This is a genomic window from Pedobacter cryoconitis (assembly GCF_001590605.1).
GTDB lineage: Bacteria > Bacteroidota > Bacteroidia > Sphingobacteriales > Sphingobacteriaceae > Pedobacter > Pedobacter cryoconitis_A.
On the sequence record NZ_CP014504.1, the window covers coordinates 5,189,483 to 5,247,153 of the forward strand.

At 39.0% G+C, this 57,671-nt stretch carries 54 protein-coding genes (2 of these 54 running past the window's edge); 34 read left to right on the forward strand and 20 right to left on the reverse strand.

All coding sequences use genetic code 11. The features are described from left to right. The 9 genes in view from nuoL to AY601_RS22070 are tightly spaced (at most 44 nt apart) and all read left to right on the forward strand, a layout consistent with a single transcriptional unit that may run on beyond the window. Positions 1–675 carry the final stretch of an NADH-quinone oxidoreductase subunit L gene (gene nuoL, locus AY601_RS22030; RefSeq protein ID WP_068405183.1) on the forward strand. Its footprint begins 1,218 nt before the window's first position, so only the last 675 of its 1,893 coding nucleotides appear in the window; its start codon lies beyond the left edge, outside the window; the stop codon is at positions 673–675. A 21-nt stretch (positions 676–696) separates the two neighbouring features. Next, entirely contained in the window at positions 697–2,163 is a 1,467-nt protein-coding gene (locus tag AY601_RS22035) for a complex I subunit 4 family protein (RefSeq protein WP_068405184.1), read from the forward strand. Positions 2,164–2,167: 4 nt separating this feature from the next. Further along, the gene (locus AY601_RS22040; RefSeq protein ID WP_068405186.1) at positions 2,168–3,541 is read left to right on the forward strand and encodes an NADH-quinone oxidoreductase subunit N; all 1,374 of its coding nucleotides are present in this window, start codon (positions 2,168–2,170) and stop codon (positions 3,539–3,541) included. Between the two features lie 44 nt (positions 3,542–3,585). Further along, a complete protein-coding gene (locus AY601_RS22045; protein WP_068405187.1) occupies positions 3,586–4,230 on the forward strand; it encodes a DedA family protein in 645 nt (214 codons plus the stop codon). 13 nt (positions 4,231–4,243) lie between these two features. Next, a complete protein-coding gene (locus tag AY601_RS22050) occupies positions 4,244–4,795 on the forward strand; it encodes an inorganic diphosphatase (protein WP_183868339.1) in 552 nt (183 codons plus the stop codon). After that, positions 4,795–6,120, forward strand: a complete 1,326-nt coding sequence (locus AY601_RS22055) for a hemolysin family protein (protein ID WP_068405188.1) — start codon at positions 4,795–4,797, stop codon at positions 6,118–6,120. Before AY601_RS22050 ends, AY601_RS22055 begins: the two co-directional genes overlap by 1 nt. 11 nt (positions 6,121–6,131) lie before the next feature. Continuing rightward, on the forward strand, positions 6,132–6,836 hold the full coding sequence (locus tag AY601_RS22060) for a 16S rRNA (uracil(1498)-N(3))-methyltransferase (RefSeq protein ID WP_068405189.1): 705 nt from the start codon (positions 6,132–6,134) through the stop codon (positions 6,834–6,836). Continuing rightward, positions 6,833–7,492 (forward strand): DUF4159 domain-containing protein, encoded by a 660-nt coding sequence (locus tag AY601_RS22065; RefSeq protein WP_068405192.1) that lies wholly within the window; start codon positions 6,833–6,835, stop codon positions 7,490–7,492. The genes AY601_RS22060 and AY601_RS22065 overlap by 4 nt, the downstream gene beginning before the upstream one ends. A 1-nt stretch (position 7,493) precedes the next feature. Further along, a complete protein-coding gene (locus tag AY601_RS22070; protein WP_068405194.1) occupies positions 7,494–7,994 on the forward strand; it encodes an acetyl-CoA carboxylase biotin carboxyl carrier protein subunit in 501 nt (166 codons plus the stop codon). Positions 7,995–8,058: 64 nt separating this feature from the next. Here AY601_RS22070 and AY601_RS22075 read toward each other — a convergent pair whose 3' ends face one another. Next, positions 8,059–9,663 (reverse strand): SUMF1/EgtB/PvdO family nonheme iron enzyme, encoded by a 1,605-nt coding sequence (locus tag AY601_RS22075; protein WP_068405195.1) that lies wholly within the window; start codon positions 9,661–9,663, stop codon positions 8,059–8,061. 218 nt (positions 9,664–9,881) lie between these two features. Here AY601_RS22075 and porV point away from each other — a divergent pair, with 218 nt between their 5' ends. From porV to AY601_RS22090, 3 genes are read left to right on the forward strand one after another with little or no spacing between them, the layout of a single operon-like run. Next, the gene (gene porV, locus AY601_RS22080) at positions 9,882–11,066 is read left to right on the forward strand and encodes a type IX secretion system outer membrane channel protein PorV (protein WP_068405200.1); all 1,185 of its coding nucleotides are present in this window, start codon (positions 9,882–9,884) and stop codon (positions 11,064–11,066) included. An 11-nt stretch (positions 11,067–11,077) separates the two neighbouring features. Then, positions 11,078–11,554, forward strand: coding sequence for a 2-C-methyl-D-erythritol 2,4-cyclodiphosphate synthase (gene ispF / locus AY601_RS22085; protein WP_068405202.1), 477 nt, complete (start codon positions 11,078–11,080; stop codon positions 11,552–11,554). A gap of 46 nt (positions 11,555–11,600) precedes the next feature. Beyond that, positions 11,601–11,816, forward strand: coding sequence for a hypothetical protein (locus tag AY601_RS22090; protein ID WP_157288060.1), 216 nt, complete (start codon positions 11,601–11,603; stop codon positions 11,814–11,816). 69 nt (positions 11,817–11,885) lie between these two features. Here AY601_RS22090 and AY601_RS22095 read toward each other — a convergent pair whose 3' ends face one another. The 9 genes from AY601_RS22095 to AY601_RS22130 all read right to left on the reverse strand — a co-directional run bounded on the left by AY601_RS22095 (position 11,886) and on the right by AY601_RS22130 (position 19,369). Next, the gene (locus AY601_RS22095; RefSeq protein ID WP_068405206.1) at positions 11,886–12,758 is read right to left on the reverse strand and encodes a pirin family protein; all 873 of its coding nucleotides are present in this window, start codon (positions 12,756–12,758) and stop codon (positions 11,886–11,888) included. A 49-nt stretch (positions 12,759–12,807) separates the two neighbouring features. Continuing rightward, on the reverse strand, positions 12,808–13,338 hold the full coding sequence (locus AY601_RS22100; protein WP_068405209.1) for a YceI family protein: 531 nt from the start codon (positions 13,336–13,338) through the stop codon (positions 12,808–12,810). Positions 13,339–13,424: 86 nt separating this feature from the next. Further along, positions 13,425–14,012 (reverse strand): Crp/Fnr family transcriptional regulator, encoded by a 588-nt coding sequence (locus tag AY601_RS22105; RefSeq protein ID WP_068405211.1) that lies wholly within the window; start codon positions 14,010–14,012, stop codon positions 13,425–13,427. Between the two features lie 17 nt (positions 14,013–14,029). Next, positions 14,030–14,188, reverse strand: a complete 159-nt coding sequence (locus tag AY601_RS25815) for a FeoB-associated Cys-rich membrane protein (RefSeq protein WP_157288062.1) — start codon at positions 14,186–14,188, stop codon at positions 14,030–14,032. A 50-nt stretch (positions 14,189–14,238) separates the two neighbouring features. After that, complete coding sequence (locus AY601_RS22110) at positions 14,239–15,432, reverse strand: hypothetical protein (protein WP_068405214.1); 1,194 nt, start codon at positions 15,430–15,432, stop codon at positions 14,239–14,241. Between the two features lies 1 nt (position 15,433). Continuing rightward, positions 15,434–16,264 (reverse strand): type 1 glutamine amidotransferase, encoded by an 831-nt coding sequence (locus AY601_RS22115; protein ID WP_068405216.1) that lies wholly within the window; start codon positions 16,262–16,264, stop codon positions 15,434–15,436. Next, positions 16,261–17,367: a carboxylate-amine ligase gene (locus AY601_RS22120; protein WP_068405220.1), complete on the reverse strand. Its 1,107-nt coding sequence runs from the start codon at positions 17,365–17,367 to the stop codon at positions 16,261–16,263. Before AY601_RS22120 ends, AY601_RS22115 begins: the two co-directional genes overlap by 4 nt. Positions 17,368–17,388: 21 nt before the next feature. Then, positions 17,389–18,603 carry an ATP-grasp domain-containing protein gene (locus tag AY601_RS22125; protein WP_084359391.1) on the reverse strand — a complete coding sequence of 405 codons (1,215 nt, stop codon included), beginning with the start codon at positions 18,601–18,603 and terminating at the stop codon, positions 17,389–17,391. Between the two features lie 61 nt (positions 18,604–18,664). Further along, a complete protein-coding gene (locus AY601_RS22130) occupies positions 18,665–19,369 on the reverse strand; it encodes an esterase family protein (RefSeq protein WP_068405222.1) in 705 nt (234 codons plus the stop codon). Between the two features lie 227 nt (positions 19,370–19,596). On the opposite strand from AY601_RS22130, the gene AY601_RS22135 reads away from it, so the two are divergent. Further along, entirely contained in the window at positions 19,597–20,418 is an 822-nt protein-coding gene (locus AY601_RS22135; RefSeq protein WP_068405224.1) for an alpha/beta hydrolase, read from the forward strand. 61 nt (positions 20,419–20,479) lie between these two features. Here AY601_RS22135 and AY601_RS22140 read toward each other — a convergent pair whose 3' ends face one another. Then, a complete protein-coding gene (locus tag AY601_RS22140; RefSeq protein WP_068405226.1) occupies positions 20,480–21,151 on the reverse strand; it encodes an oxidoreductase in 672 nt (223 codons plus the stop codon). 279 nt (positions 21,152–21,430) lie between these two features. Between AY601_RS22140 and typA the strand changes: the two genes are divergently transcribed. From typA to AY601_RS22180, 6 genes are all read left to right on the forward strand, one after another. After that, positions 21,431–23,233, forward strand: a complete 1,803-nt coding sequence (typA, locus tag AY601_RS22145; protein WP_068405228.1) for a translational GTPase TypA — start codon at positions 21,431–21,433, stop codon at positions 23,231–23,233. 171 nt (positions 23,234–23,404) lie between these two features. Beyond that, positions 23,405–24,121, forward strand: a complete 717-nt coding sequence (locus AY601_RS22150; RefSeq protein WP_068405230.1) for a 3-ketoacyl-ACP reductase — start codon at positions 23,405–23,407, stop codon at positions 24,119–24,121. A 1-nt stretch (position 24,122) separates the two neighbouring features. Beyond that, on the forward strand, positions 24,123–25,067 hold the full coding sequence (locus AY601_RS22155) for a serine hydrolase domain-containing protein (RefSeq protein ID WP_068405232.1): 945 nt from the start codon (positions 24,123–24,125) through the stop codon (positions 25,065–25,067). Further along, the gene (locus AY601_RS22160; protein WP_068405234.1) at positions 25,064–25,309 is read left to right on the forward strand and encodes a hypothetical protein; all 246 of its coding nucleotides are present in this window, start codon (positions 25,064–25,066) and stop codon (positions 25,307–25,309) included. Before AY601_RS22155 ends, AY601_RS22160 begins: the two co-directional genes overlap by 4 nt. Before the next feature lie 306 nt (positions 25,310–25,615). After that, entirely contained in the window at positions 25,616–26,344 is a 729-nt protein-coding gene (locus AY601_RS22170) for an acyltransferase (RefSeq protein WP_257722252.1), read from the forward strand. Positions 26,345–26,806: 462 nt separating this feature from the next. Beyond that, complete coding sequence (locus AY601_RS22180; protein WP_068405246.1) at positions 26,807–27,541, forward strand: SGNH/GDSL hydrolase family protein; 735 nt, start codon at positions 26,807–26,809, stop codon at positions 27,539–27,541. Between the two features lie 13 nt (positions 27,542–27,554). Here the strand turns inward: AY601_RS22180 and AY601_RS22185 are convergent, their stop codons facing one another. Further along, the gene (locus AY601_RS22185) at positions 27,555–28,307 is read right to left on the reverse strand and encodes a glycosyltransferase family 2 protein (protein WP_068405249.1); all 753 of its coding nucleotides are present in this window, start codon (positions 28,305–28,307) and stop codon (positions 27,555–27,557) included. Between the two features lie 18 nt (positions 28,308–28,325). Then, positions 28,326–29,597: a glycosyltransferase gene (locus AY601_RS22190; RefSeq protein ID WP_068405259.1), complete on the reverse strand. Its 1,272-nt coding sequence runs from the start codon at positions 29,595–29,597 to the stop codon at positions 28,326–28,328. Positions 29,598–29,841: 244 nt separating this feature from the next. Between AY601_RS22190 and AY601_RS22195 the strand changes: the two genes are divergently transcribed. Continuing rightward, positions 29,842–30,594, forward strand: coding sequence for a class I SAM-dependent methyltransferase (locus tag AY601_RS22195; protein WP_068405264.1), 753 nt, complete (start codon positions 29,842–29,844; stop codon positions 30,592–30,594). 276 nt (positions 30,595–30,870) lie between these two features. Here the strand turns inward: AY601_RS22195 and AY601_RS22200 are convergent, their stop codons facing one another. From AY601_RS22200 to AY601_RS22230, 7 genes are all read right to left on the reverse strand, one after another. Beyond that, complete coding sequence (locus tag AY601_RS22200) at positions 30,871–31,776, reverse strand: glycosyltransferase (protein ID WP_068405267.1); 906 nt, start codon at positions 31,774–31,776, stop codon at positions 30,871–30,873. Positions 31,777–31,779: 3 nt separating this feature from the next. Beyond that, positions 31,780–32,541 carry a class I SAM-dependent methyltransferase gene (locus tag AY601_RS22205; RefSeq protein ID WP_068405270.1) on the reverse strand — a complete coding sequence of 254 codons (762 nt, stop codon included), beginning with the start codon at positions 32,539–32,541 and terminating at the stop codon, positions 31,780–31,782. 77 nt (positions 32,542–32,618) lie between these two features. Next, positions 32,619–33,959: a flippase gene (locus AY601_RS22210; RefSeq protein ID WP_068405274.1), complete on the reverse strand. Its 1,341-nt coding sequence runs from the start codon at positions 33,957–33,959 to the stop codon at positions 32,619–32,621. A gap of 18 nt (positions 33,960–33,977) precedes the next feature. Next, positions 33,978–34,490: a DinB family protein gene (locus AY601_RS22215; RefSeq protein ID WP_068405277.1), complete on the reverse strand. Its 513-nt coding sequence runs from the start codon at positions 34,488–34,490 to the stop codon at positions 33,978–33,980. A 95-nt stretch (positions 34,491–34,585) separates the two neighbouring features. Continuing rightward, positions 34,586–35,275, reverse strand: coding sequence for a YjjG family noncanonical pyrimidine nucleotidase (locus AY601_RS22220; RefSeq protein WP_068405280.1), 690 nt, complete (start codon positions 35,273–35,275; stop codon positions 34,586–34,588). Between the two features lie 7 nt (positions 35,276–35,282). Next, positions 35,283–35,927 carry a uracil phosphoribosyltransferase gene (upp, locus tag AY601_RS22225; protein ID WP_068405283.1) on the reverse strand — a complete coding sequence of 215 codons (645 nt, stop codon included), beginning with the start codon at positions 35,925–35,927 and terminating at the stop codon, positions 35,283–35,285. After that, positions 35,917–37,038 carry a DUF7033 domain-containing protein gene (locus AY601_RS22230; protein ID WP_068405286.1) on the reverse strand — a complete coding sequence of 374 codons (1,122 nt, stop codon included), beginning with the start codon at positions 37,036–37,038 and terminating at the stop codon, positions 35,917–35,919. Before AY601_RS22230 ends, upp begins: the two co-directional genes overlap by 11 nt. Positions 37,039–37,106: 68 nt before the next feature. Between AY601_RS22230 and uvrB the strand changes: the two genes are divergently transcribed. The 14 genes from uvrB to AY601_RS22300 form a co-directional block, all read left to right on the forward strand. Beyond that, the gene (gene uvrB, locus AY601_RS22235; protein WP_068405288.1) at positions 37,107–39,155 is read left to right on the forward strand and encodes an excinuclease ABC subunit UvrB; all 2,049 of its coding nucleotides are present in this window, start codon (positions 37,107–37,109) and stop codon (positions 39,153–39,155) included. After that, positions 39,155–39,355: a YwbE family protein gene (locus AY601_RS22240; RefSeq protein ID WP_068405291.1), complete on the forward strand. Its 201-nt coding sequence runs from the start codon at positions 39,155–39,157 to the stop codon at positions 39,353–39,355. Before uvrB ends, AY601_RS22240 begins: the two co-directional genes overlap by 1 nt. Before the next feature lie 134 nt (positions 39,356–39,489). Further along, a complete protein-coding gene (locus tag AY601_RS22245) occupies positions 39,490–39,762 on the forward strand; it encodes a DUF4834 family protein (RefSeq protein WP_068405294.1) in 273 nt (90 codons plus the stop codon). 84 nt (positions 39,763–39,846) lie between these two features. Continuing rightward, positions 39,847–42,312: a hypothetical protein gene (locus AY601_RS22250; RefSeq protein WP_068405297.1), complete on the forward strand. Its 2,466-nt coding sequence runs from the start codon at positions 39,847–39,849 to the stop codon at positions 42,310–42,312. Between the two features lie 458 nt (positions 42,313–42,770). Further along, positions 42,771–43,622 carry a UDP-2,3-diacylglucosamine diphosphatase gene (locus tag AY601_RS22255; RefSeq protein ID WP_068405299.1) on the forward strand — a complete coding sequence of 284 codons (852 nt, stop codon included), beginning with the start codon at positions 42,771–42,773 and terminating at the stop codon, positions 43,620–43,622. A gap of 28 nt (positions 43,623–43,650) precedes the next feature. Beyond that, positions 43,651–44,637, forward strand: a complete 987-nt coding sequence (locus AY601_RS22260) for a glycosyltransferase family protein (RefSeq protein WP_068405302.1) — start codon at positions 43,651–43,653, stop codon at positions 44,635–44,637. Positions 44,638–44,733: 96 nt separating this feature from the next. Next, positions 44,734–45,648, forward strand: a complete 915-nt coding sequence (locus tag AY601_RS22265; RefSeq protein ID WP_232324648.1) for a DUF6427 family protein — start codon at positions 44,734–44,736, stop codon at positions 45,646–45,648. 74 nt (positions 45,649–45,722) lie between these two features. After that, on the forward strand, positions 45,723–46,478 hold the full coding sequence (locus tag AY601_RS22270; RefSeq protein ID WP_068405308.1) for a type III pantothenate kinase: 756 nt from the start codon (positions 45,723–45,725) through the stop codon (positions 46,476–46,478). Beyond that, positions 46,441–47,781, forward strand: a complete 1,341-nt coding sequence (locus tag AY601_RS22275; protein WP_232324649.1) for a hypothetical protein — start codon at positions 46,441–46,443, stop codon at positions 47,779–47,781. The genes AY601_RS22270 and AY601_RS22275 overlap by 38 nt, the downstream gene beginning before the upstream one ends. Next, positions 47,781–48,353 carry a hypothetical protein gene (locus AY601_RS22280; protein ID WP_068405314.1) on the forward strand — a complete coding sequence of 191 codons (573 nt, stop codon included), beginning with the start codon at positions 47,781–47,783 and terminating at the stop codon, positions 48,351–48,353. Before AY601_RS22275 ends, AY601_RS22280 begins: the two co-directional genes overlap by 1 nt. 386 nt (positions 48,354–48,739) lie before the next feature. Then, entirely contained in the window at positions 48,740–51,949 is a 3,210-nt protein-coding gene (locus AY601_RS22285) for a SusC/RagA family TonB-linked outer membrane protein (RefSeq protein WP_068405317.1), read from the forward strand. Positions 51,950–51,966: 17 nt separating this feature from the next. After that, entirely contained in the window at positions 51,967–53,394 is a 1,428-nt protein-coding gene (locus AY601_RS22290; RefSeq protein ID WP_068405320.1) for a SusD/RagB family nutrient-binding outer membrane lipoprotein, read from the forward strand. Positions 53,395–53,648: 254 nt separating this feature from the next. Beyond that, positions 53,649–56,417, forward strand: coding sequence for a TonB-dependent receptor (locus tag AY601_RS22295; RefSeq protein WP_084359393.1), 2,769 nt, complete (start codon positions 53,649–53,651; stop codon positions 56,415–56,417). A 203-nt stretch (positions 56,418–56,620) separates the two neighbouring features. Beyond that, positions 56,621–57,671, forward strand: the 5' portion of a protein-coding gene (locus AY601_RS22300; RefSeq protein WP_335340595.1) for a peptidylprolyl isomerase. The gene runs 1,037 nt beyond the window's last position; only the first 1,051 of its 2,088 coding nucleotides appear in the window; its start codon is at positions 56,621–56,623; its stop codon lies off the right edge, out of view.

Consider the following 57,671-nt stretch of genomic DNA (forward strand, 5'->3'; position numbering starts at 1 on the left):
GAGTATAACAAAGTAATGTGGGCAATCGGGGTATTCACTGCCTTTTTAACTGCATTCTATATGTTCAGAATGTTGTTCCTTACCTTTTTCGGTAAATACAGAGGCACACACCATGCGGAAGAAAAAATTCATGAGTCGCCAAAAAGCATGACTATTCCGTTAATCGTTCTTGCCGTGCTTTCAGCTATCGGTGGTGCAATTGGTATTCCTGAGTCATTAGGTGGTTCACATTGGTTATCACATTGGCTTGAGCCGGTTATCCAGCATCATGGAGAAGCGCCGGATCATGCTACTGAATATATTTTAATGGCTGTTTCGGTTGTAGGTGTATTGATTTCTATCGCATTTGCTTATAGCAAATACGTGAAACAAAACCATGTTCCTGTTGCAGACGAAGGACAACGTTCTGCATTGGCTAAACTATCTTATCATAAGTTTTATGTAGATGAGATTTATGATACTTTAATCAGAAAACCTCTGGATGCTATTTCAGTATTCTTTTATAAGGTATTTGATAAAAAGATTATTGACGGTATTGTCAATGGTTTAGGATGGAGCACATCGGAAGCGAGTAAAGGGGTAAGATTACTGCAATCTGGTAATGTTGGATTCTATATTTTTATGATGGTCGTTGGAATCATCTCGTTGTTATTGTATACTTATTTATCTCTATAAAAGATCGTCCAAGAAAACATAATGGAACAACTTTTAATACTTCTAATATTTCTGCCAGTAATTGGTGCACTGGTTACAGCATTTACCGGCAATGCCGCTAAACATGTAGCCCTGGTTTTCGCTGTTGCTTCATTGGCATTAACAGCTGTTGTTGCCGGACAGTTTATCCCGGACGCAAGCACTCAATTTGTCGTAAACTTACCCTGGATCCAGGATCTTGGAATTCATTTCCATGCAGGTATCGACGGGATCAGCTTAATCACGGTATTGCTGACCAATGTGCTGGTACCAATTATCATATTGGCAAGTTATCAGCATAACTATAAATCGCCGGCTGGCTTCTTTGCTTTAATCTTATTTATGCAGGCAGGTTTACTGGTTGTATTTACAGCAATGGATGCGTTCTTATTCTATATTGGCTGGGAAGCTGCATTAATTCCAATCTATTTTATCTGTGCAATCTGGGGAGGTAAAGACCGCATTAAAGTAAACATGAAATTCTTTGTGTACACTATTGCTGGTTCTTTATTTATGTTATTAGGGATCATTTACCTGTACTTACAGAATCCTGCACATAACTTTGATATACAAGCATTTTATCAGCTTCATTTAGATCCTGTTCAGCAGGGTTGGATATTCTGGTCATTCTTTATTGCTTTTGCGATTAAAATGCCAATTTTCCCTTTTCATACCTGGCAGCCGGATACTTATACTGAGGCACCAGCAGCAGGTACGATGTTACTTTCGGGTATCATGCTGAAAATGGGTATTTATGGTGTAATCAGATGGTTACTGCCAATTGTACCAGCAGGAGTACAGGAATGGGGTAACACCGCAATCATCCTGTCTATTATCGGAATCGTCTATGCTTCTTTAATTGCTTTCAAACAAAAAGATGCGAAAAGACTAATCGCTTATTCATCTATTGCCCACGTAGGGTTAATCTCTGCAGGTATCTTTGCTTTAAATACGCAGGGTATGCAAGGCGCAATGATCCAGATGTTAAGCCACGGTGTAAATGTGATCGGGTTATTCTTTGTGCTGGACATTATTTTCTCCAGGGTAAAAACAAATACAATTGCTGAGCTGGGTGGTATTGCGAAATCAGCACCAAAACTGGCAATTGCATTCCTGATCATTGTATTGGGAACAGTAGCTTTACCAGGGACCAACGGTTTCATCGGGGAGTTTCTATTGCTGATCGGTATTTACCAGTACAATATCTGGGCTGTCGTATTTGCAGGTTTAACGGTTATTTTTGGTGCGGTATATATGTTCCGCCTGTACCAGAATATTATGTTAGGTAAAACCAATGAGCTTACTGTTGGATTTGCAGACATTAAAGGAACTGAACAAATTGTATTGGTTATAATTTGTGCGTTGATTATCGTATTAGGTGTTTATCCTAAACCAATTCTGCATTTATCAGAAGCTTCGGTACAACAATTATTAGAACAGGTAAATCAAAAATTAACATCGGTAAAATAAGGAAATGAATATCATTATAACAATTGTTGTTACAGCTTTAGCGGTGCTTTATGCAGGTTTATTCAAAGCGAAGAAAGCTTTGTTACCACTAACTCTTGTGGGGTTATTGATCTCTCTGGCCTTTGCAGTTACAGCCTGGAATTCTAATACGGTGTATTATGGAATGATGGAGATGGACAATTTTGCCATCGCTTTTTCTTCTCTTACTATTTTAGGGACGATTTTCATCTTTTTACTGACGCAGAATTACTTTGCGAAGGATAGTGAAAACGTGGCAGAATATTATACTTTGATCTTATTCGCCCTTTCGGGTATCGTGATCATGGTATCTTATACCAATATGTCCATGTTATTTATTGGAATAGAAATTATGTCGGTGGCTTTATATATCCTTGCGGGTATACGGAAGAGCAATTTTGCTTCCAATGAGGCTTCTTTAAAATACTTCCTGATGGGCGCCTTTTCTACAGGTTTCCTTTTATTCGGGATCACTTTAGTTTATGGTGCTACGGGTTCATTCAGCCTGCATGCAATCAATCAGTACCTGATCGGAAACTACCAGGCCGTATCTCCATTGTTTTATCCTGGGGTAATCCTGATCATGGTAGGTCTGTGTTTCAAAATCGGTGCTGCACCTTTCCATTTCTGGACTCCGGATGTATATGAAGGCGCACCTTCTCTGATTACTGCTTTCATGTCTACTGTAGTGAAAACTGCTGGTTTTGCAGCCTTCCTGCGTCTTTTCGCTGGTACTTTCGCTCCGCTTCATGATTTCTGGATGCCACCTTTGATGGCTATTGTATGTATTACCTTGTTTATTGGTAACATTACTGCCCTTTTCCAAAAGAACTTCAAAAGGATGCTTGCTTATTCAAGTATCTCTCATGCTGGTTACCTGTTATTCTCTTTAGTTACATTGACTGCCAATTCGGCAAACAATGTAATGGTTTATGCAGCAGCCTATACTTTTGCCAGTATTATTGCTTTCGCCGTATTAATTTTAGTGAAACAGAAAACAGGCCATGATAATTTTGAGAGTTTTAACGGATTGGGAAAACGTAATCCTTTAGTAGCGCTGGCATTGACAATTGCGATGCTTTCTCTTGCAGGGATACCACTTACTGCTGGTTTTATAGGAAAATACCTGATGTTTTTAAATGTCATGAATGAATACCAGGTCTACCTGGTTGCATTTGCGATTTTAAATGCGCTTGTAGGCTTTTACTATTACTTAAGGGTAATTGTCGCCATGTACTTTAAAGAAGGCTCTGAAGTCGTTTTAGAAACGCCGGTTCAATACAAAGTGGTTTTAATTTTATCTGTAATCATCACGATATTCTTAGGAGTTTATCCAACTATAATATTAAATCTGATATAGGCATTTCTCAGGAAATTATTTGTAATTTTACGATTACTTGAACTATGCACGATTTCTGGACCTCCGTACATCACTTTATTGATCCTGAGAAATTACTTAAAGAAGGTGGCTTTTACGTCCTGATATTCGTAATTTTTGCTGAGACAGGATTATTTTTTGGATTTTTTTTACCTGGGGATTACTTACTGTTTCTTGCCGGGATGTTCGTGGCGACGGGTAAACTTGACGTAAATATTTACGTACTTATCTTTGGCCTGATTGCATCGGCGGTTTCAGGTAATTTTACCGGTTATTGGTTTGGAAAGAAAACAGGGCCGGTTTTATATGATCGTAAAGATACTTTCCTCTTCAAAAAACGCTATCTTAAAGCTGCTGAAGCTTACTATCACAAACAAGGTGCTTTTGCTTTAATTATGGGACGGTTTGTTCCCATTGTCAGGACTTTTGCACCAATTATTGCCGGGGTTGTCAGACTGGATTTTAAGAAGTTCGCACTATATAATATTTGTGGTGCTTTTTTATGGATAACATCTTTAACTTTGCTGGGCTATTTTCTTGGCAAGAAATTTGAAAAGGAAATCAACGCTTACCTGCTTTATATTATTGTAGGTTTTATGGTTATAACTACTATCCCGCTCCTCTATACTTTTTTGAAGAAGCGGGTACATACAAACGAAGAGAATAAATAACAACATTAAAAAAATGCAAATAGACACAAAACATCCCTGGCACAGTGTTTCTCCAGGTGCTAATTTACCAGAATCGGTAAATGCTATTATTGAAATTCCTAAAGGATCAAAAGCTAAATACGAAATAGATAAAGACTCTCATTTGATTAAATTGGATCGTGTCCTGTTTTCTTCTGTCATGTATCCTGCAAACTATGGTTTCATTCCTCAGACTTACTGTGATGACAATGATCCATTAGATATTCTTGTTTTATGTTCTGTGGATGTTTACCCTTTATCTATTGTTGAGGCAAAAGTTATTGGTGTAATGCACATGGTGGATAATGGTGAGCAGGATGATAAAATCATCGCTGTTGCAAAAAATGATATGTCAGTAAACTATATCAATGACATTTCTGAATTGCCACCACACCAGATGAAAGAAATCGTAAGATTCTTCCAGGATTATAAAGCTTTAGAAGAAAAGAACGTAACTATCGAAAAGTTGATGGGCGTTACTTATGCTTATAAAGTTATTGAAGAAAGTATAGAACTTTATAATAGTACATTTAGAAACAACTCTTAATGGGCTTTCAAATATTCTTAACCTTTTTCTTAGTCGTCTTAAACGGCTTTTTCGTTGCAGCTGAGTTTGCAATCGTTAAAGTCAGAGCGTCGCAAATAGAAATTAAGGCTAAATCTGGTAATAGAGTAGCTAATATTGCTAAATATATTACACAACATCTTGATGGATACCTGGCTGCAACGCAGCTGGGTATTACATTGGCATCACTGGGATTAGGCTGGGTTGGAGAATCAGTAATGGAACATCTGTTACACAATCTATTAACTTCATTAAACCAGTCCCCTGAATTCATCGATTCCTTCTCGAAAACTGCTTCTCCAATTATTGCATTCAGTTTTATTACGATTATGCACATCGTATTCGGAGAGCTTGCACCAAAATCAATTGCTATTCAGCGCCCCGTAGCGACTACACTTTTTATCTCTGTTCCGTTACAGATTTTCTATGTAGTTTTCAGACCGTTTATCTGGTTACTGAATGGGTTCGCTAATATTATCCTGAAAGTTTTTGGTATTTCGACAGTTGGTGGTCACGAGGCGGTACACAGTACAGAAGAACTATATTACCTGTTAGATCAGGGAAGAGAGAGTGGCGCGCTGGATAACAACGAGCATGAACTCATCCGCAACGTTTTTGATTTCAATGAACGTGTGGTTAAAAATATTATGGTACCCAGAACCAAGATTTCAGGTATCGAACTGTCTACGCCAAAAGAAGAAGTGATTACATTGATTATCGCTGAAGGATATTCAAGGATGCCGGTATATGATGACATTATTGATAAGATCATCGGTATCATACATGCTAAGGACGTTTTGCCTTTACTGGCTGGAAATAAAGAGTGGTCATTAAAAGATATTATCAGAAAGCCTTATTTCGTTCCGGAAACGAAAAAGATCAATGATCTGTTAAGTGAGCTTCAGCAGAAACGTATTCAGATTGCTATTGTTATCGATGAATTTGGTGGTACAGCTGGTATGGTGACACTGGAAGATATTGTGGAAGAAATTGTAGGGGAAATTCAGGATGAGTATGATGAAGAGAAGCCTACCGTAGAAAAGATTTCTGATACAGAGTTTGTCATCAATGCTTATGCAACGGTTTACGATGTGAATGAACACCTTCCGCATGATCTTCCTGAAGATCTGGATTTTGATACCGTTGGTGGTTTAGTCTCTCATGCTTTTGGAAAAATCCCTGATGTAGGGGATAGCGAAGAATGCTACGGATATTTATTTACCATTCTGAAAAAGACAGAGCAAAACATTGAAACGATCAAGCTTGAATTGGTGATCAGTAACAATGACCTGGTAGATAACCACTAAAATCAGATAAGATGCACGTTTTTTATACGCCGGATATTACCGCTGATTCCTATATTTTAAATGAGGAAGAAAGCAGGCACTGTATGAAAGTCTTGCGTCTGGTAATCGGTGACGTTGTACACCTGATTGATGGTAAAGGCGGGCTGTATGAAGCAGAGATCATCGCTGAATCTAAAAGAAATGTAACCTTGCGTGTGTTGAAGACCACCAGGGAATATCAAAAGAGAAACCACGGCCTTCATATTGCCGTGGCCCCTACAAAAAATATAGACAGGCTGGAATGGTTCCTGGAGAAGGCGACGGAGATTGGGATTGATACCATTACCCCACTGATCTGTGAGCGTTCGGAGCGTAAGATTGTTAAAGAAGAGCGCTTGAATAAAGTGATCACTTCGGCAGTTAAGCAATCGCTGCAGGCTTACCATCCGGTATTAAACGATGCTGTTGGTTTTAAGGAGTTTATCAGTAAAAATACCGCCGACTATAAAATGATTGCACATTGTGTAGACGGAGAACCACGTGGCTTTATCAGCCAGGTTTCCAAACCAGGTCAGAATTATCTGATCCTGATCGGGCCGGAAGGAGATTTCACTCCAAATGAAATTCAGTTGGCTTTGCAAAATGACTTTAAACCATTAACTTTAGGTAATACACGTCTCAGGACAGAAACTGCTGCTTTGGCTGCATGTTTTGAAGTGAATTACTTAAATAGATGAAATTCAAGCTACTAACCTTTTTCCCTTTACTGATTTTATTGACAAGCAGTTTTAATACCCCTGCTTATCAACTGGCAAGACTTAAATACAGTGGTGGAGGGGATTGGTATGGCAACAGGACAGCTTTAGTTAACCTGGCTGCGTTTTGCAATCAGAACCTGCGTACTAATTTCGCTCCAGAAGAAGCTGTAACAGAAGCGGGTAGCCCTGAAATCTTCAATTATCCTTTTGTCTATATGACTGGGCACGGAAACGTGGTATTCAGTGCACAGGAAGCACAAAACATCCGTCGTTATTTAATAGGAGGAGGGTTTTTGCATATTGATGATAACTATGGTCTGGACAAATATGTGCGGGTACAGATGAAAAAGGTATTTCCTGAGTTATCCTTCATCGAATTACCTGCTAATCACCCGATTTATAATGAAAAGTTTAAATTTCCTAATGGCTTGCCCAAAATACATGAACATGATGGAAAGCGTGCACAGGGCTTTGCGCTGTTATGGGAGGGTAGAATAATTTGTTATTATACCTATGAGTGTGATTTAGGGAACGGCTGGGAGGACTTTGGAACTTATCCGGGAGATACGGCCGAAAAAAGAAGTAACGCGCTTAAAATGGGCGCAAATTTAGTCAGTTATGTTTTAACCCATTGATATGTACAAAGTAAAAGTAAATGAAACTTATGAATTTGATTTATCAGCTGTAAATGACACTTTACAACTGAATGGTCAAGCAGTTCCAGTCGACGTAAGGGAGCTTCAGGATGGCCACCTGCATTTCATCTATAAAAATAAGTCCTATAATGCTGAAGTGGTTTCTGAGAATCACGAAAACAAGACTTCGGTTGTTAAAATAAATGGAAAACTATACGAAGTAGCGATCGAAGATCAGTTTGACAGTTTACTGAAAGCTATGGGAATGGGGGCTGGTAGCGGGAAAACCGCAAGAGAGGTTAAGGCACCTATGCCTGGTTTAGTGTTGAATATCAACGTGGCCGAAGGGCAGGAGATTCAAAAAGGTGATAACCTGTTGGTCTTGGAGGCTATGAAAATGGAAAATATGCTAAAATCAGTAACTGAAGGGGTTATTAAAAAGATAAATATCAGTAAAGGTGATAAAGTGGAGAAAAACCAGGTTTTAATAGAATTTGTATAATTGCCTAAAATAAAAAAAGAGGAACTTTTCAGTTCCTCTTTTTTTATAAGCTTATGTTTTTAGCTTATTTCTTTTTCGCATTGAAAGGCTTTTGCTGTTTAGGTTTAAATTGAGGTTTTCCGACAGAGCGGATCTCAGAAGCACCCAGCATGGTCATCGCACAGCGGAAACCAATGTCAGCAGTAGATTCATCTTGTGGTAAGAAGCGTCTGGTTGCAGGGTTTAACCATAAAGCCTGGTCATCCCATGAGCCTCCTTTGTAAACTCTTGATTTATTATTTACCAGTGTAATTTCACCATATAATTTGCTTTCCTCATCGCGGAAACCTCTTTGGTCAGCATAAGAATTCTTTAGCGTATCTGCTTTAGCGGTAGCGGCTTGTTTCTCTGCCCAGGTTTGTTTTTTACCAGATACAGCAGCAGTCATAATAGGTCTGTTGTAAGCGTCTTTCTCCAATCTTCCTGTTAACGGATCAGCAACTTTTTTGTCCTGGTAATAATTTCCTCTGTATGGGTTTAAAGCATCTGCATCTGCAAAAGTATTAGAGCGGTAAACATCGGCTACCCACTCATTCACGTTTCCAGCCATATTGTATAAACCGAAATCATTAGGTACGTAAGAACGAACAGGGACCGTAATACTTCCTTTATCATTCAGTGTACCGCCAACACCCATGTAGTCACCTTTAGTTCTTTTAAAGTTGGCCAGGATCAAGCCACGGGTCTTGTTCTTTGCAGAACTGATACCCAGACCATCCCATGGATAAATCTTGTTGCTGGAGATATTTTCGTAATTCGTATTTCCGATTAAGCCTAAAGCTGCATATTCCCACTCAGCTTCTGTAGGCAAGCGGTATGGTTGTTTGATAATACCGTCTTCTAACCTTACATTTCTGGTTGCACCACCTTTTTGACCTTTAGCATTTGCATTGGCTGCAGTAGCCGCAGGACTAAAATCTTTCATGGCTTTAGTTCCCTTATCGTCATACTGCCCATTTAAATAAATGTCTGTATTGAAAGGGCCGGTCGGCTTAGCCGCAGTAGCTGCAGCATTCGTTTTTTTGCCATTTTTACCAGTACCATTCAGATCCTTGTAGCTGGTCATATAGTTTTGCTCTCTTAAAAGAGATTCATTGACGATATCCGTTCTCCATTCACAATATCTTTGTGCCTGTTCCCAGCTTACACCTACCACAGGATAGTCCTGATAAGCAGGGTGTCTTAAATAATTGTCAACGTAAGGTTCATTGTAGGAAAGAGGCCTGCGCCAAACCAGCGTATCAGGTAACTCGTTGTAATAATATTCGTAGTTAGTTGGGTCAACTTTTCTGATCCAGTTGAGGTATTCTAACCAGTTTGTATTGGAAACCTCGGTTTCATCCATGTAAAAGGAAGATACTGTTGTTTCTCTTTTGTGGTTATAATCTTTAAGCTCCTGTCCTGGAACATTGGTCGCGCTTCCGCTCATCACAAATACGCCACCTTCAATCTCAACCAAACCCGGACCAGGTCCGCGTTTGAATTTGTTATTTACCTGAAACCCTCCGTTTTCTGGTCTATTGTATGCTAATCCTGTCTTTTCGGAGGTTGCACTTTTTTTCGATGTGCACGAAATTATTGAGGAAACAGACAATAAAAAAGCAAATGAATATAGGTATGTTTTTTCCATAGTTGCGTATTGAGCTATTCTAACTGTTAAAATTACACAAAAAAAGATCGATGAAACAAAATAATTGAATAATATCATCATAGATTAACATCTTGCAATATATATCCGCACAAATGTTAAGTCTTAACTTAAATAAATTGCTTATTTAAATTATATTTGAAAAAGAGAGTCAACACTGACCCATACCTATCTATGAACCTGAACAAGAAAATCAATTAATGAGGATAAAAAAACTGAAGTGCTCTTCAAGATTTCTATTGATTTGCTTCTTTTTTGCTGTAGAAACTTTTTCTCTGCAGGCCCAGACACCAGAAACACAAAGTAATGGCAGCAGGTTTAACAGTTTGAAAACGGCAGTCCCGTTTTTACTGATCACGCCCGATGCGAGAGTTGGAGGGATGGGAGAAGCCGGTGTGGCGATCTCGCCTGATGCGAATTCTGGTAGCATTAACCCTTCTAAACTTGCTTTTCTGGAAGAGAAATATGGATTTTCAGCTTCTTATAGCCCATGGTTGAGAAGTATTGTTTCTGATATTAATTTAGGCTATCTGAGTGGGTTCTATAAATTGGATGACAGAACAACATTAGCTGCTTCAATGCGTTATTTTTCCTTGGGTAAAATACAACTGACTGATGCGAATCAGCAAGAGCTGGGTACTTCCAGCCCAAGTGAGTTAGCTATTGATGCAACTTTTGCGCGTCGTTTTGGAGATTCTTTCTCTTTGGGAACCTCTGTCAGATATATTTATTCAAACCTGGCAGCAGGAAACTTTGGCGTCGGACAGCAATCAAAAGCGGGTAAATCTCTTGCGGTGGATGTTTCCGCTTATTTCAAAAAGCCAACCTATATGCTTGGACATGATGCGATTGTATCCGCTGGTGCGAATATTTCAAATATCGGTACAAAAATGAGTTATGTAGATGGCGGTCAGAGTGCTTTCCTGCCTACAAACCTGAAAATCGGTGGAGCTGCGACGCTGATCCTTGATGATTACAATGAAATAACGCTTGCACTGGATTTCAATAAACTTTTAGTGCCTACCCAGCCTATTTATAACCAGGACGGAAGTATACAATCGGGCAGAGATCCTGACCGTTCAGTTCCTTCTGGTATCTTTGGTTCGTTCAATGACGCGCCAGGAGGTTTCAATGAAGAGGTAAAGGAGATCAATATTGCTTCAGGACTGGAATACTGGTACAATAAGAAATTTGCACTCAGAACCGGCTATTTCTATGAAAGTCCACAAAAAGGGGACAGGAGATATTTTACTTTAGGTACAGGCTTTAAATATGAAAGTTTTAATTTCGATGTATCTTACCTGGTTGCAAGTGCCAGAAAAAGCCCGTTAGCGAATACTTTGAGGTTTACCTTATTGTTTAATTTAGGGAATACCAGTAAATAAATATAAATAAAATGAAGATTAAAGTAGGATTTGGATTTGACGTACACCAGTTAAAAGGTGGTCATCCATTCGTGGTTGGGGGAGTAAATCTTGAACACCATCAGGGGGCATTTGGACATTCAGATGCCGATGTTTTATTACATGCAATTTGTGATGCTTTATTAGGGGCTGCAAACCTTCGCGATATTGGCTTCCATTTTAAAAATACAGATCCAAGATGGAAAGGAATCAGCAGTGTGATTCTTTTACAGGAAACGGTAAAACTGCTGACTGAGAAAGGATGGAGCATTGGAAATATTGATGCGATGCTTTGTCTGGAGGCACCGAAAATCAATCCGCACATTCCACAGATGCAGCAGAATATTGCTGACGCGATCGGTATGTCCACAGAAGATATTTCCATTAAAGCGACGACCAATGAAACGATGGGTTTTATCGGTCGGGAAGAGGGTGTTGTTGCCTATGCAGTTTGCCTGATTGAAAAATAAAAAACAATTGATGCTGCAAGGGCGTTATGTAGAAAAACCCCTTATTATGAAAAATTCATTCCAATGTTTACTCATAGCAGGAATAACAGCCATTTCTATTTCATCCTGTACCATGGGTGATAAAGGAAGCGAGAAAGTTCCTGATTCAGTAAAAATAGATACTAGTATTAAGTCTTCTTCACAGCCAGCGCAGCAAAAGAGTTCTGATACCACATTAATTGATAGTTTGCAAACAGATCACTCGAAGCCTGTTAAGAAATAAATGAGAAAGCCGCTGAATCATACGACTCAGCGGCTTTCTGGTTTTTATACCGGTTTGGTTCCTTAAATATTAATCTTCCAGGTAACCAAACTTACCTTCGTTATAATCGCTTATTGCTAATTTTATTTCTGCCTGATTGTTCATTAAGAATGGCCCGTATTGTGCAATTGGTTCATAGATAGGTTCACCACTTAAAATCAGAATGATACTATTTTCTGAAGCCTTAGCATGGATTTCCTCTCCATCATTCTTAAAATATACAAATTCATTTCCGGCTGCTTTTTCTCCATTGATGGTCAGGTTTCCCTCTATGATCAATATACCAGTATTAAAATCAGCTGGAAAATGGAATACAGCTTCTCCGCCAGCATTTAAATGCACATTGTATACATTCATTTTGCTGAAAGTAGTTGCAGCTCCTATAACGTCCATATACTGGCCTGCGATAACCTCTACTTTTCCTGCATCTTCTGGTAAAAGGTATCTTCCGATAGTATCATTTTGAATCTCCTGATACTTAGGTTTACTCATTTTATCCTTAGCAGGCAAGTTTACCCACAGCTGAACCATCTGGAAAAGCCCGCCTTTCCTGCTGAATTCCTTTTCATGATATTCTTTATGGAGAATACCGCTTGCAGCTGTCATCCACTGTACATCACCAGGGTAAATAATCCCACTGTTTCCGGCGCTGTCATGATGCGCAATTGCCCCATGGTAAGCAATCGTCACTGTTTCAAAACCACGGTGTGGATGCACTCCAACGCCGCGTAACTGATTCGTTGGCGGAAGCTCCATTTTATCATTAAAATCGAGCATATAGAAAGGGCTCATTTTAATTTTATAGCCTCCCGGGAAAAAGTTACTCACTTTAAACCCATCACCGACCATATGTGGTGTTGGTGCAGCTAAAACAGCCGAAACAGATTTTATAGTGGTTTCCATAAGAAATCTTTTTGTTAGAAGTAATCAACCAGGTTAAAGAGTAAACTGACTAGGCTTGTTTTGCGAATTGCAGTTCACCTAAGATTTTAACTTCTTCACCTAACATGACACCACCAGTTTCTAATGCAGCATTGTAAGTCAGACCGAAATCAGTTCTGTTTATTTTTCCTTTGATAGTAAAACCAGCTTTAGTATTACCCCATGGGTCTTGTGCAGTTCCACCAAATTCAACAGCTAAAGTAACTGGTTTAGTTACATCTTTGATAGTCAGGTCACCTTTCAATTGATAATCGTCACCATCTTTAGTGAATGAAGTCGAAACAAATGATACAGAAGGGAAATCTGCAGCATTAAAGAAATCACCACCTATTAAATGACTATCTCTGTCTTTATTACCTGTATCGATAGAATTTACACCTGCTTTGAAAGAAACAACTGAATGTTCGAAATCGTCATTATCGGTATCTAATTCTGCAGAAAACTCATTGAAACTACCAGTTACGGTAGAGATCATCAAATGTTTTACTTTAAATTGAAGTTCACTGTGTGTTGGATCTAATACCCATTTAGTAGTTGCCATAATCTTTAGTTTTAATATTGGTTTTTATTATAACACAAATCTAAAGCTAATGTTGAGCGTGGGTGTTGATGTATGATAAGAAATAGTTAAACTTTGAAATGTTTGTGTGCGAGGTCTTTACGTACTCTGCTTAAAGATTCTGGTGTAATACCAAGGTAAGAGGCAATCATCCATTGTGGTACACGGAGCGTCAGGTTAGGATATAATTTGATAAAATCAAGATATCTTTCTTCAGCAGTTGCACTTAATAACATATTGATCCTTTTTTGCATAAAGCGGATCGAATTGTTCAGCATGGTATAGTTAAGGTCAGCAAAACAAGGGATGTTTTTTGCTGCATCATCAAAATAGTTTTTAGGAATCTGCAATACTGTAGTACGTTCTACAGCATCAATATAGAAATCGGAAGGTTCATTGAAAAGGCTGTTCCTTTCAGACATCCACCAGTTTTCAGGAGCAAACTGAATAATGTTGACCTTTGCTTTGCTGTCAATGGAATAGCAGCGTAACAGTCCTTCAGTCACAAAATAACCCTTGGAATTGATTTCACCGGGCGCAACAAGCACCTGGTTTTTTTCAATTACTTTGACTTTAATGTCTCTTGAAATCAGTTCAAACTGCTCGTCAGTAACTGTAATCCTTTTTTGCAGATAATCTTTAAGCTGTTGGAACATATTGATATAGATGAAAACTATTTATTTTTAGTTTCAATATTAGAAAAATCTACACCACATTTGCAATTAGATGCGCATCCACCACTTTTTGGGGATACGGCGCGATAAATGATACGGCCTATATAGCATAAGGCTGCAACAAATAAAAGTCCTGCTAAAATAGCTTGAATATCCATAATACAATTATAATCAATTGATCTATTCAGGGAGTCTGTTAAATGTAAATTTACTGGGCCATTAGGCCTACAGTGCCGCCTACCCAGTCAAAATCGGCATTATACCGTACCCCGATCATCTTCCCTCTGCTTAAACGGGCCAGGTTAATACACAATTGAGGCTCTTCTCCATCCGGCCAGATATAGAGTAATCTGAGCTCTGCTTTAACCAGGCCATCTGGCGATTGAACAACAGGTTCATAATTCACTTTTCTTTGTAAAATCCAGTTCTCAGGATCAGTTATTGCGTCAATATCAGCCTTGCTAACTTCTATAATCACACCCATTCCTGCAAATGAAAACAAAGGTTTGAGTACGTAATTCTCCAAATCGGAAGGTATTACTTCAATAGTATTTAAAAACCGGGTTTCAGGTACAAATTCATTCTTTAAAAAGGGCATGGTGAATTTGCTGATCCGGTAAAACCAGTTAGGATGTGTGATCCATTCGATGTCCAGTTCATCTCTCGGGTCAAAACTGAGCTTAAATAATTCCTGTTGTGTACTTACTTCGTCAAAAATCAGGCGGTTATAAATCCTTCTTAACCTGATTTTCTTGCCCTGCTCTATATAAAATAGCTGATTGCCTTCTTTAAAAATATCCGTTAAGCTTAGAATCCGTATCCCTAAATGTTTGGCGGTGACAAAGAAATCAATCGCTGTTTTCTGATTTAGAGCGTCGATATCCATTAAAGCAACTTCTTCGGGGGCAAAAGGGCCTAGTATCACCTTTTTCAATAAAGCGATATAGCTTTGCTGATCTATCCCATGGAAAAAAGGACTGAAATCTGCGAGTTCATCCAACTCAAAAGTCTCTTTATAAACATCAGCTAAATGTGCCTGAAAACCAAATAAAGAAGGGAATCCCTGCATTTCTATCAGTCTGGGTACTAAACGGCCCTCTTCATCTTTACAAATGGCAAAATCGAATGCTAAAAAATGAGGATGATCATTTTCATTGGGAACAATCCATTCTTTAGGAATTGCATTGTCGGTAAGCGCTTTGAAATCAGGTTGTTTGATTAACTTGATGATTTCTTCGCCCGCTTCGATCAGCTGATTTTTTAAATCCTCAGGGATGAATACAGGCGTTTCGGCAAATCTGATTGTTATTGGGGGATAATCTTCGCCAAGTACACGTAAAAACTGAACGTACTTGTCTTTGGTAAAGTTCCGGTTAAAATATTCCCTATAAGTACGGACCATATCAGGCTTCTTTAAGAAATTGAATAGCTTCAGTTAAAAAATTGGGTAATATAGTTTGCTGAGTTAGCAGAATCCTATCCGGATTATCCAGACTTTCCAGCATATCAAGATATTTCTCTTCCCCATGTGCAGCAATAATGGTGTTTTTTTTCTCTTCTTCTAGTAAGTATAATCTCATGCCTTCCGGATCTGCTTCGGGATGAAACTGGGTTCCGACAAACTCTTTAGAGAAACGAATGGACATAATACAGCGTTCCAGATCAACATGTGGCCGTTCTTTTTCCAGGGCTAAAACCTCAGCTCCTGTTTCGTTGAAAGTTTCATCTTCTGCATCCACGACCTGCCAGTCTCTGCTATCAATTGTATAAAATGGATTAATGAGGCCGGCATAGATAATATCATTTTCTCCTTGTGCTGTTAAAGTGACAGGGAAAATCCCGAAAGCGTTAGATTTCCGTTCTGTAACCAGGCCTAAGCCATATTTTCGGCAGGCCATCTGGAAAGAGTGACAAATTAAGAAAGTATATTTTTTATCTTCGTGTGTTTGATTATAAGCCTCTAAATCATCCAGCAAGGTGAAAAACGAGTTTTCCCATGCCTGACCTTCGCCCTCATACGGACTGCCCGGGCCACCACTTGAAATATAAATATCAAACTCCGTTCCCGGAATTTCATCTTTTACCCTCAGATCGAACACTTGAACCGATAAATTCAGCGCATGCTCTTCTTTGTAAGTAGATACAATATTCAGAATACCTCTCAGTCCCTGGTTAGGAAACCCGTTATTCATATCTATGACCGCAACTTTAATTTCTTTTAGCTGTTCTGTCATCCGTGTGCCCCGATTAAAGTTTGTGAAGTAATGTAATCTACAACAGATTCAAAGCTGCCTGTTTGTGAATAAATTGCCAGTTGTCTATCGGCGCCTGTGCCATTTTCAAGGATCTTGTGGATATAATCAAGATCCGCTCTGCATCCGAGTTCATCTACAACATCGTCTACAAAATCTAATAGTTCCAGTACAAGATTGCGGCAATTGATCTCCATTTCTTTACCGAAGTCAATTAAGTTCCCATCAATTCCATAACGGGCTGCCCGCCATTTATTCTCATTGATCAGCGCTCTTGAATAATTGATAAAACTCATGTTTTGCAGGCGAAGCTTATACAATTTAGCGCAAAGAGCCTGAAACAAAGCTACAAAAGCCATCGTTTCGTCGATCAGCATTGGACAGTCGCAGATCCTGAACTCAATAGTTTCAAAGAATGGATGTACACGGATATCCCACCAGATCTTTTTGGCATTATCAATACTGTTTGTTTTGATCAGTAGCTTAACATAGTTATCATAATCTTCAATGCTATTGAATACATCGGGGATGCCAGTTCTTGGAAACTTATCAAATATTTTTGTTCTGTATGATTTATACCCGGTGTTTCTGCCTTCCCAAAAAGGTGAATTTGTAGATAAAGCAAATACATGGGGCAGGAAATAACGGACCTGGTTAGCAATGTGAATGGCCAGCTCCCGCGACTGGAAGCCTACATGAACGTGCAAACCAAAAATCAGGTTAGAGCGTGCAGCCTCCTGAAGCTCATTGACAATTTCGCTATATCTTGGGTGTTCAGTAATCAGTTGTTTTTCCCAATGTGAAAATGGGTGAGTTCCTGATGCACCAATACGTAAACCCTGTTCGCCTGCAAGTACCGATACCGTATGGCGCAACTGTGATATTTCCAGACGTGCTTGTTCAGTATTTTTGCAAATACCAGTTCCAACTTCCACAACTGCCTGGTGCATCTCTGCCTTTACCTGGTCTTTATGGATTTTTTGCGCAGCTTCCACTATTTTCTGATCATGAGAGGTTAGCTCACGCGTAACCGGGTCAATGACCATATATTCTTCTTCTACACCGAGCGTAAATTCATTCATCATCTTGGAACCTCCTTATTGAATCTATTTTTTCTTTGCTGCCGCTGTTTTATCAGTTGCTGTCGTTTTTGCTTTTTTAGCAGGTTCAGTAATTTTTACTGCTGCTTTAGGTTTTGCTGAAGTTTCAGGTTTAGTCTTTACTGAAGTTTCAGGTTTAATCTTCGCTGAACTCTCCGGTTTAGTTTTTGCTGAAGCCTGAGGCTTGGTCTTCACTGAACTTTCTGCCTTAGGTTTCGCTGGACTTACCGCTTCAGCCGGAATTGCTTTTGCCGGCTTACCAACACCAGTTAATGGTTTTCCAGCAATAGCAGACTTCAAATATTCGCCCCAAGTTAAGTTATCCTGTCCATCAATCTGCGTTTCTGCTCTTTCTATTGCATATTTTGCCGAATATTCTACCACCCAGTCAAAATTTTCCTGACCTACACTTTTAATATCTGCATCAGGTGCGGGGTTGCAGAAATCAATGGCATAAGGGATTCCATCACGCACTGCAAACTCAACCGTATTAAAATCATAGCCTAAATACTGGTTCAATTTAATCACATAATCATGGATCGTCTTGAGCAGCTTTTCATTAGCAGATTTTTCCTCTACAGCATACCTTAAATGCGCAGGATTACGCGGTTCATACTGCATGATACGGACATATTTTCCTCCAATACAATAACACCTGAAATATTCGTCAAACTCAATTTCTTCCTGCAGCATCATGACGTGCTGATGCGTCTGGCTGTGTTTATCGAAAAATTCTTCTTTATTATTTAGCTTATAAACTTCTTTCCAGCCGCCACCGTCAAAAGGTTTCATATAAGCCGGAAAACCAGTATATTCAAAAATATTATCCCAGTCAAAAGGAAAAGCCAGGTTGCTGAAAGAATTTTCATTCGTATCATCCGGTCTGGCATGAGAGGGGATCAGCGCAGTTTTAGGAACAGGGATCCCTAGTTTGACAGCCAGTGCATTGTTGAAAAACTTTTCATCGGCACTCCACCAAAAAGGGTTATTAATTACTGCTGTTCCTGTAATTGCTGCATTTTTTAAAGATGCCCTGTAAAATGGAACATCCTGAGAAATCCGGTCAATGATTACGGCATAATCCAACGGTTCAGCCTGGAATATTTTATCGATATTGACAAATTCCGCCTGGAAATCTTTGCCTCCTAATTCATTTACACGTTTCACGAAGGCTTCAGGAAATGATCGTTCCTGTCCGAATAAGATGCCTATTTTCTTCATAGATTTTTAAAATTAGGGAGTTGCTTTTTATACTGTTTTATATTCTTTTTTATCATGTTGTTTATATTCTGGCTAAATAATCCGGGAACATTTGTCGCCATATTGGCCAGTCATGATCCGCATCAGGTCTGATATCCAGCCAGTGGTTGATGTTTTTCTGATGAAGAATTCCTGATAAACGTTCGTTAAAGGGTTTACAAATATCCCGGTCTGCTGTGCCCAATATAATATTCATATTCCATAGGTCAGGATCCTGATCACGGGGAAGAAAGTCAACCGGGTTATTATAATAAATATCAATGTTATAATAACCATCTGTTTGTGGAGTAATATCAAACGTTCCGCTCATGCTGAACATATGACTCACTAAAGCAGGGTGTTTGAATGCAAAATTCGCCGCATGATAGCCGCCAAAACTGCATCCGGCTGCAACTACTTTTTGATAACCGGTTTCGTGGACTGCCATTGGAAAAAGTTCTTCAACCAGCATTTTATCGTACCAGGAATGGTTGTGTGCACGGCCTGCCGGAGAGATATCTTTATTATACCAACTCAGTGCATCAATACTATCGGGGCAATATATTTTAATTTTTCCTTCCTCGATCAGGTGTTGTACTGAAGCAATCAGGCCGAAATCTTTTGTTTCATAATAACGGCCTTTACTTGTAGGGAAAAGCAATACCGGCTGCCCGCTATGGCCATACATCAGGAGTTCTATATCGCCACATAAATTTGGGCTGTACCATTTCTTATATTCTTCTTTCACGGCTTTCCCTATTAGTATACTGAAGATATGTAAAACTCATTCAAACCCAAAAGGTTTAATAAATTTATTCTTAATCTCTTATCAATTTATTTAATCTGTATAAGTTTAGATATAAAAAGCATCAACTGATTGGTATTAGCTTGGTTTCTGTATCGAAAAAATAGATAATTATTTCTGGAGATTGTTAAATTTGCAGGGAATTTGTGAGAAAGGGAATTCGTTGAATTATGTATACTACAAAATCAGTTCTTGGGTTAACCCCCGTTGTCCGCCAATTAGAGTCCACCCATTTACAGCGTATAGTGGAAATAGAATTATTCTATCCTTCTGGATTGCTGGGAAATGAAAAGTTGAATTTATTGTTGTTAAACGATGGACAGGATGCTGCAGGACTGAATCTGCAGGAGACTCTAAGCAGTTTATACGAAGATCAGAAAATCGAACCCGTTGTTGTTGCTGCAATTAAAGCTTCTGAAGACCGGCTTCAGGAATATGGCGTTGCCGGCGCTGTTGATTTTGCCTCAAGGGGCAGCAAGGCTGATGCGTATTCCAAATTTATCACCCTTGAATTAATGCCTTACCTTGAAAAAGAGATTGGAATGCCTTTTTTGGGCAAACGTGCATTTGTCGGATGTTCATTAGGCGGGTTAACAGCTTTTGATATTGTCTGGAAAAACGATGCTTTCTTTGACCTGGCCGGAGTTTTTTCTGGTTCTTTCTGGTGGAGAAAAAAAGATCTTAAGGACGGATATACGGATGACGACCGGATTATGCACCAGGTAATCAGAGAAACCGAAGGAAAACCTTTGGTGAAATTCTGGTTAATGACCGGAACAGCAGATGAAACCGCTGACCGTAACCGTAATTTTATCATTGACTCTATTGATGATACAATTGATATTATCAAAGAATTAACTAAAAAAGGATACAAAAGACAAGAAGATATTTTCTACTATGAAATGGTAGGAGGGAAGCATAACGTAGCCACCTGGTCTAAAGCACTCCCCTCATTTTTATGCTGGGCATTTCCAAGAAAAACGTTTTTGTAAAGCAGCTTAAAGTTTTTTACAATAGCTGTTATTGATCTTTCTGGTCTGGGGTATAAAGTTTTTAAAGCACATCGCTTAAAGCCTGAATCTGATCAGAAGGATGTGTAAATATCCCCTTCTGGTCATTTAAAGACTGTGCAACCATTACTTTTGCCACTGCACCCACTTTAATACTCCTGTACTTTCTCCATTTACCCACCAAAAGCGGGTTGATAATGTGCATTAGTTTGTTCATCATACTTTCCCCAAAGCGTTTTTGTGACCTTTCTCCATCCAGTAAAGAAGGGCGGTAGATATGAATACTCTTGAAAGGAATCGCTTTCAGATCGCGTTCTACTTCCCCTTTTGTTCTGTTATAAAAAAAAGAAGAGGTTTCATCTGCACCCATAGCAGAGACTAAATGATAACTTTCTGCACCATTTGTAAGTGCTATCCTGGCGATGTCCAATGGGTACTGATAATCTATCTGGCGATACTGTTGCTGATCCGGAGTCTGGCTTTTGGTTGTGCCAAGGCAGCAGAAGACTGCATTTCCTTTAATGTCTGCCGCATACGCACTAAGCTGGTCAAAATCTATCACCAGTTGATTTAACTTAGGATGTTGTATTGTTAATTTTTTGCGGACCAGTACCAGCACCTCCGTATAATGTACATCATTTAATAAGTCCTGTAATAAACTCCGGCCTATAGATCCGCTTGCACCAACCAGTATTGCTTTCCTATGTTCTGTCATAAACGTTATCTTTAAGCTTATTATTAACTCTTTTTCAGCTTATCATTTCTGCATAGCTGCTCAATCTTTAAAGATCACTTTTTCTGTTAAAAAACAGGCGTTATCAATTTTTTTCTTTGTGGATCAGACGGTTTTGTTACACAATCATCTTGGAATAAGATGAAAAGGAAATTGATGTCCGGATTGCTTTTTATACGAAATATATTGACATAGTCCTAGGTAATAGGCTGATATATCAATTATTTACGTTATCTTTGCGCCAAAATTTAGGCGCATTTTATGCAAAAAATAAGAAACATAGCTATTATAGCACACGTTGACCACGGTAAAACTACATTGGTTGATAAGATTTTACACACTTGTTCTATTTTTCGTGACAACGAGCAAACAGGTGACTTAATACTTGACAATAACGACCTGGAAAGAGAACGTGGTATTACGATCGTTTCCAAAAACGTTTCAGTAATGTATAAAGATATTAAAATTAATATCATTGATACACCTGGTCACGCCGATTTCGGTGGTGAAGTTGAACGTGTATTAAAAATGGCTGATGGTGTATTGTTGTTATGCGATGCGTTTGAAGGTGCAATGCCTCAAACTCGTTTCGTAACTCAAAAAGCTTTGGCTTTAGGTTTGAAGCCTATTGTTGTTGTAAATAAAGTAGATAAAGAAAACTGTCGTCCTGAAGAGGTTTATGAGCAGATCTTCGAATTGTTCTTTAACCTTGAAGCTACAGAAGATCAGTTGGATTTCCCTGTAATCTACGGTTCATCTAAACAAGGATGGATGAGTACTGATTACACTAAACCAACTACAGATATTTTCCCTTTATTAGATGCAGTTGTTGCTAACATTCCAGCTCCACCACTAATTGAAGGAACTTTACAAATGCAGATCACTTCGTTAGATTATTCATCTTTCGTAGGCCGTATCGCAGTTGGACGTGTTCACCGCGGATCAATTAAAGAAAACCAACCGGTTACTTTAATCAAACGTGATGGTAAAATGGTAAAATCAAGAGTAAAAGAATTATATACTTTCGAAGGATTAGGTAAAGTTCGTACTACTGAAGTATTTTCAGGTGATATTTGCGCAGTTGTAGGTATTGATGGATTTGACATCGGTGATACTATTGCTGATTTTGAAGCTCCTGAGCAATTACCAGTTATCAAAATTGATGAGCCGACTATGAACATGTTGTTCACAATCAACAACTCACCATTTTTCGGTAAAGAAGGTAAATTTGTTACTTCTCAACGTATCAAAGAACGTTTGTACAAAGAGATGGAGAAAAATCTTGCCTTGAAAGTCGTAGAGACTGAATCACCTGATGCTTATTTAGTATACGGTAGAGGTATTCTGCATTTATCAGTATTAATTGAGACTATGCGTCGCGAAGGATACGAAATTCAAGTAGGACAACCACAGGTAATTATCAAAGAAATTGATGGTAAAAAATGTGAGCCAGTTGAAACACTGATCGTTGACGTTCCGGGTGAAGTTGCTGGTAAAGTAATTGAACTGGTTACACAACGTAAAGGTGAACTGTTGATCATGGAGCCAAAAGGTGATTTACAACATTTAGAGTTTGAAATCCCTGCACGTGGTATCATTGGTTTAAGAAATAACGTATTAACTGCTACAGGTGGTGAAGCGATTATGGCTCACCGTTTCAAAGCTTACGAGCCTTGGAAAGGTACTATTCCTGGAAGATTGAATGGTGTATTGGTTTCTATGGAAAAAGGAAGCACAACAGCTTATTCAATTGATAAATTACAGGATCGTGGCCGTTTCTTCGTTGATCCGGGTGTTGATGTTTATGAAGGTCAGATTATGGGTGAGCACATCCGTGATAATGATTTAGTAGTAAACATTGTTAAAGGAAAAGCTTTAACTAACATGCGTGCATCAGGTACAGATGATAGTAACCGTATTGCTCCGGCAATTAAGTTCTCTCTGGAAGAAGCTATGGAATACATCCAGGCTGATGAGTACATTGAAATCACTCCATTAAGCATGCGTTTACGTAAAATTCACTTAACTGAAGCTGAACGTAAAATCAAAGGTAAAAATTTCTAATACCTCATAACTAACTATGGATCCCGTAAGCTTGTGCTTGCGGGATTTTTTGTTTTCAAACTTTCCCGGATTATCTATTGTATAGATAAAAGCTATCGTTGTTCAATTGTGAAATAGGGAAGGGATAATTTTTGCAAAGTTTCTTAGTTTTGTAGTTCAACAATTGATATCATGGAATCACTAAAAGGAAAAAATGCACTGATTACAGGTGCTGGTAAAGGAATTGGCCGTGCTTTGGCGATTGCCCTTGCACAAGAGGGGGTAAATGTGGGACTAATTGCCAGAACAGAAGCTGACTTGGAAAGTGTGGCAAAAGAACTAAAAGCTTTTAATGTCCATGCCGCCATCGCAACGGCAGATGTTGCTTCTATAGACTCAGTAAATGCTGCTGTGGCGAAAATAAAAACTGAGCTAGGTGTGATAGATGTGCTGATCAATAATGCAGGGATCAGTTCTTTTGGTTCTTTCATGGAGTTAGAGCCAGCAAGATGGGAAGAGATTGTAAAGGTCAATTTATTCGGTGCTTATTACGTAACCCGTGCCGTACTTCCTGAAATGATAGACCGCAGAACTGGGGATATTGTAAATATTTCTTCTACAGCAGGTCAGCGCGGCGCTGCTGTGACCAGTGCTTACAGTGCTTCTAAATTTGCATTAATTGGTCTTTCTGAATCTTTAATGCAAGAAGTCCGTAAACATAATATCCGTGTAACGACATTAACACCAAGTACAGTCGCAACAGATATGGCTAAAGATCTTAATCTTACTGACGGAAACCCCGATAAAGTGATGCAACCAGAAGACCTTGCAGAATTAGTGGTAAGTCAATTGAAATTAAACCGCAGGGTTTTTGTGAAAGAAGCAGGACTTTGGTCTACAAATCCATAAGATGAAACGGACTCTTTACTGGCTTGCGGCTGTTACTTTAGTTTTTGTGTTTCTTTTTGCGGTATTGTTTACGTGGCGCCCGGAGCTGATCCGGGTTTTACGGTACCAATCTCCTGATGCCAATACCTATAAAATATTTCCGCAAGCCTTTATCCAGCCTTCAGCCACCGCTTTTCATTTTGTAAAAGCAGCAGCTAACCGGGATGATCTGGATACTGTTCATGTGCTGAACTGGAAAAATGAATCCGTTCCATTTACTACCTACCTGAAAGACGGAAAAGCTCTAGCTTTTATGGTCATCCGGAATGACACGATTATTTATCAGAAATTTGCTCCTGGCTATAGCGATACGACGCTGACCACACTTTTCTCAGTCGCCAAAACCATGGTATCGGTCATGACAGGTAAAGCGCTGGCTGAAGGAAAAATTAAAAGCCTGGATGATCACCTTACGCAGTACGTTCCCGAACTCAAAAATAATCCTGCATTGAATCAGCTTACATTGAGAAATTTGCTGGAGATGAAATCCGGTCTGGAGTTTAAGGAAGTTTCTGGAGGAATTATAGCCGCTTTCCTATCAGACGAAGCGAAATATTATTATACAGAAGATATCAAAAAGGAATTACTCCAGGTAAAGTTGACGAATAAACCCGGTACCGTCTGGAAGTATAAAAGTATAGATGTTTTTCTGTTAACCTGGGCACTGGAAAATGCAACAGGCCAGAAAGCTGCAGCTTACTTTCAGGATAAAGTATGGAAACAAATTGGTACTGCCTATCCGGCAAGTTTTGGGCTGGACCATCAAAACGGATTTGCGAACACAGCAAGCAGGTTCCAGTCTACGGCAATAGACCTGGCTAAACTCGGCCGCCTTTATCTGAATAAAGGGCTGTATAACGGCCGCCAGGTGATTCCGGAAGCATGGGTCGCCAATCTGTCAATTTGAGAAATGAAGCTCCTGCAAACGCTAAAGGCTGGCAGAAATCAGCACATCACTATTTATGGTGGGTTCCACAAGAGGGTTTGACAGGAGACTATGCTGCAGAAGGAATGAGGGGTCAGATATTATACATTGATCCCTTAACAAATACCATCATTGTTCAATTTTCAGAAAAAGGAGCAGGAGGTTATCCTTTTAGAAAAATCAGTAAATATTTGTCGGGCTTATCGTTTTCCTACCCTAAATAGAAACAGCTGTCTGAATTGTAGATTTTACTTTATTTTTACATTTAAAGAATAAATTTCTAATCTTTGCTTTGGTATTGATGGTTTTTAAATGATGTATATAATTAACATCAGCAAATGTTTGTTTAATTATGGGATTGTAAAAGAAAAAATACAAACCTATATTTTGTATTTGAATATGCATTGGCTACGTTTACCCTCTGTTAAAAATGTGGGTGTATAATTTTGAGTATTGATAAGATTAATTTGGTAGGAAAACATCTAACTTTAGATAAAGAAATAGTGCATAATAATAGTGCTGAATTTGTCGTGGAGAAAAGCAATTACAGCTTCATTAATTTCATAAGATTTATTTCAATGATAGGAGTAGTCTGGGCACATATCAGGTTTATGCCAGACAATTTAAATACAGAACAGTTTCTGGCCCGTGTGCCAAACTTCATGAAAATTGAATATATATTTTTTATGCAGGTTTTCAAATTCGGCGTAATCTGCTTTTTTCTGATATCAGGATATTTATTAGGCGATAAAATACAGTCCAGTGAGCCCTACCAGTACTTTAAACGCAGGTTTAATGTTACGTCCAAACCTTATATCGTAGTTGTACTGATTATCCTTGTCGCTGAAAGTATTACCTTCTTTCTGGTCCATGGTAACCGCTCAGGTACAGCATTCTATGCACTTATGAAATACTTGATTCTTGATGGAGCTTTATGGTATCTGCCAAATTACCTGATTTCTCTGACTGTTTTACTTTGCTGCACTAAATTCATTCACAAAATATGGTTTGGCGGGATCCTGTTCTTAGCTACGCTGATATATACTGCTTTAACGGTCTATGACCCCGCATATGAAGTATCGCATACCTCAGCAATATTTGGATTTGTGTTTTATTTATGGCTTGGTGTTTATATCAGGCAGAATAACCTGATCAATCAGATTTATAAAATTAACATCAATTGGTTAATATTAATTACACTCTCTCTGTTTGTGTTATCAAGTATAGAGTCTTACTTACTTACTTTTAGAGAACAGTAATACGCAGTATTTTAATGTGCTGAGAGTTGTAAATCAGCTTTATTCGATTTCCATGTTCTGTCTCCTTGTTAAAATCTCGCAGCGGGGAATAACTTTTAACTTCTTTAATCCAAGAGCAGAAACATTTGGCATTTATCTGTATCATTCCATCTTTATAATTTTTTTCCTGCCCAGGATGCATATTTTGCTGATGAAATACTTGAAAGTTGATATTTATAATATATCGACCTATCTGATTTTATTCTTACTCTACTTCCTCGTGTGCTATTTTTTTACGGTATTTTTAGTTAGATTTCTGATTAAGTATAAGTTAGGATATCTTAGTCTAAATCAACATTCCTGAGCTAATAACAAGTTATATTTTCAAATAAAACACACCTGGGCCCGGCCACTTTTTTTTTCTTAATATTTTTGATTTATATCAAAAATATTACATATGTTCGGAAAATATATACGGTTCAAATGAATGTTAAATTATCCCTCGTTACTTTCTCTGCTTTACTAATATTCGTTTTTTCCTCTTGCAAAAAGAATAGTCCTCAAGATTCAGGGATTAAGCCCTCTGACCCCACTAAACAATTTAAAGTTATTGTGCTTGGTTCTTCTACTGCCGCTGGCTATAAACTGGCTCATCCAGATTTAAGCTTTCCGAACTTGTTAAATAACAAGCTCATTAAAGATAAAAAAAATGCAGAGGTTATCAATCTGGCCGCTCCGGGTTATACAACTTACCAGATTATGCCTGTCCGAGCAATCAATCTCAATGGACGTCCATTACCTGATATGCTAAGGAGTATTGAAGCTGGTCTGAAATATAATCCTAAACTATTAATTATATGTATGCCAACCAATGACATCGCTCTGGGTTTTTCTGAAGATGAAATTTTGACAAATTATAAAATAATAGTGGAAATGCTAAACAGGGCTAATGTGGAATATCTAATTACAGGAACACAGCCTCGTAATTTTATTGAAGATAGTTACAGGCGCAGATTAACTATACTAAACGATGAACTTCTCGAAGCTTATCCTGGGCATGTGGTGGATTATCTGGAGGAGCTGGCCACCAATAAAAACAACATTAAAGACAAATATTCAAATGGCGATGGAATCCATATCAACGAAGATGGGCATAAAGTTATTTTTCAAAAAATAATTAATACTCCATTGTTCAAAGATGTTTTTGAATATGAATAACAAACGATAAAGATTAATCGTTCGTTTTCTTGTGCCTAACATAATACTGTGTCAGATTAATTGCAATCCAAAAATGGTTAACCAGGTTTGGAATCAATCCATAATACTTATGAAAAATGCGGAAGCGCTCCTTTAAACTCGCAAAATGCTTTTGTTTAGAAATTCCTCCAACCAGATATTTTGCTACATAAAGCTGTGTATTTACAATACTTGATGCCTTTTTTGCAGCTTTAATAATCCAGTCAATATCTGAACTGTACTTATACTGTAAATCATATGGCTCAGCTAAACTGCGTTTCACATAAATGGCCTGATGACTAATACTCATTCCATGTTTAAAACTACGCCAGCTAAAACATTCCGGAGCACGGTGTCTCCTTTGTCCTAAACTTTGCCAGTTGTCATTAAACATCTCTGTTTCCCCATAATAGATATCGGCTCCAGGTGCGGTCTCAAAAATATCCGTTACCGTTTCAGGTGCATAAATTTCATCCCCAGAGTTCATGAACAAGATATAATCGCCTGTAGCTAATTTCAACCCTTTGTTCATTGCATCATAAATCCCCTTATCTTTTTCAGAAATAAACTGGGCCAGTCTGGATTTATACTTATAAATGATATCTTTTGTTCCATCTGTTGAAGCACCGTCAATCAGGATATATTCAATATTCGGGTACGTCTGATTCAACACCGAAAGCATGGTGCGTTCGATATCCCTTACATTATTATATACGATGGTAATAACACTTAGCTTTGGCTGCAACATGAAATGAAATATAATTGATTAACGTGGATGTAAATTGATCAGGGATTGATATAAGGCAATGTGTTTGTCAGCAATCACTGCTTCAGAAAAATGTGTGAGTATAGTTAAACGGGCTTCTTTCTGAATATCTGCTGCATTTTCTTCATGATACAACCATTCCATACCTGTAGCCAGATCCTCAGCAGATTCGTAATCTGCCAGATAGCCATTGACCAGGTGTTCGACCATATCTGGAATCCCACCTGTTTTAAAAGCCACTACGGGAGTTGCACAAGCAAGGCTTTCCATCACCGTATTCGGAAGATTGTCTTCAAGAGAAGCCGTAATAAACACGTCAGCTGCCGAATAACACTTCGCCAGGTGGGCATCATTATCTATTTTACCCAGGTAAGTCGTTTTAAAAGGGAAAACCGGGACATCAGTCTGATCCTTATTGCCAAAGATCAGTAACTCTATACGCTCTTTAACTATACCCGGTCTGCTGGCCAGATCGTTCATGGCCTCAATCAAATACGCCGTCCCTTTGTGCTTATCATTATTAGAAGGCATAAAGCCACTCATTAAAACAAATTTATCAGGTGCAATCTGCAGAGACCTCTTAGCCTCAGCCTTTGCATAGGGCTTAAAAATACTGGTTTCAATTGTATTGGGAATAACCGTAGTTTCTCTGGCGCCCATTAAACTGCTGAATTTTACCGAATCGGCCATCCAGCGGCTTGGGGCAACAATATGAAAGCCCAGATTTGCATAACCTTTTTTCTTGCTTACCCAATTCCAATGAGAAATATCATTTGGCCCGCTAATCTTTAACAGCGGACAGGATCCACATTGCTTATGAAAATTCTCACAAGAATACCGGACATGACAGCCCCCTGTAAAAGCATTACTATCATGAAAAGTCCAGACAATCGGCTTATCCAGCTCCTCCAGTTCAGCCAGCTTTTTCGGAGTTAAAAAACCGTGGTTAATCCAGTGAATATGAATCAGATCTGCCTCTTTTAATGCTGCACTATCAATCACAGAACGACCAAACCACTGCAAAGAAAAAGGAGTTTTCAGTGCCTTCGTTAAAAATTTGGCCAGATACCTTTCGGCGAGAATATTGAAAATAGCCCTCCCTTTTTGAAAGAGGCTTTTGCTAAACGAATCCGCCTTGTTACTCTCTTTGAACTGGTAATAAACCATCACACGGGATTCAACGCCACTAGCCTGCAGCGCGTCACTTAGACGGAGGCAAGCTCTTCCAGCCCCACCGTTTCCTTCGTATGTATTTAAATGGATTATCTTCAACAGCTCAAAATTACATATAATTGTTATCCTTTATTCGATGCCCTAAACAAATTTATTGCCTAAATTTTAGCGGCCTCCTGATTTTTTAACTGTTTTCAGTTGAATATAATTAATTTTACGTCTCCCAAATAAATAAATAAACATTTTTTTTCTTCCATAACGTCAGCTGCACAAACTCTAGTACCCCATTTGACGTTATTAACCCGAAGAGACTAAACAAACACAACAAAAAAAGAAAACACACATGGATAACCTTTTAACAGACAGACAATTTTGGGTAAACTATTGGGAAAGTAAAACAGGACTGTCAGTCAATATCCCTGCAAACTACCTTTTCCATAAAGAGCTCACCACTATAGTCCAAACCCAAAAGGTAAGAACTGCTATAGAACTCGGCGGTTTCCCCGGCTACTACGCTGTCTTCCTCAAAAAATACCTTAAACTCGATGTTACCCTCCTGGACTACTTTGTTCACCAGCCCGTAACCAACGAACTGCTCAAAGCAAACAACCTCAAAGAAAGCGATATCCACAGCATTGAAACTGATCTCTTCAACCATAAAGAAACTCAGCAATACGACCTTGTTTTATCCTGCGGCCTGATTGAGCACTTCAACGACACCACCGACATTATTCAGCGCCATATAGATTTCGTCAAACCAGGAGGGACCCTGTTCATCACCCTGCCCAACTTCAAAGCAATCAACGGCTGGTTTCAAAAATCATTTGACCGCGCCAACTACGACAAGCACAACATCTCCTGCATGGATCCCGCTCTCCTTGCCGATATCTGCAAAAAAGCAGGGCTCGAAGTTATCCAATCCAAATACTTCGGACACTTCAGCATCTGGCTTGAAAACGAAAAACAACGCTCAACAGGAATTAAACTCCTGAAAAAATCCCTATGGCTAGCCGGGAAAGTATTCACAAAGATACTCCCCTTTAACTCCCGTCAACTATCCCCATACATCATCCTGGAAGCCAGAAAACAAAAATAATACTAAAAACTCAGGAAGGGGCATATCCGAATATTGAACCAGTTTTTCCTTCAGAAAGTCTCAGAAAAGAAACAAGTCTCTTTATACCTAATCTGCACCCTGTCAAACCACCCCCAATATTTGATAAGGAGATCTTCTTTTAAGTAAAAGTAGACCGACATATCATACCAATTTGAGAAATTAAAAACCCCCGATACTGTAGGTGACCAGCGTTGGTTTTACCAACAAAGGGCACCGACAGTATCGGGGGTTTTTATATTTCCCTGGTGGAGAAACCTACTTCAAAAGACCAATCCCTTTCAAATACCTCTTCAAACGATCTACAAAACTCCCCTTCCTCGTACTCAAAAACCCCTTTATAACCTCATAAGCCACAACACTCTCCTCCACAACCTCCGGAAAAACCCTCACCCGTCTCGGATTAATAATCACATTATAAATATCATTGATCCCAGAATGCACCCCAGAACCATCATGGCCAATATTATTCACTAACGACTGACTCGGATTTAACGTCAACCCACCCCTTAAAAACACCGAAGCATACCACCTGATCGCCCACGAATTATTCTTTCCACGCTTAAAATCCTTCATCTGTTTCCAGAAATTCATTTGATGCTCAATAGAAAACTCAGCCCTTTTCCGCGCATCAAACTGCCGCATCAAAACATCAATATTTGGCTCAAAATGCTGCCACGCCCTATCCCACGTCGCCCAACCCCAACTCGTTGCCGCCCTGTAAAAAAAAGTCTCCGGCAACGTATTCTCCTTCAACGGGTACATATAAGCACCAATATGCATAACCCTCTCCTGATCACGATAACGAGTCAGCGCATCATTAAAATAAGTCAGCGTATAAGGCGAAGTCACTAAATCATCCTCAAAAACAATCACCTGCTTATAATCCTTTACCAACCTGCTCACCCCCGCAATAACAGACTCAGCAAGGCCCATATTACTCTTTCTCTCGATAACCTCTACAGACCTGAACCCATCAATATGCTTCAACAACTCCCTGACCTCCCTCACATTCTCCTCCTCAGCCTCCGACTTCGGGCCATCAGAAAAAACAAATAAACGGCTTTCGGCCGCCAGTTCATTCTGTCTCAAAAACTTAAGCGTACGTTCAGTATGCTTGGGCCTGTTGTAAACAAATAAGGCAATAGGAGCGAAACTTTGCATGAATTAAAATATTTGAAGTGTCTGACTTGATTTTCTGGTTAAAACGGTATATGCATTCCCATATTGTTCCTGCTTTTTCGTTCCTAATAAATTCCCAACCATCTTTTTGATCCGGTATTCCAGCTCAATCCTTAAAACCTTTGAAAAAGTCTTAGGCGTCTTATTGTTAACAAACTGGTTAAACTTAATCGTTGCCGTAGGCGTCATAGAAACCTGATCATCGATAATCTCTAAACCCTCACTCTGCAATAAAAAGCGCAAAGCAGTAGGCGTATACATATTAATATGACCATAATCCAGGAAATGTTTCATCCTTTTATCCACCCCGAAACGATAATCCAAAGGAACTTCGACCACGATATGTTTGGCCACACGTTTCAACTCCCGGATTAAAATCCGCTCATGCTCTACATGCTCCAGCACATGTGCCAAAATAACCAAATCAAACTCATTGTCCCCATAAGGAATCTGGTAGCCATCAAAACTCTGTACCTCCTTCAATCTGCTTAAACCACGGCCCTGAATCAGAGCAACACCCGTATCAGCAATTTCCAGCGCATAAAGCTCCTTGCCGAAATTCCACTCATTTAAAAAATGAAGAATACTGCCATCACCCGCACCAACCTCCAGTACTTTAACAGGCTGGATACTTTTGCAAACTTCCATAATATTCTTTGCCTTAGCTTCCGCTCCAAGCATGCGCCAGGTCGTATCGGTCTGTGTATAAAAATTGTCGTATGCTGATTTTACTTCATCGCTTAACATGGCAAAAATTCTTTTTAGGTGTAATATGAATTCTGAAAAATCCAGGCACCTCAGCCTCCGTTAAAATTAAACAGCTACTAAACATGCGGTGAATTTTTCTGACGATTGAATATTTTTTGAAACACAGTGAACAAAAATAATGATTTTAACATCATTATACCCTGACCCCTGGTTTTGGGAATTAATAAAAGATAAAAAGCACTGACTGCACAAGCAATTAAAGTAGCGATAGACGCACCTACACCACCATAAAGGGGGATCAGCCATAAATTAAGTAAGATATTGATCACAGCACCCATGGCCGTCCGCTGGAAAGATATCATGGTATAACCCTCTGCCAGTAAATATTGTGAACTCGCACTGCCCAGAAAAACGAATAAACCAGACCATATATGTATCGCTAACATTTGCCCCGCACCATTATAAGTGTCCCCATAGAGAAACTGAATAATAAATGGCGCTAAAAATGTGATGACTATCGCTACTGGTAAACTAATAAACACCAGTAAATCATATAAATTCCTTAAACGTTTTTGATACCGGTCCAGGTCAGTTTTCCGCGCATGGATTAAAGCTGGAAAGACAGAAGTTACAATGGCTACAGGAATGAAAAACCAAGCCTCGCTGATTTTTGCTGCGGCGCTGTAAATCCCCACTTCTATACTACCTACGCTCTTTAACATCACCTGATCAATCTTCATATAGATAGAAACCATAACTGCCGAAAGGATCAGCGGAAAAGATTGTTTCAGCAAGCTGATCGCTCTTTTTCGGCTAAAGGTCCAGGTAAATAAACTAAAACCTCTTTGATGATACATGTAGACCAGGCCAGTAGCAAGCGCAACACTGTCGAAAGTCAAAGAAGCTGCAAAATAGATCAGCGGCATTTTAAAAACAACCAGTAAGACCTTCACCACGGCAGACAATACCACACAAATATTCTGGACTTTAACTACATATTTAGAAGCAACCTGTGATTGAAAATAAGAATCAATTACGTTAAATGACTTGAAAAAAGACGCAAAAGACAAGATTAGAATAATCCAGGTCAGTGAATCTCCCGGTTTTTCAGAATAATGATGGAAAAGCAGGTAAATACAAACCGTAATCGGAATTAACAGGGCATTTACTCCTAAACGCATTAACAAAGAAGTCCCTAAAATTTCATCTTTCTTATGTGGTTCATTCAGGATTTCCCGGATAATAAACGTGTCCAGGCCTAAAGCACCAACAGCCGCGATAATCATGGTAAAAGCATCTGCAAAACTAAGTTCTCCAAAAGAAGAAGCACGAAGATACCGCGCAATGACGAAGCCAACTACCATGCTGAGAATTTTCCCAAACATCAGCCAACCCGTATTTTTAAAATACTTGTTGAACGCTTCCTCGTCAAAACCTTTTAAACCCGGTAATTTCATCCGCGCAAAGATGTGAAATTAAAAACTCTTCTCAATTCGCTTTAATTGTTTCCAATGATGTTTTAGATGGATTTCCATAAAACGGAACCATTGTGATGCATTTAAATAACCTAAACGTGGATGACGGGTTTTAAGTGCGGGATCTGCTAAATGAAGCTGGCTATAAACAATATTAAGTTCTTCCAGGAACTTCTGGATAAATACTGCTGCGGCCTCTTTTGTGATTTTTCGTTCCCTTCCAACCAAGACTTTGGGTACCTTATACTTTGCGTTTGGTGGAAAACTCCCGAAGAATAAGATCACTTTGACAATAAAAGCAGTAGGCTTTACCTTTCCTTCTCCTTTGATACAGCTCTGCACTTCTCTAAGCGTTAATATACTGATGTCAAAAATATGTGAATATACTTCGCTGTACGACCATCCTCCACTAGGTGGTGTTACTTGAAACTGATCCTCAGAGACCCCCCGTAAAAAATGCTGATAATTTGCTGAAATGTCTTTCAGCGAAGAAAAAACGGAAGAATTGCGCATAGCTTAACTTAATACATTTAGAAAGTTTAAATTCAGGTCATCATTTTGGTAATGACCTGAATTTAAACTGCTGTTCCGATTAAAACAGCAAATTGCTAAAAATGTTGCATTAATTCTTCCAAATGCAAGATTTGCCAGGCTACATCAGCAGGCTTGGCAATATTTAAAGGGTTAAAGAAAATAGCTTTGATTCCAAAATCCTGTGCACCGCGGATGTCAGCTTCCAGGCTATCACCAATCATGATACTTTCTTGTTTTTCAGCACCCGCTTTTTGCAGTGCGTATTCAAAAATTGCACGATCAGGCTTATTCACACCTACATCTTCAGAAATAATTACGTTCGAAAAATACGGGTTTAAATTACAGGCTGCCATTTTAGTCAGGGTAGTTTCCTTGAACCCGTTCGAAATAATATGCAGTGTGTATTTTTGTTGTAAATAAGATAGTACTTTTTCTGACCCTTCGAATAAGTTCTTTTTTCTTGGGCTTTGGTTCACATAATCATCCTCAAACCCTAAGGGTACCAAATCTGGCGAAACACCCAGCTGAACAAAAGTTCTGCTGAAACGTTCGGATCTTAATACATCTTTAGTGATTTTTCCTAAATGATACTCCGCCCAGAGTGCATGATTATTTTCCGTATAAACGTCAATAAACAGATCGCAAACAGGAAGACCAAGCAAATTCAGTTCATACTGATGATATAATTCAGTTAAGGTTTCCCTTGCATTCTTATCAAAATCCCAGATCGTATGGTCTAAATCAAAAAAGATATGTTTGATCATTTGATACTTAGATTTTGGTTCCGTAAGCAAGATCTCCGGCGTCACCTAATCCAGGTACAATATAGGATTTAACGGTCATTTCATCATCGATTGCGCCCAGCCATAATTTGGCATGAGGTAAGTTTGCACGTACATGTCTTATCCCTTCAGCACTTGCAATAGCAGCCACAATATGTAATTCTTTGATTTTGTATTTCGCCATCAGTTCTTTACAGCACAAAACCATGCTCAGGCCAGTAGCCAGCATCGGATCAACCATAATTAAAACTCTGTCTGTCAGATCGGGAGAAGAAATATAATCCACATGGATCTCTATCGTCCCTGCAGGATTAGACTTGCGGTAAGCAGTAACAAATGCTGCGTCAGCACGATCAAAGATATTCAGCATGCCTTGTTGCATCGGTAATCCAGCACGTAGAATAGTAGCCAGTACCGGCTGACTGTCCAGCGCTTTAGTTTTAGCAATCCCTAATGGAGTCTGCGTCTCTGAATCGTTATACGGCAGGTTTCTACTGATCTCCCAGGCAAAAAATTCACCCAGTCTTTCCAGATTTTTACGGAAACGCATCTTATCCTTCTGGATATTTTCATCACGCAGTTCTGCCATGAAAATATTCGCAATAGAATTTGTTTTACTCAGGTCAAATATCATTTGGTAAAGATAAAAAATTGCTTAACAATTGTGTGTATAGTCTTCTTCCAACTTTCCCTTTACCGAATTCCGGCAAAGTTTCTTTGTGCCATAAAATATAAAAATGACCATTTAATAATTTGACGTTTTCTATCAATTTTCCCCATTGTTCTATGGTTTCATCAATATTAAATGTCCTGCGCTGTAAGAGAATAATATCATTGATAGCAATAGGGTAAATTTGTAAGTGTGTGGTTTTCTCCAGCTGCAGGTCATACCAGAAAAATGGGGTACAAGTACCGGCTCTAAAACCAACTGTGGTTTCATAACCCATTCTATAATCCTTGAGTACACCCGATTTCAGCAATTGGAGATAGCTTCTGGGAAAAGTAATTTGACGATCGCAAATCAGGTCTACCCCTGCAGAAGGTTTGAAAAAATACACCGGTGCCAGTTGGTATTTTTCATGCTGTTCATTCAGAAATAACGATAACCCGCTACCCTTGGCCTGAGCTGCTGATCTGGGACGGGAAATGAAAGGGATATTCCTTAAAAAATTAACGGCATGCTTAAATATATTAAAAGAGCTCATTCCCGGTGCATCATACATGCAGATCAGCGGAGTGAATTCAAATTTCTTCTGTCCGAAATGGAGTTTAGGATAACGCTTCAACAACATGTTTTTAAGCATGAGTGCCCAGCCATCTATAACCGGGAATTCCAGCAGCTTAAGTTTGAATTGTAAACTTGCCTCAGGGGGATAATTTCCTTCCGCATCTGCCTTAAAAGGCAGGTACTCTTCATACCGGCTTACAAAATAAAACGCTGCAGCGAAAACATCAAACGGCAAACTACTGTTATCTACTGCAAAAGGGACAATCATATCCCCGAAAGTTGTGGTTTTAAGAGTTGGAGGCGAAATGGTATGTGCAAGCAGGAAATCTGAATTTTTAAAGAAAGGCTCATCACCGACGGGCATCTCCGAATAGCTGATTTTAGGCAACGGTGAGGCCTTAAATTCTTGGACATTCGAACTGAACCCTGCCTGTGCTTTGAGGATATCGGTGAAAATAAAGTTAAAAACATACTTTATCCTGGGCGTAAGTATGGGAACATATACCAGTAATTTCATGATGCCAATAAATTTAGGATATAATCACGACAATCCAATACATCAATAATTGTTATCTTTGAATAGCTATGAAATTTCAACTTGTTTCAGATTATAAACCTACGGGTGATCAACCAGCCGCCATTGAACAATTGGTTACAGGCGTTAACAATAATGAAAATTATCAGACATTACTGGGCGTAACGGGATCTGGTAAAACGTTTACAGTAGCCAATGTGATTCAGCAAACGCAGAAACCCACTCTGATTCTGAGCCACAATAAAACACTGGCTGCTCAATTGTATGGAGAATTCAAAAACTTTTTTCCTGAAAATCAGGTGAATTATTTTGTTTCTTACTATGATTATTATCAGCCAGAGGCTTATATGCCCAGCAGCAATACTTATATCGAAAAGGATTTAAGTATCAATGAAGAGATTGAAAAACTCAGGCTAAGAACAACTTCTGCTTTAATGTCGGGGCGCAGGGACGTAATTGTCGTTTCTTCCATCTCCTGTATTTATGGTATGGGAAATCCAGAAGATTTCTCCCGCTCCGTATTCCGATTTGCAGTAGGGACCAGAGTGTCCAGAAATACATTCCTGCATAGTCTTGTTGAAATTTTATATGCACGGACTATCAATGACTTTAAACGGGGGACATTCAGAGTTAAGGGCGATACCGTTGATATCTTTCCAGCTTATTTAGATACCGCTTACCGTATTTCTTTTTTCGGAGATGATATCGAAGAATTAAGTATTATCGATCCGGTAACAGGTAAAACAATAGAAAAAGTGGAAGATATGGCCGTTTATCCGGCAAATCTGTTTGTGACACCAAAAGATAGATTTACTTCCTCTATCTGGGGAATTCAGGAAGAACTGGAAGCCCGGAAAAATCAATTGATAGGGGACAGGCAATTACTGGAAGCCAAGCGACTGGAAGAAAGAGTCAATTTTGATATTGAAATGATGAAAGAACTGGGTTATTGCTCCGGGATTGAGAACTATTCAAGGTTCTTCGATGGCCGTCAGCCCGGCATGCGCCCTTTCTGTTTACTGGATTATTTCCCTGAAGATTACCTGATGGTGATTGATGAAAGTCACGTAACTGTACCACAGATCAGGGCGATGTATGGTGGAGACAGATCGCGTAAGATGTCATTGGTGGAATATGGTTTCCGCTTACCTTCTGCTTTGGATAACAGACCTTTAAACTTTGAGGAATTTGAAAGTCTTGCCCCGCAAACGATCTATGTAAGTGCAACTCCTGCAGATTATGAATTGCAGAAAACTGAGGGGGTTGTCGTGGAGCAGGTAATCCGCCCTACAGGCTTGCTTGATCCGCTGATCGAAGTACGTCCGGCAATTAATCAGGTTGATGATTTACTGGATGAAATTGATAAAACTATAAAAATGGGTGACCGTGTACTGGTAACCACCCTGACCAAACGTATGGCAGAGGAGTTAACCAAATATATGGACAGGCTGAATATCAAATGCCGTTATATCCACTCTGAGGTGAAAACTCTGGAAAGAGTGGAGATTTTACGGGGATTACGCTTAGGTGAATTTGATGTGCTGATCGGGATCAACTTGTTAAGAGAAGGTCTGGATTTACCAGAAGTTTCTTTTGTAGCGATCCTGGATGCCGATAAAGAAGGGTTTTTAAGATCAGACCGGGCATTGATCCAGACCGTCGGCAGGGCAGCAAGAAATGACAGGGGCAGGGTAATTCTTTATGCAGATAAAATAACAGATTCCATGGCGAGAACCATAGATGAAACCAGCCGCCGGAGAGAGCGGCAGATTGCCTACAATAAAGAGCATGGCATCACCCCTAAAACAGTAGGAAAAAGCAGAGAAGCAATTCTGGAACAGACCTCTGTACTTGACTTCTCAGCGAATACAGCGCATAAAAATGCTTACGTGGAGACTAACCAGGCAAGTATAATCGCAGATCCGATTGTGCAGTATATGACACAGCCTGAAATGCAGAAATCAATTGATAAGACGCGAAAAGATATGGCTAAAGCAGCCAAAGACATGGATTTCTTAATGGCTGCACGGTTGCGTGACGAAATGTTCGCAATGGAAACAGTTTTTGCAGAGAGATTTGGTAAACAAAAAGTTAAATAATGGACGGAAAGAACAGAGCGGATATTTATCCGGGATTAGAAGTAGAAATCATTTTAAAGAAAGATCAGCGCAGCGGGAAGCTGACCAGGGGAATTGTTGCTAACTTATTGACATCCTCGGCTTTTCATTCCCGTGGGATTAAAGTTCGTCTGGAAGACGGGCAAATAGGAAGAGTTGCAGAAATCGTTGAAGAAGATTAGGCCTTTAAATAGGCTTAAATACTTATTATAACCACATTTCTGTACAGATTGTAATTATTATATAACAAACGGGCAGTCTTTGTAATAATCAACATTGAATTCTGTCTATATTTGTAGATTAACTGAATAAATAAATGGGATTAATTAAATTTCTTTTTTTTACTATACTGATACTCTGGATTATCCGTCTTTTGTTGAGACTGGTTTTTCCAATGGTAGTCAAAAGTATCTTCGGGAAAATGCAGCAACAGTCATCAGGTTATACCGGACAGCAGCAGCAACAACAACAACAGCGCTATTCTGCTAAACCAGAAGGCTCATTGTCAATTGACTATGTACCGCCACAGCCTAAGCAGGGAAATGCCGATAAACTTGGTGATTTCGTTGATTACGAGGAAATTAAATAAAAATATCCCGCTAATCGATATATTTCCTTCCTAATCTGTATCAATTTTATATTTTTGGGGTTAGTTTAATATAAACAGACCTTAATGAACAATTGGTTAAAAAGGAATGGCATACACTTAGCCATCAGTGCATTTTTTGTAATTTTATGTTTCGTCTATTTTAGTCCTGTTTTACAGGGGAAAGTTCCGATTCAAGGTGATGTAATGCAGGCTAAAGCCATGCAGCGGGAGATCATGGAGTACAAAGCCAAAGATGGCAAAGGACCACTGTGGACGAACGAAATGTTTGGCGGAATGCCGGCTTATCAGATCTGGGTTCAATATCCGCTCAATCTGACTACTTATGGGATAGCATTGATTACAGATGTGCTGCCAAATCCTGTAGGCACAGTCTTAATGTACCTTTTAGGTTCCTACCTGCTTTTCTGCGTATTAAAGGTTAACCCTTGGCTGGCTGCGGCTGGCGCAATCGCATTCGCATTTACTTCTTACAATTTTATAATTATTAGTGCCGGGCATAGCAATAAGGCCCTTGCAATTGGCCTGTTTGCGCCGATCCTTGCAGGGATTATTCTGACTATGCGGGGTAAATACTGGATGGGTGCAAGTTTAACAGCACTTTTTCTCGCCCTGAATATCAGAGCTAACCATATCCAGATGACTTATTATTTTCTGTTAGCGTTGTTAATTTACATCGGAATAGAAATCTACCACGCTGTTAAAGCGAATAAAACCAAAGAACTTTCTAAAGCTATTGGGTTTCTTGGAATAGCCGTACTGCTGTCAGTAATGGTTAATGCCAGTAATCTGTGGACAACTTATGAATATGGGAAAGAGACTATCCGAGGGAAATCTAACCTGACTGCAGATGCAGCGGAACCAGACAGTGGTCTTCCAAAGGACTATGCTTATCAGTGGAGCCAGGGGGTAAGTGAATCTTTCACTTTTCTGATCCCTAATTTATATGGTGGCGGAACAAATCGTCTGGATGCTAAATCAAACGTAGCGAAAGCCATTGAAACTGTAGGTGCTTCACCTGAACAGGCTGCTGGTTTTGCAGCGCAGATGCCAGTATACTGGGGAGATAAACCGGGTACGGCAGGCCCTTATTATTTCGGGGCAATTGTATGTTTATTATTTGTATTCGGTTTGTTTATTGTTCGTAACCGTATCAAATGGTGGATCTTAGCGACTACAATCTTATTCCTTTTCTTATCATTTGGTAAAAATCTGCCATTTATATCTGATCTGTTCTTCGACTATGTACCATTGTACAACAAATTCAGGGCTGTAGAATCTATTCTGGCAGTAGTTGGTCTGTTGTTCCCAATATTGGCTGTATTAGCTGTTAAGGAAGCTCAGGACGGACAATATGATCAGAAATATCTGGTTAAAAAACTAACGTGGTCTGCGGGCATTACAGGTGGTTTCGCCTTGATTATTGCCATTATGCCTACTTTGTTGTTCAGTTTCAAGACTTCTGATCATGAAGCTTTTCTGAATACATTGAGTCAGGCCGTGAATAATGATAAAAATGTTGCGCTTACCATTGGCAATGCGTTAATACAAGACAGAGCAGAGCTGGCAAGAGCTGATGCTTTGAGGACTTTGATCTTTATCGCTATCGGATTTGGATTAACCTGGGCATTCATCACTAAAAAGATGAAAGCAGAATATGCTTTTGGTTTATTGGCTTTATTTATCCTGATTGATATGTGGCAGGTAGATCGCCGTTATTTAAATAACCAGAATTTTGTGCCTGCATCTTCCCTGACTAACCACTATCAGCCAAGAGATGTGGATACTTTTATTTTAGCGGATAAAGATCCTGATTTCAGGGTATTTGATACGTCTATTCCTACTTTCACGAGTGCAGATGCTTCGTATTTTCACAAAACGGTTGGTGGAGCGCATTCAGCAAGGTTAAAACGTATTCAGGAATTAGTTGATCATCAGTTTACAAAAAGCGTAAACCATGATGTGCTGGACATGCTGAACACTAAATATATTATTACGCAAGATCAGCAGACTGGTGCTTATAAAATGCAGCGCAATGAATCTGCGGCTGGTAATGCATGGATTGTAGATCAGGTTCAGTTTGTGAAAAACTCTGACGAAGAGATGAAAGCAATCAGCAGTTTTGATCCTAAGAAAGAAGCTATTGTAGACATTAAATATAAAAACTTAATTGATACGGCTAAAGCAGGTATTGGTGGCCCGACAGCGATGATTAAATTAGATAGTTATCATCCCGACCACATGGTCTATTCTTACAGTGCTCCAAGAGATGTGATTGCTGTATTCTCTGAGATTTATTATGATAAAGGCTGGAAAATGTACATTGATGATGTGGAGAAGCCTTATTTTAGAGCTGATTATACCTTACGTGCTGCACAGCTTCCTGCTGGAAACCATAAAATTGACTTCATTTTCCACCCTGCTTCTTACTATATGGGAGAGAAGATCTCCTTTGCGGGTTCAATCCTGTTGATGTTAGGTTTAGGGTTTGCAGTTTATACGGATCAGAAAAAGACAAAAAAGGTAGCTTAATACTTTTTTAATATTTTAATAAGAAGGGTTGTTGCGTGATGCAGCAACCCTTTTTTGCTAAGGTAAAAAATTGGTGTTTTGCAGGGGTATTGGCTAGGTACTGTAGGGGTTGTGGTATACATTGAACTAGTACTGAACTAGGGTTGAAGTAGGATTGAAGTAGCCTGAGGTACTTCAAGGGTAGTTGAATACTACTTCAACCCTACTTCAATGTGTACCACAACCTAGCCACAACCCCCGCAAAACCTTAACGCCTATCAGCCGGGAAATCAATAGGTCTTAATCCTCAAAAAACAGATATTTATACCATAATATTTACTTAATGTATTGTTAACCTGAGTTTTGCACATTTGTGTATATAAACTGAACTGATATGCAAGAAATAATTACGGTTGTTTGTGTTATTGCTCTTGTAGCTTTCTTTTTCAGTCCCTATGAACTCACCATAGATGAAGACGATGTGTAAAAGAGAAGTTGATATTGTCGTGATTTCTGATGTCCACCTGGGCACTTACGGTTGTCATGCAAAAGAACTCCTTAAATATTTAAAAAGTATCAAACCCAAAATAGTGGTCCTGAACGGAGATATTATTGATATCTGGCAATTCAGTAAAAGATACTGGCCCGAAACACATATGAAAGTTGTCAGAAAACTGATGAAGTTTGTAACTGAGGGCGTACCGGTATACTATCTGACAGGAAACCATGATGAGTTATTGCGCAAATTCGCAGACATGCACCTGGGCTCTTTCCATATCCAGAATAAGCTGGTCTTGGAACTCGACGGGAAAAAAGCATGGTTTTTCCACGGTGATATTTTCGATGTGACGATGCAGCACTCTAAATGGCTTGCCAAATTAGGCGCGGTAGGTTATGATAGTTTAATTCTGATCAATAGCTTTGTAAACTGGGGACTGAAGCTCTTTGGCCAGGAGAAAATGAGCTTTTCTAAAAAAGTTAAAGCACAGTTTAAGGACGCGGTTAAGTTTATCAATAAATTCGAAGATACAGCTTCTGAACTGGCGGCGAAAAATGGTTATGCCTATGTCGTATGCGGCCATATTCATCAACCCGAGATGAGAACGGTAACTACTGAGGATGGACAGGTATTGTATTTAAACAGCGGTGACTGGGTAGAAAACCTGACTGCACTGGAATATAAAGATCAGAAATGGAACATCTTCAAATATGAGCCGAAAGACTTTCAAACAGACGAAGTAGAAGAAGGAATTCTTTCCGATAGTGAGGATTTGCATAGTAAGCTGGATATCAATATGTTGCTACAAAAGATAAAATTAGAAATTGTCTAGCAAATAAAATTACAGATATTCGGCAAGGATGAAGATACTTTATGCTATTCAAGGTACAGGAAACGGCCATATCAGCCGCGCGCGTGAAATCGTGCCTCTATTACAACAGCACGGCGATGTAGAATTATTAATCAGTGGCACTCAGGCTGATGTCAAACTGAGTCAGCAGGTGGCTTACCAGCTTCATGGTTTCAGCTTTATTTTCGGTAAAAAGGGTGGGGTAGACCATTACGAAACCTGGAAGTCAATGAATCTTCCGCGGTTTGTAAAGGATATGCGTCAGCTACCACTTAAAAATTACGACCTTATTTTAAACGATTTTGAACCTGTTACTGCCTGGGCATGTAAATTAAAAGGGGTAGAGAGCATAGGCTTAAGCCATCAGGCCTCTTTTCAGTCGAAGAAAGTCCCGAAGCCTAAAAGTATCGATTGGGCTCAGCTAGTTATGAAATATTATGCGCCATCTACACATTATGTAGGTTTTCACTTCAAAGAATACGACGATTTTATCCATACTCCAGTTATTCGTTCGGAGATCAGAAATCTTCAGACCAGCAACCTGGGGCATTATACTGTATACTTGCCTGCGATAGCTGATGAAATGCTGGTGCCGATCCTGCAACAGATTCCGCATGTACAATGGCAGGTTTTCTCTAAACACACAAAGACAAGTTTTACTGCTGGGAATGTTCAGGTACGTCCTGTGAATAATGAGCAGTTTAATCTGAGCATGGCAAGCTGTGAAGGCTTATTTACCGGTGGTGGTTTTGAAGGACCGGCTGAAGCTTTATTTCTAGGTAAAAAACTGCTGGTTGTACCGATGAAATTTCAATACGAGCAACAATGTAATGCTTATGCTTTGCAGGAAATGGGCTTGCCGGTAATTTGGGGATCTAATAAAAATTGGCTGCCTGTAATTCAAAAATGGGTGCTTGAGCCGCAAACGCATCAATTTAATTTTCCTGATGAGACTGCTGAGGTGATTGAAAAAGTTGTAAACCAGTTTGCCAGATAAATTTCTTTACTTTGCCCTTCTATTTACGGCATGATCAATCAATTCAAAACTTTAAACCCTATCAATATACTCCTGCTGTTCGCATATACTTTTTTTATGCGGATCTCGATTTTGATCAATCCACCAGTGCGGTTGAATTTTGAGTTTATAGAGCCGTATGCTAAGTTTTTGATCCAAATTCCTATAGGGGATAATTTTTCGGTAATTACCAACATTCTGATGGCTGGTATTCTGGTTTTCATTCAGGCGATCATCTTTAACAGGATCGTGAACAACCATACTTTGCTGGCTAAACCAAGCTTCCTGCCCGCCTTACTCTATATCACGGGAGCAAGTTTATTTGATCCTTTTCTTATTCTTAGCCCGGTACTGATTTCCAATTTCATGTTGATCCTGATTATGGATAAATTATTGAAAATTGGTAAATCGCCCAATGCGATCATGATTATGTTTGATATCGGGCTTTTTATCGCAGTGGGCACACTGATTTATTTCCCTTTTGTGATGATGCTTTTGCTCATCTGGCTGAGTTTATTATTATATCGTTCATTTAACTGGAGAGAATGGGTTTCAGGATTGGTAGGCTTTCTTACTATTATCTTTTTTCTGGCTGTTTTCTATTACTGGAACGACAATCTGGGAATGTTTTATAAAATATGGCTGCCTTTAAAAAACAAATTCCCATCGATGTTTAAGATCAGGTATAATGATTACCTGGTGCTGGTTCCTGTAGGAATCACGATGGTATTGGCCAGTATACAATTGCGGGAGAATTTCTTCAGGAGTTTTATCAGTACCAGAAAAGCCTTTCAAATGCTGTTTTTTATGTTTTTGATCGCAATTTTAAGCGTTTATACAAAGTCGAACTTTAAACTCTACCATTTTCTACTCTGTGTGCCGCCTGGTGCAGTATTGCTGGCTTACTATTTTTCGAATGCAACAAAACGATGGTTTTATGAAAGCTTGTTCGTTATTTTGGTCTTAACGATACAGTTCTTTTTGTTTGTTTAACTTTTTTTAACAATTTGACGGCTTGAAACTTGGTAAAGATTAATAGCTTTGTAACATGAAGTGTGGATTGGTAAATGCATAATCTCGTAATAGATATCGGCAATACTAACAGTAAAATAGCTGTTTTTAACGATAAAGTGCTGGTATTTTTCCAAATCCTTGCGCATTTTGATCAGCAGATACTGACGACATTAATCGCCAGGTATAAAGTCGCTAATTCTACTGTTTCCAGTGTGAAAAAGGCAGATCCTGAACTTTTGACCTTGTTAGAGGCGCAAACCAATTATATGCCGTTTTCTACCAATTTGAATACGGGCATAAATAATTATTATCAAACAATAGCTACTCTCGGACAAGACAGATGGGCAAAAATAATTGCCGTTCATCATGCTTATCCTCAGCAAGATTGTTTAGTTATAGATGCAGGAACCTGTATTACCTATGATTTTTTAAACAAAGAGGGTGCTTATTATGGTGGGAGCATTAGTTTGGGCCTGAATATGCGGTTTCTTGCTTTGAATCACTACACTGGCAAGCTCCCGTTAGTGAAGTGGGACAGGGAATTACAAATTATTCCTCAGGGTACTGATACAGAGACTGCCATCATAAATGGCGTCCTGCAGGGTGTAATCAACGAAGTTGAAGGATTTATAGCATTAAATAATAAAAATAATAAAGAACTGAAGGTAGTTATAACTGGAGGGGATGCTACTTTTTTGCTGGAACAATTAAAAAACAGCATCTTTGCACCTCAAATTATACACGATCCCTATTTAGTATTAAAAGGATTAAATGAAGTCATTGCATTTGAATATGTACAAAAAAATTAATTATATAACTGCAGTTTTAGTTCTGCTAGCCAGCATTTCTGTGAACGCACAGGTTACTACTCAGTCGCCATATTCTAAATATGGAATCGGAAACCTTAAAGGTGTCTTACTCCCTCAGTTCAGGGCGATGGGCGGAATTTCGACAGCGGTGAATAAACCTACCGGATATAACAATATCAACATTCAGAATCCAGCATCTTATGCCGGAATAACTTCGACAACGATTGATGTTGGTGTTGCGGGTACTTTTACCAATCTTAAAAAGGATGGTGCAAGTGAGAACAGTTTCAATGGTACGCTAAGTCACCTTGCTTTGGCTTTTCCGGTCAATCAGCACTCTGCAGTGAGTTTTGGTATTCTGCCTTATTCAGAGCTTGGTTATAACTTTTCCAACAGACAAACAGTAACTGGTACGCCTGGAAATCCTTCAACTTCTGATGTAAACAATGTTTATTCTGGTGAGGGCGGACTATCAAAAGCCTATATCGGTTATGGTTACCGTTTTGGAGATCATTTTAGAATTGGTGCCAATATGGAATATCTTTTCGGTAACCTGATTGAAAACAGAGGAGTGGAATTCGTAAATGACCCAGGTGCTTTTGCCACGCGTTTGCAAAATAAAAACAGTATCGGTGGTATCAGTTTCTCTTATGGTGCACAGTATGATGTCCGTTTAACCTCTAAAATGTTATTGACTTTTGGTTATTCAGGTTCATCGGCTTCTACAATCAATTCTACAAGAACCTTTATGGCCAGCAAATATTTGTATGACGGCAATACAGGAGAAGGAAATGTAACTGTAGAAACTGTGGATTCTATAGGAAGCGGAAAATCTAATCTGAAACTTCCTTTGATCCATAACTTCGGAATTGCGCTGCAAAAAGATAACAAATGGCTGATTGGTGCTGATTTCAGAACAGGTAAATGGTCTTCATATGCTATTAATGGTGTAAACCAGGGCTTGCAAAACAGTCAGGGCGTATCTGTTGGTGGTCAGATTACACCGGATATTACCTCAATCAACAGCTATTTCAAAAGAGTTGACTATCGTTTAGGCTTTAGTTACGATAAAACCTATATCAATATCTCTGATCAGGATGTGAAACAAATGGCTATATCTTTTGGACTTGGATTGCCATTGGCAAATTCTCAAACCAGAGGTACATTCTATAAAATGAACTTCACAACTGAACTTGGCCGCAGAGGAACTATGCAAAGTGGTACCCTTCAGGAAAACTATATTAGTGTGCATTTAGGCTTTACGCTGAATGATACCTGGTTTAAAAGATTTAAATTCGACTAATGAATATTGCCGGTATATTATCACGTATAGTTATACTGTGCTTTGTCCCGCTTTTTTTAAGTTCCTGCAATGGGGATGACTTAAAAAAAGCGGCTACAATTTCTTCTAAAAAACTTACACTCAGTAAGGACAGGTCTTTAAAGGTCGAAATCGTTTTCAGCGATTCTGCCGTTGTTAAAGCCAAAGGTTTTGCACCCATCCTGGATCAGGTAAATCCATCTTCAGGCAGTAAATACCAGGAGATGCCGAAAGGGGTGAAAATTACCTTCTTCGATCCGAAACAAACCGTTACAGGAACTATTACTTCTGATTATGCGATTAGAAAAGAAACTGAACAGGTAACGATATTTAAGAAAAATGTTGTTGTGGTGAGGGATGATCTGACTTTTAACACAGAAGAGCTGACCTGGAATCAACAAAAAAAAATGTATTACTCTCCAAAAGGCATAGTTACCCGTCCAGATGGTACTGTTTTAAATGCCATAAACTTTACTGCGCCTGAAGATTTCAGCTCTGTTGCCTTTGAACAAGGCTCAGGTGAAACTTATGTCAAGGGCGACCTGGGACAATAAAAATCTCCTGTACTTCCGAAAATGATTCTCTACTGAGCTTTTTAAGCTTAGTCTGTAACTCAATTGTTATGAATTCCTGCGACAAAAAAACGGCTGATTAAATTCTTCAGATTTTGGAAAAAGTGCCGGTTTTAATATCGTTTTAGCACTTTTTAGGATAAAAACCGTATACGGTAATATTAATCGGTAGTTAATTATCGAAAGGGTAATTTGCTCCTGCTTTTGGGTGTGCGTTTTTTTGCATAAACGATTTAAATTGTCAAAAAATGTAAAAAAAAGTTTTTTACATCATTTTCAAACCCTATATTAGGTGATTATCAACCAATATGAGTATCAACCACTCATTAACCATTATTAACAATAACTAACTAAATTATTTAGAAATTATGAAAAAACTTCTACAAAGTTTGTTCGTGCTTTTGTTTGTTGCAGTATCTGCAATGGCTCAGGAACGGACAATCAGTGGTACAGTTACAGCTCAGGAAGATGGCCTTCCCCTTCCGGGCGTAAGTGTAAAAATCAAAGGATCACAAATCGCGACAAGTACAGCAGGAAATGGAAAGTTTACGATTCGTGCAGGCAGCAATGCAGTATTAGTCTTCTCTTTTATCGGTTATTTACCTAAAGAGGTTACTGCAGGCGCAAATGCAATCAATGTGTCTTTAGTAGCAGACAATCAGCAACTGAATGAAGTTGTGGTTACAGCTATGGGACAGTTAAGAACTAAAAACTCTTTGCCTTATTCAGCACAACAAGTTAAAGGTGATGAACTAACTCAAACCAGAACAGCGAATGCAGCCTCAGCATTATCAGGAAAAGTTTCTGGTCTTCAGATTATTCAGGGTAACGCTATTGGTGGATCTACGAATGTCGTGATCAGGGGTAACAAATCATTATTAGGTAACAACCAGGCTTTATTTGTAGTGGACGGTGTTCCTGTGGATAACTCTACCAACAACTCGACCGATCAGAAAACAGGTAGAGGTGGATATGATTATGGTAACGCTGCGGCGGATATCAATCCTGATGACATCGAATCTGTCAACGTACTTAAAGGAGCTGCTGCAAGTGCATTGTACGGTTCAAGAGGTGCAAATGGTGTAGTAATGATTACAACCAAAAGCAGAAAACAAGGTGGTATGGGCATCACGGTTAACACTGGTTTGTCTATCGGATCAATTGATAAAAAAACTTTCCCTAAATATCAAACGGAATATGGTGCTGGTTATTCAAAACCTTATGAAAGCGGAGATGGTTTCCTGCTGATCGATGTATTAGGAAATGGTGTTAAAGAAAAAGTTGCGCCAACTGGTGAGGATGCTTCTTTTGGAGCAAAATTCGATCCTAATTTATTAGTTTATCAATGGGATGCATTCGATCCTGCTTCTCCGAACTATCACAAAAAAACTCCATGGGTTGCTGCGGCTAATGGACCGGCTTCATTTTACGAGACAGCGATTTCTAACAGTAACAGTATTATGTTAGATGGTGCAACTGATAAAGGTACTATCAAAATTGGTTATAGCAGAAATGATGAAAGAGGTACGTTGCCTAATAGCAGGGTGCTGAAAAACATTGTGAATTTTGGTGGTTCTTATAAAATCACTGACCGTATAACGGCTTCAGCAAGTGCAAACTTTTCAAAAATTGATGGTAAAGGCAGATATGGTTCTGGGTATAGCGGATTAAACGTGAATCAGAATTTCAGACAGTGGTATCAGACTAACGTAGATATCAAGGATCAGAAAGCAGCTTATTTCAGAGGAAATAAAAATGTAACCTGGAACTGGGCAGATCCTTCTAAGCCTGAAGGTTTAGTGGCAAGATATACTGACAACTATTACTGGACAAGATACCAGAATTTTGAAAATGATACAAGAACCAGGATTTTTGGAAATGCTGCCTTGAATTATAAAGTTACAGATTGGTTGAACATTTTAGGAAGAGTAACTTTAGATACTTACAGTGAGCATCAGGAAGAGCGTGTTGCGGTTACTAGCAACGGTGCTGCTTCGTACTCACGTCAGGACAGGACTTTCAATGAAACCAATTATGATTTAATCGCAAACTTTGATAAAAATCTTACTAAAGATTTAAACCTTAAGGCACTCTTAGGTACAAACATCAGAAAAAGTGAATTAAATGGTATTTTTAATACAACCAATGGTGGTTTAATTGTACCGGGTTTATACAGTATATCTAACTCTGTTGGTGCATTAGCTGCTCCAATTGAAAATTTTGAGCCAAAAGAGGTTGATGGTTATTTTGGAGGGGTAACACTTGGTTACAAAGAATTCTTAACTTTTGATGGTACATTCAGAAGAGACAGATCTTCAACTTTGCCTTTACAGAATAATACTTATAACTATTACTCTTTAGCGGGTAGCTGGTTATTCTCAAAACATATCAATGCAGATTGGTTGTCTTCTGGTAAACTTCGTGTCAACCACGCTACTGTTGGTAATGATGCACCTTGGGGGAAAACTTCAAATGTTTATAAAGTAGAAAATCAATTTGGTAGTACGCCAGTGGTTTCATATCCAACAATATTGGGAAATCCTGTTCTGAAACCAGAAGAAACAATCAGTACAGAATATGGTCTTGAAATGTCGTTCTTTAAAAGCCGTCTTGGTTTTGATGCAACGTATTACACGACTAAAACTAAAAATCAAATTGTTCCTGTTGCGGTTTCTCCAGCAACTGGATTTAGCAGTGCTTATTTAAATGCAGGAACTATCCAGAATAAAGGGATTGAGGTTTCTCTTTATGGTACGCCGATTAAAACCAATGATTTTAACTGGACAATTAACGTAAACTGGACTAAAAACAGAAGTAAAGTACTGGAATTATTCAATGACAGTAAAAACTTGCAAATCGCATCATTTAACTCTGGTGTAAGTTTAAATGCAACTTTAGGCCAGCCTTACGGTACTATTCAGGGTAAAACCTATTTGTTCAATGCGAATGGTGAGAAGATCGTAAATGAAGATGGTTACTATGACCAGACAAGTTCAACAAGTAATGTAATTGGAAATATTAATCCGGATTGGATTGGTGGTATCTACAATAAATTCAGATACAAGAGCCTTACTTTCGGTTTCCTGATTGACATCCGTAAAGGTGGAGATGTATGGTCATTAGATCAATTTTACGCAACATATACTGGTATTTCACCAACTACTGTCGGACTTAATGATTTAGGTAACCCGGTTAGAAATCCAGTTACTAATGATAGCAAAAGTGGAGGTCTTATTTATCCTGGTGTAACTGCTGATGGTAAGCCAAATACAAAACGTGTAGCTTACAATGCAGATTCACCAAGATTACCAGTGTCTGATTATTCTTATGATGCAGGTTATATCAAATTACGTGAGGCTAGTTTAGGCTATTCTTTACCGAAATCAATGATTAAAAACTGGGGACCTGTAAAAGGTGTTGATCTTTCTGTTTATGGAAGAAACTTATGGATTATCCATAAAAACCTTCCAGATGCAGATCCTGAAGAGAATTTATCTTCTGGTAATGTTCAGGGCTTCCAGAGTGGTGCGTATCCTACCACTAGAATCATAGGATTTAATGCCAAATTATCATTCTAAACTCAAATTCAATTAAGATGAAAAAAGTAATAATATTTTTTATTGGCATGCTATCATTAGCTGCGTGTAAAAAAGATATTTCTTCGTTAAATACGGACACGAAGAAACCCACTGTTGTGCCTGCCGGACCTTTATTTGCATTTGCATCAAAAGCATATGTTGATGCAATGACAAGCGCAAGTGTAAATGTTAACGTATTCAGATTCACGGTAAGTCATTGGGCTATGACCACTTACCAGGATGAGGCCAGATATGATTTTACAACCAGAACTATTCCTCAGATCTGGTACAGGACTATGGCCAGAGATGTACTTAAAAACCTGACTAATTCTGCTGAAATAGTTACTGCTGATCCTCTGTTGTCAGCAGGAGTGAAGGCAAATCAATTGGCCATATTGGATATCATGAAGGTTGCTGCTTTCAGTACATTGGTGAATACCTTTGGAAACGTACCTTATACTGAAGCTTTAGATGCGAATAATTTGTTCCCTAAATATGATGATGCTAAAACAATTTCATTAGACCTGATTAAACGCCTGAATGATGATATCACTAAGTTGAATGTAGCAAGTGCTGGTTTTTCAGCAAATGAAGACATTATTAATAAAGGTTCAGTTGCTAAATGGATTGCATTTGCAAACACCTTGCGTATGCAACAAGGATTAATCCTTGCCGATGTGGATGTTGCTACAGCTAAAGCTGCAGTAGAAGCTTCGGACGCTGGTGCAATTTCATCTGCTGCTAACAATAGTATACTTAATTATCTGCCTGGTGCACCTAGTCAAAACCCATTATTCGTTGATATTGTAACTGGTGGTCGTGGAGATTATGTAATTGCTGAAGATTTAATGAAGAAACTATTGGCACTATCTGATCCACGTTTACCTCAGTTTGCTGCAAAGAATGCTGTTGGTGTTTATGTAGGTGGTGTAGTTGGAGGTGGTAATACCTTAACTACAGTTTCAGAACCGGCTCCTAAAGTTTATGCGGCAGATGCTCCAAGTGTAGTCATGGATTATGTAGAGACTGAATTCTACAGAGCTGAAGCTGTTGAAAGAGGCTTTGCAGTTGCAGGTAGTGCTGAAACTCACTATAACAATGCAATCACTGCATCTATTTTATTCTGGGGAGGAACTGCTGAAGAAGCTGCTGCTTACCTGGCTCAACCAGCTGTAGCTTATGCAACAGCAACAGGTACCTGGAAAGAAAAAATCGGAACTCAAAAATGGATTGCTTTATACAGCCGTCCGTTTAATGGCTGGACTGAAATGAGAAGACTTGATTTTCCTAAAATTACGGCTCCTGTGAGTGCTATATCTGCTTTCCCAACCAGATTTACTTATCCAAGTGATGAGCAACAGTATAACGGTACGAATTATTCTGCTGCAGCTGCTGCAATTGGTGGTGATAAATCAACAACTAAGCTATTCTGGGATAAATTTTAAATCTCAAGTGCCCTTATTTGTAGATTAAGCTTATTTTAATAATTTTAATTGAATACCCTCAGGAATTTCCTGAGGGTATTCGTTTTTAAGGCTAAAATATTTGTGTTTTGCTGTTTAAAATTGATAAATGGAATTCTTTAGAGGAATTCCTTTTTTTTAGGTTAAAATATTGGTTTTTAATGTTGTAGATGAAAAATAGTGTATATTAATGTAATAAAAATAATACCTCAATCAAAACCTATCAACCAAGACCTATGAAAAAACAGTTATTAATTGTTGTCGCATTGCTATTCCTATGTACAGGAATGGTAATGGCGCAAAAAAAAGCCATCACCGGGACCGTTATTGACGGAGCCAATAAAGAGATTATCCCTGGTGTATCTATCCGTGTAAAAGGGAGTACGCTAAGCACAAGCACTAACCAAAATGGACAATTTTCTATTCTTGCAGGACCAGCAGATCAATTGATTTTCAGCTATACTGGTTATACAGCGGTAACAGCAACTGTAGGTACCAATACAAAAATTGATATAACTTTAGAAAGTAATACAGCCCAGTTAAATGAGGTCGTATTGATCGGTACGCGCTCTGCGGGCCGGGTAAAGCTAGAAACAGCGGTCCCTGTTGATATTGTCAATGTCAGCAAATCTGCGGCTACAACAGGCCGTATGGAGCTTACAGACATCTTAAACTATGCAGCACCTTCATTTAACTATAACAAACAGTCCGGTTCTGATGGAGCTGATCATGTAGAATTAGGTACTTTAAGAGGATTAGGGCCCGATCAGACTTTAGTCCTGATTAACGGTAAACGCCGCCACTCTACTGCTTTTGTTTCGGTATTCGGGACACGTGGAAGAGGTAACTCTGGTGTAGATTTGAGTACAATACCCACAGCTTCGATTGACCGGGTAGAGATTTTAAGAGATGGTGCGTCTGCACAATACGGCTCTGATGCGATAGCAGGGGTAATCAATATTGTTTTAAAGAAAACTGTGAACCAGTTTAATATCAATGCGGGTTATTCCGGATACTATGATCCTGCGTTTAACAGTAAAAAAAGTGTAGTGGCCAACCAATATCCGCATGGCGGGTCAATTGATGGAAATGCTGTCAATGTAGATGCAAATTATGGCTTTAAAATAGGAAAAGAGGGTTTCCTGAACATTACTGCAGATTATTCGAAAAGTGGAAAAACATACAGACAAGTGCACGACACTACCGCATCAGATCCAAAAGCGTTGCCCATAAATACGGCAAGACGTGCTAATGGAGATGGTTCGTCTGAAAACGGAACTATCTTCTTTAACAATGAAATCCCATTGAGTGCCAAAACTACCTTTTACAGTTTTGGTGGATATAGTTATAAAGGATCTGATGCTTATGCGTTTTCAAGGAACTTCCTGGCCAGACCAGATCGTTTTCCAACAACCGGCAGTGGTACCTTGATTCCGGTAGAAGGGATCATCTTTAATACACCTAACGGGGATTCTTATTATAATCCGCTGATTGAAACACACAATACGGATATTTCCTTTGCCGGTGGCCTGAAAGGGAGTTTTGGAGATGCCTGGGACTGGGACCTGAGTAACAATACAGGGAGTAATAATTTTCATTTTTATGGTGAAAAAACGTTTAATGCGTCATTGGGAGCTGATAAGACACATTTTGATGACGGTGGATCGGCCTTCTTACAAAATACAACCAATCTGAATTTTAGTAAACATTTTGATAAAGTACTTTCCGGGTTTAACCTGGGCTTTGGTGCAGAATACCGTTATGAATGCTATAAAATCTTTTCGGGAGAGGAAGCATCTTATAAAAATTATGATCCAAATGGGGTAAAAGCAGCTGGTTCGCAAGGTTTTCCGGGTTTTCAGCCTGGTGACGCTGTGAATGCGAACCGTAAAGTATTTGGCGGATTTGTAGATTTTGAGGTTGATCTTACTAAAAAATGGCTGATTGATTTTGCTAACAGGTTAGAGCACTACAATGACTTTGGTTATAATTTCAGTACTAAGTTTGCTACCCGTTACAAGGTGACTGACAATTTCAATATCCGCGGTTCTGTAGGTACGGGCTTCCGTGCGCCATCTTTACAACAGATTAACTATAGCTCTACCTTTACGAATGTTCAGGGCGCTATAATTTCTGAAGTTAAGATTGCACCTAATTATAGTCCGATCACACAGGCAGCGGGTATTCCTAACCTGAAACAGGAAAAATCTAAGAATGCAGGAATTGGATTTACATTCAAGCCGGTTCCTGAATTCAGTGTCACTGTAGATGGGTATATCATTAAAGTGACTGACCGCGTTGTATTATCGGGGCAGTTTAGTGCGGATGATACTTCACTGGACCCCTCATTTACCAACGCGCTGAAAGAATTGCGTGTCGGCTCTGCACAATTCTTCGCCAATGCGGTGAACACTACTAACCGTGGTTTAGATGTAGTGCTGGATTACAATAAAACTATCGGAGATAACCGTTACCGGATTTTGTTTACCGGGAACTTTCAGCATATGACCATTGATAAGGTCAATTATCCGCCTATTCTGGGGAAAACTGAGACTTTACAGGAAACTTTCCTGAGCTCAAGGGAGAAGAAATTTATTCTGGCTTCAGCCCCGGCAGCTAAGTTCTCTTTAAACCCGGAATTTGGGCATAAGGATTTCACTGCTGGTTTACGTTTTACTTATTTCGGAAAAGTTGATATCTATGGTTATGGCGATGGATCAACTATCAACCCTACGGTACCTGCTGATAATGGGTCAGGTCAGTTGCCAGACCTGTACAATTATAGCGGAAAAGTTGTGAGTGATCTTTATTTCTCTTGTAAATTGAATAAGATTGCCCGTATTACACTGGGTTCTGATAATATATTTAATGTACATCCTGATCTGGGTTATATTAAAGGAGCAAAAGGATATGCTTATAACAATGAACCTGCAGGGCCTTTCGATGCGGTACAAATGGGCGGGAATGGAAGGCGTTTCTTTGTTCGTGTGGGTTTAACGCTATAGTATTTCAGTTAAAAGGATAAAAAACCGCAGCAGTCAGCATAGCTTGCCACTGCGGTTTTTGCATGTTTTCTCTGCTGTAAAAACTTTATTGAATCAAATTTAAATTTGCTCATATTCAAAAACATTAAATTGTTTTCTTTTTTTAGCAAAAGTTGTATCTTGCGCCCTCTTTAGAAATATAAATAATAGATATTATGGGTTTTATGACATTTTTGCGGAATCGCATGGGCATTATCTTAGTGGGCGCCATCGGTTTTGCAATTGTTGCATTTTTAGTCGGTGATGCAATTAACGTAGGAAAGCCTTTCTGGGCAGCATCTCAAAAAGTTGTTGGATCAGTAGATGGTGAGGAAATCAACATCGATGAATTCGGTCCTAAAGTAGATCAGAATTTACAACAGTTCAAACAGCAGTACGGTGGTAGTGCTAATCCTCAAATGACAGCTATGGCTGTTGACAATGCATGGAATGGTGAATTAGCTACTTTATTGCTGGCTAAAGAATATCACCGTTTAGGTTTAGGTATCTCCAGCGAAGAATTGTTCGATTTATACCAGGGTAAAAATCCCAGCCCGCTGATCGTTCAATATTTTGGTAATCCTCAAACTGGTCAGGTTGACCGTGCTGCGGTAATCAATTCATTGAAACAACAAGCGACTAATCCTCAGTTGAAACAACAATGGGACTTATTGGAAGCTGAAGTTGAAAAACAAGCTTTACAGCAGAAATATGCGAACTTAATTAAAAACTCTGTTTACGTAACTTCTATTGAAGCTAACGATGAATATCAGAACAGAAATAAACTGGCTAACTTCAACTATGTAAGCCTGGACTACGCAAGTATTCCTGATGCCTCAGTTAAGCCTTCAGAAGCTGATTACTCAGATTACTACAATAACAATAAAAAGAGATTTGATAACCCAACTGAGACCCGTTCATTTGAATATGTTTCTTTCAGTGTTAATCCAACTAAAGAAGACTCTGCTGCTGTTAAAGGCCAGATAGAAAAATTAGCAGCGGATTTCAAAGCTTCTAAAAGTGATTCTTTATTTGCAGCAGTTAATTCTGATGTAAAAGTTCCATATGCTTATATTAACAAAGGTAAATTAGATCCTAAAATTGATTCAGCAGTATTTGCTTTGCCGGCAGGAAGTTTCTACGGACCAGTGTTCAGTGGAAATTCTTACAAACTGGTTAAAGTTATCGATACCCGTCTTTCTCCGGATTCAGTTAAAGCAAGTCATATTCTTTTAG

Coding starts and splice junctions, on each gene's coding strand:
- AY601_RS22035 (WP_068405184.1), top strand. CDS start 697: ATGGAACAACTTTTAATACTTCTAATATTTCTGCCAGTAATTGGTGCA.
- AY601_RS22040 (WP_068405186.1), top strand. CDS start 2,168: ATGAATATCATTATAACAATTGTTGTTACAGCTTTAGCGGTGCTTTAT.
- AY601_RS22045 (WP_068405187.1), top strand. CDS start 3,586: ATGCACGATTTCTGGACCTCCGTACATCACTTTATTGATCCTGAGAAA.
- AY601_RS22050 (WP_183868339.1), top strand. CDS start 4,244: ATGCAAATAGACACAAAACATCCCTGGCACAGTGTTTCTCCAGGTGCT.
- AY601_RS22055 (WP_068405188.1), top strand. CDS start 4,795: ATGGGCTTTCAAATATTCTTAACCTTTTTCTTAGTCGTCTTAAACGGC.
- AY601_RS22060 (WP_068405189.1), top strand. CDS start 6,132: ATGCACGTTTTTTATACGCCGGATATTACCGCTGATTCCTATATTTTA.
- AY601_RS22065 (WP_068405192.1), top strand. CDS start 6,833: ATGAAATTCAAGCTACTAACCTTTTTCCCTTTACTGATTTTATTGACA.
- AY601_RS22070 (WP_068405194.1), top strand. CDS start 7,494: ATGTACAAAGTAAAAGTAAATGAAACTTATGAATTTGATTTATCAGCT.
- AY601_RS22075 (WP_068405195.1), bottom strand. CDS start 9,663: ATGGAAAAAACATACCTATATTCATTTGCTTTTTTATTGTCTGTTTCC.
- porV (WP_068405200.1), top strand. CDS start 9,882: ATGAGGATAAAAAAACTGAAGTGCTCTTCAAGATTTCTATTGATTTGC.
- ispF (WP_068405202.1), top strand. CDS start 11,078: ATGAAGATTAAAGTAGGATTTGGATTTGACGTACACCAGTTAAAAGGT.
- AY601_RS22090 (WP_157288060.1), top strand. CDS start 11,601: ATGAAAAATTCATTCCAATGTTTACTCATAGCAGGAATAACAGCCATT.
- AY601_RS22095 (WP_068405206.1), bottom strand. CDS start 12,758: ATGGAAACCACTATAAAATCTGTTTCGGCTGTTTTAGCTGCACCAACA.
- AY601_RS22100 (WP_068405209.1), bottom strand. CDS start 13,338: ATGGCAACTACTAAATGGGTATTAGATCCAACACACAGTGAACTTCAA.
- AY601_RS22105 (WP_068405211.1), bottom strand. CDS start 14,012: ATGTTCCAACAGCTTAAAGATTATCTGCAAAAAAGGATTACAGTTACT.
- AY601_RS25815 (WP_157288062.1), bottom strand. CDS start 14,188: ATGGATATTCAAGCTATTTTAGCAGGACTTTTATTTGTTGCAGCCTTA.
- AY601_RS22110 (WP_068405214.1), bottom strand. CDS start 15,432: ATGGTCCGTACTTATAGGGAATATTTTAACCGGAACTTTACCAAAGAC.
- AY601_RS22115 (WP_068405216.1), bottom strand. CDS start 16,264: ATGACAGAACAGCTAAAAGAAATTAAAGTTGCGGTCATAGATATGAAT.
- AY601_RS22120 (WP_068405220.1), bottom strand. CDS start 17,367: ATGATGAATGAATTTACGCTCGGTGTAGAAGAAGAATATATGGTCATT.
- AY601_RS22125 (WP_084359391.1), bottom strand. CDS start 18,603: ATGAAGAAAATAGGCATCTTATTCGGACAGGAACGATCATTTCCTGAA.
- AY601_RS22135 (WP_068405224.1), top strand. CDS start 19,597: ATGTATACTACAAAATCAGTTCTTGGGTTAACCCCCGTTGTCCGCCAA.
- AY601_RS22140 (WP_068405226.1), bottom strand. CDS start 21,151: ATGACAGAACATAGGAAAGCAATACTGGTTGGTGCAAGCGGATCTATA.
- typA (WP_068405228.1), top strand. CDS start 21,431: ATGCAAAAAATAAGAAACATAGCTATTATAGCACACGTTGACCACGGT.
- AY601_RS22150 (WP_068405230.1), top strand. CDS start 23,405: ATGGAATCACTAAAAGGAAAAAATGCACTGATTACAGGTGCTGGTAAA.
- AY601_RS22155 (WP_068405232.1), top strand. CDS start 24,123: ATGAAACGGACTCTTTACTGGCTTGCGGCTGTTACTTTAGTTTTTGTG.
- AY601_RS22180 (WP_068405246.1), top strand. CDS start 26,807: ATGAATGTTAAATTATCCCTCGTTACTTTCTCTGCTTTACTAATATTC.
- AY601_RS22185 (WP_068405249.1), bottom strand. CDS start 28,307: ATGTTGCAGCCAAAGCTAAGTGTTATTACCATCGTATATAATAATGTA.
- AY601_RS22195 (WP_068405264.1), top strand. CDS start 29,842: ATGGATAACCTTTTAACAGACAGACAATTTTGGGTAAACTATTGGGAA.
- AY601_RS22200 (WP_068405267.1), bottom strand. CDS start 31,776: ATGCAAAGTTTCGCTCCTATTGCCTTATTTGTTTACAACAGGCCCAAG.
- AY601_RS22205 (WP_068405270.1), bottom strand. CDS start 32,541: ATGTTAAGCGATGAAGTAAAATCAGCATACGACAATTTTTATACACAG.
- AY601_RS22210 (WP_068405274.1), bottom strand. CDS start 33,959: ATGAAATTACCGGGTTTAAAAGGTTTTGACGAGGAAGCGTTCAACAAG.
- AY601_RS22215 (WP_068405277.1), bottom strand. CDS start 34,490: ATGCGCAATTCTTCCGTTTTTTCTTCGCTGAAAGACATTTCAGCAAAT.
- AY601_RS22220 (WP_068405280.1), bottom strand. CDS start 35,275: ATGATCAAACATATCTTTTTTGATTTAGACCATACGATCTGGGATTTT.
- upp (WP_068405283.1), bottom strand. CDS start 35,927: ATGATATTTGACCTGAGTAAAACAAATTCTATTGCGAATATTTTCATG.
- AY601_RS22230 (WP_068405286.1), bottom strand. CDS start 37,038: ATGAAATTACTGGTATATGTTCCCATACTTACGCCCAGGATAAAGTAT.
- uvrB (WP_068405288.1), top strand. CDS start 37,107: ATGAAATTTCAACTTGTTTCAGATTATAAACCTACGGGTGATCAACCA.
- AY601_RS22240 (WP_068405291.1), top strand. CDS start 39,155: ATGGACGGAAAGAACAGAGCGGATATTTATCCGGGATTAGAAGTAGAA.
- AY601_RS22245 (WP_068405294.1), top strand. CDS start 39,490: ATGGGATTAATTAAATTTCTTTTTTTTACTATACTGATACTCTGGATT.
- AY601_RS22250 (WP_068405297.1), top strand. CDS start 39,847: ATGAACAATTGGTTAAAAAGGAATGGCATACACTTAGCCATCAGTGCA.
- AY601_RS22255 (WP_068405299.1), top strand. CDS start 42,771: ATGTGTAAAAGAGAAGTTGATATTGTCGTGATTTCTGATGTCCACCTG.
- AY601_RS22260 (WP_068405302.1), top strand. CDS start 43,651: ATGAAGATACTTTATGCTATTCAAGGTACAGGAAACGGCCATATCAGC.
- AY601_RS22265 (WP_232324648.1), top strand. CDS start 44,734: ATGCGGATCTCGATTTTGATCAATCCACCAGTGCGGTTGAATTTTGAG.
- AY601_RS22270 (WP_068405308.1), top strand. CDS start 45,723: ATGCATAATCTCGTAATAGATATCGGCAATACTAACAGTAAAATAGCT.
- AY601_RS22275 (WP_232324649.1), top strand. CDS start 46,441: ATGAAGTCATTGCATTTGAATATGTACAAAAAAATTAATTATATAACT.
- AY601_RS22280 (WP_068405314.1), top strand. CDS start 47,781: ATGAATATTGCCGGTATATTATCACGTATAGTTATACTGTGCTTTGTC.
- AY601_RS22285 (WP_068405317.1), top strand. CDS start 48,740: ATGAAAAAACTTCTACAAAGTTTGTTCGTGCTTTTGTTTGTTGCAGTA.
- AY601_RS22290 (WP_068405320.1), top strand. CDS start 51,967: ATGAAAAAAGTAATAATATTTTTTATTGGCATGCTATCATTAGCTGCG.
- AY601_RS22295 (WP_084359393.1), top strand. CDS start 53,649: ATGAAAAAACAGTTATTAATTGTTGTCGCATTGCTATTCCTATGTACA.